Genomic DNA, 56,196 nt, shown 5'->3' with positions numbered 1-56,196 from the left:
TCACGCCGGGCCGGTCGCGATCGGCGGGCCGCCGGCCTGGCCCCATTCCGACCAGGAGCCGTCATAGAGCGCGGTGTCGGTGATGCCGAGGCGATAGAGCGCGAGCGTCAGCACGCCGGCCGAAACGCCGGAGCCGCAGCTCGTCACGATCGGTGCATCGAGCTTGACGCCGGCGCCCGTGAACGCCGCGCGGAGATCATCGAGGGGCTTCATGGTGCCGGTCGCGGCATCGAACAGCAGATTGTAGGGCACGTTGCGGGCGCCCGGGATGTGGCCGGAGCGGATGCCCGGCCGCGGCTCAGGCGCGCGGCCCTCGAAGCGGTCGGCGGCGCGCGCGTCGATCACCTGCTCGGCGCGGCTTTCCACGTTGGCGATCAGCTGCTGCATGCTGCGCACGCGCTTTGAATCATAGCTCGCCTCGAACGTTGCCGGCTTCGGCTTCACGTCGCCGCTTTCGACCGGGCGGCCCTCGGCGCGCCACTTCTTCAATCCGCCATTGAGAATGCGCACATTGCTGTGGCCGTAGGACAGGAACATCCACCACGCGCGGGGCGCCGCGACCCAGCCGCCGGCGTCGTAGAGCACGACCGTGTCCGCGTTGGAGATGCCGAGATTGCCGACGTCGCGGCCGAACTGCTCGGCGCTCGGAAACATGTGCGGCAGCGGGTTGGAATGATCCGACACCGCGTCGACGTCGAAGAATACCGCGCCCGGCAGATGCGCGGCGAGATAGTCGTCCTTCGGCAGCGGCAAGACCCCCGGCAACTTGAAGCTGGCGTCGAGGATCTTGACGTTGCCATCGTTGATGTGGGCGGCGAGCCATTCGGTGGAGACGAGGGGGTCGGTGGGGGCGATCATTGGAGTCCTCCGGCAATGGTCTCAGTCGTCATGGCCGGCGTGTCCCGGCCATCCTCGCTCTTTCTTGCGGCGAAGACGTGGATGCCCGGGTCAAGCCCGGGCATGACGGAGCACGTGGTGAGGGTGTTCACCTCACCCCTTCTTCTTCGGCTCCCACTTCTCCGTCGGCCCTCCGGCATCGCGCCAGGCCGCATAGCCGCCGGCGATGTGGGCAACAGGCTTGAGGCCCATGTCCTGCGCGGTCTTGGCTGCGAGCGCGGAGCGCAGGCCGCCGGCGCAGTGGAAGACGAACTTCTTGTCCTCCTGGAAGATCGGCTTGGCGTAGGGACTCTGTGGATCGATCCAGAATTCGAGCATGCCGCGGGTGCACGCGAACGCGCCCGGGATGCGGCCGTCGCGCTCGATCTCGCGGGGATCGCGGATGTCGACGATGACGACGTCGCCGTTCTTGGATATCTCGATGGCGTCCTTGGCCGAGAGCGTCTCGATCTCGGCATTGGCCTCGTCGATCAACGCCTTGATGCCGCGGGTGATGGTCTGGGGCATATAGGTCTCCCTCTTGTTGTCATTACGGGGCGCGCGCAGCGCGACCCGGAATCCATTTCTCTGAATGCGCTGCGGCCCGGTGGATTCCGGGTTCGCGACTTCGCCGCGCCCCGGAATGACGGCGGGAGCTAGTGCGTCAATTCCTTCATCGCGGCTTCCAGCCCTTCGATCGTGATCGGATACATCCGGTTGGCAAAGATGCGCTTGATGATGGTGGTCGATTCCGAATAGTCCCAGTGCTTCTGCTGCACCGGGTTCAGCCACACCGTATGCGGATAGGTGCGGATGATGCGATCGAGCCAGACCGAGCCCGGCTCCTCGTTGACGTGCTCGACCGAGCCGCCGGGCACCATGATCTCGTAAGGCGACATCGAGGCGTCGCCGACGAACACGACCTTGTAGTCGTGCGGGTATTTGTGCAGCACGTCCCAGGTCGGCGTGCGGTCGGTGAAGCGGCGCTTGTTCTGCTTCCACACGCCTTCATAGAGGCAGTTGTGGAAGTAGAAATATTCCATGTGCTTGAACTCGCTCTTCGCCGCCGAGAACAGCTCCTCGACCTGCTCGATATGCGCGTCCATCGAGCCGCCGATGTCGAAGAACACCAGCAGCTTCACCGCATTGCGCCGCTCGGGGCGCATGTGCACGTCGAGATAGCCGTGGTTGGCGGTCTCGCGGATCGTGGTGTCGAGATCGAGCTCATCGGGCGCGCCGGTGCGCGCGAACTTGCGCAGACGGCGCAGCGCCACCTTGATGTTGCGGATGCCGAGCTCGACATTGCCGTCGAGATCCTTGAACTCGCGCTTGTCCCACACCTTCACCGCGCGGTTGTTGCGGTTCTTCTCCTGGCCGATGCGGACGCCCTCGGGATTGTAGCCATGGGCGCCGAACGGCGAGGTGCCGGCGGTGCCGATCCATTTCGAGCCGCCCTGGTGGCGCCCCTTCTGCTCCTCGAGGCGCTTCTTCAAGGTCTCCATGAGCTTGTCCCAGCCCATGGCCTCGATCTGCTTCTTCTCTTCTTCGGTGAGATACTTCTCGGCGAGCTTCTTCAGCCACTCCTCGGGTATCTCCGCCTTCTCCATGGCGTCGAGCAGATTTTCCAAGCCCTTGAACACCGTGCCGAAGACACGGTCGAACTTGTCGAGGTTGCGCTCGTCCTTCACGAGCGAGGCGCGCGACAGATAATAGAAGTTCTCGACCGTGTAGTCGGCGAGATCAGCGTCGAGCGCCTCCATCAGCGTGAGGTATTCGCGCAGCGTCACGGGGACCTGCGCGTCGCGCAGAGAGGTGAAGAATTGCAGGAACATGGGTGACAGATTGCCCGTCGGGTGGCTGACGTCAAGGGCGGAGGCCTCTGCTCCGTACTGGACCGAGAGGCATTTTGCTCTAGAATTGGCGGCCATACGGGGTTGTTTTGGGACATTTGCAATGGGAATTGTCGCAGCGCTCATCATTGGCGCGATCGCCGGCTGGCTTGCCGGCAAGATTGTCCACGGGGCGGGATTTGGGCTGGTCGGCAACATCGTCGTCGGCATCATTGGCGCCCTGGTCGCAAGCTGGGTGCTGCCCCAGCTCCACATCCAGCTGGCAACGGGCACGATCGGCGCCATCGTGGACGCCACGATCGGTGCGGTGATTGTGCTCGTCATCCTTTCGCTGATAAAACGGGTCTGAAAGCCTGACCGAACCAGGAACGGCCGCCATGCGCGGCCGTTCGCTTGTCGTGACCAAGGCATTGCCCTGGGACGACGACCAACAAGGACGTGCGATGAAATTTACCGGCACCAAGGACTATGTTGCGACCGACGACCTCAAGGTCGCCGTCAATGCCTCGATCGTGCTGGAGCGCCCGCTCCTGGTGAAGGGCGAGCCCGGCACCGGCAAGACGGTGCTGGCGGAGGAAGTGGCCAAAGCGCTGAACGCGCCGCTGCTCACCTGGCACATCAAGTCCACCACCAAGGCGCAGCAGGGCCTCTACGAATACGACGCGGTGTCGCGCCTGCGCGACAGCCAGCTCGGCGATGCCCGCGTGTCCGACATCAAGAACTACATCAAGCGCGGCAAGCTCTGGGAAGCCTTCACCGCCGAGCAGCGCCCGGTGCTGCTGATCGACGAGATCGACAAGGCCGACATCGAATTCCCGAACGACCTCCTGCTCGAGCTCGACCGCATGGAATTCCATGTCTACGAGACCGGCGAGACGATCAAGGCGAAGCAGCGCCCGATCATGATGATCACCTCCAATAACGAGAAGGAGCTGCCGGACGCTTTTCTCCGCCGCTGCTTCTTCCATTACATCAAGTTCCCCGACGCCGACACGATGGGCCGCATCGTCGACGTGCACTTCCCCGGCATCAAGAAGCGCCTGGTCGAGGAAGCGCTGCGCATCTTCTTCGAGGTGCGCGAGGTGCCCGGCCTGAAGAAGAAGCCGTCGACCTCGGAGCTGCTCGACTGGCTCAAGCTGCTGCTCAACGAAGACATGAGCGCCGAACAGCTGCGCGAGCGCGACCCGCGCAAGCTGATCCCGCCGCTGCACGGCGCGCTGCTCAAGAACGAGCAGGACGTGCATCTGTTCGAGCGACTGGCGTTTCTGAGTCGCCGGGAAGTGTAGGAAGCAAGCGGACCTGCGAGAGCGCTCCGCCGCGGCCCCAACCACCGACGTCTTTCCCCGCGAAAGCGGGGGATCCAATACGCCGCGCGGCGTGTCGATTGAATCACTCCTGTCTCGGAGTACTGGACCGCCCGGTCAGCCGGGCGGTGACCGTGAGAGTGTCGCACGTGCCCGCCTCACTGCGACGATCGGACGGCTTATGCCGCGTTCTCCCGCGAGCCAAGTTCGTTCTGGTCTCCTCCACCCGCGCGAAAGTCGCCGGGATCGCGCCACTGACGCGATTGCCGCATTCGCCAACGCTTGGATGCGCTGAGATCAGGAAAGACTTCAGAGAACGGCCAGGCTTTGGCGAAATCCGCCTTTGTCAGCTCAGGATGTCGCTGACCGCAAGCAGATCTCTCTTGGTGTGGCCAGATTTTTCCTAGCGCTCGATATCGTAACCCACCTTATCAAGCTCTCATGCCATCGCCGCGTCCGGAATGCGCGCGGCTTCCATCGGCTGCTTGCCGCGGATCAAGTCCGAGGCGCGGTCGGCGATCATCATCGTCGAGGCATTGAGGTTTGCCGAGATCATGCGCGGCATCACGGACGCATCGATCACGCGCAGGCCCTCCAACCCGTGGACGCGGAGCTGGTCGTCGACGACCGCCCAGGTCGAATCCGCCGGGCCCATGCGGCAGGTGCAGCCGGGATGGAAGGTGGTGGTGCCGCGCTGGGTGGCGGCCTCTAGAAATTCGTCGTCGGTGTTGACGTTGGGGCCGGGGAAATCCTCGTAGGCATAGTAAGGCGCCAGCGGCGCGGATTTCAGGAGCTTGCGGGCGAGCTTCATGCCGCCGACGACGACGCGGCGGTCGAGCTCGGCGTCGAGATAATTGGTCTGGATGATCGGCGGCGCGAACGGATCGCTGGAGCGGATGCGGACATAGCCGCGGCTCTCGGGGCGCTGCTGCCAGGACGCGACGGTCATGCCCGGCTCGTCCTCGAGCTGGCCCTGCACGCCCTCCTTGTAGCTCGCTGGCGTGAAGGTAAGCTGGAGGTCGGAGCTCTCCGCGCTCTCCCCGGAATGCCAGAAGCAATAGACCATGGTCGGTGACAGCGAGAGCAGGCCGCGCCGCGCGGTCGCCCATTTCATGGCTTCGATCCACAGCGAGACGCCACGGCGGAGCTCGTTGATGGTCTTGATGTTCTTGACGCGCGCGACCGTGCGCGGCGCATAATGATCCTGAAGGCCTTCGCCGACCGGCAACGAGTGACGCACCGCGATGCCGTGCTGCTGCAGCAGATCGGGTGAGCCGATCCCGGAGAGCTGCAAGAGCTGCGGGGAATTATAGCTGCCGCCGGAGAGGATCACCTCCTTGTTGGCCCGCACCTCGACGGGGTGCCCCCCGCGTCCGCCCTTCATGTAGCGCACGCCGACGGCGCGCTTGCCCTCGAAGATGATCTCGGTCGCGTGGGCATGCGTGTGCACGTGCACGTTCGGCCGCTTCATCGCCGGCTTGAGGAACGCGGTGGCCGCGGAGACGCGCAGGCCGTTGTTGATGGTGCGCTGGCAGTAGGAAACGCCTTCCTGCGTCTTGCCGTTGTAATCGGGATTGCGGGGAATGCCGAGCGAGACCGCGCCCTCCATGAAGGCCTCGCAGAGCGGATCGCGCCAGTCCATCGTGGTGACGGTGAGGCCGCCCTCGCGGCCGCGATAAGTGTCCTCCCCCTCGCCGATGCGCTTCTCCAGCCGCCGGAAGTAGGGCAGCACGTCGGCATAGCCCCAGCCGCGATTGCCCATCTGCGCCCAGGTGTCGAAGTCCATGCGCTGGCCGCGATTGTAGATGTGGCCGTTGATCGAGGACGAGCCGCCCAGCGTCTTGCCGCGCGGCGCATAGATGCTGCGGCCACCGGTCCAGGGCCCAGGCTCCTGCTGATAGGCCCAGTTGATGCTCTTCATATGGAAGGTCTTGATGAAGCCCGCCGGCAGATGGATGTAGGGATGCCAATCCCTCGGGCCAGCCTCGAGCACGCAGACGCTGGTGTTGGGATCCTCGCTCAGCCGGCTGGTGAGCACGCAACCGGCGGAGCCCGCGCCGACGATCACATAATCAAATCTGTCCATGGTGCCTCGGGCGCCCCTATCGTGTCGTGAGATCAGGTAAATTGCAGCCGCACGTGCCAACACCTCTGGCGCAACCTCTCCCTATGGGAGAGGTGATCGAGCTCGCGGCAAGATCGGTGCACATCATGACTAGCGCGGCTTGTCGTTGAGCTGGAATTCCAGATGCGCCTGCACCGTCGGCCATTCGGCGGCGGTGATGCTGTAGACCACGGTGTCGCGCAAGGTGCCGTTCGGCGCGACCTGATGGCTGCGAAGGATGCCGTCCTGCTTGGCGCCCAGGCGCTCGATGGCGCGGCGGCTCTGGTGGTTGAAGAAATGGGTGCGGAACTCGACTGCGATGCAGTTCAGCGTCTCGAAGGCGTGTCGCAGCAGGAGCAGCTTGCACTGCGTGTTGAGCGGACCGCGCTGCGCGCTCTTGCCATACCAGGTGGAGCCGATCTCGACGCGGCGATTGGCTGCATCGATGTTCATGTAGGTCGTCATGCCGACGATCCTGCCGGTCGAATCGAACACGGTGAAGGGCAGCATCGAGCCCGCGGCCTGCAAGGCCAGGCGGCGGTCGATCTCCTTCGCCATGCCTTCCGGCGTTGGGACTGCGGTGTACCAGAGCTTCGACAGCTCGCCGTCCTTGACGGCCTCGATCAGTCCCTGGCGGTGATCATGCGTCAGCGGCTCGAGCCGGGCGTGCTGTCCGCGCAGGGTTACGGGATCGGGCCAGGGCATTGAAAGTCTCTCCTTCGTCATTGCGAGCGAAGCGAAGCAATCCAGAGTCTTACCGCAGAAGCAGTCTGGATAGATTCGTCGCTTCGCTCCTCGCAATGACGGCTTGGCTCACATATTCAAGAAATTCAACGGCAAACCGCCGCGCGGCCAGTCCATGGCGATCAACTCGCCCTTGCCCGACAGCGTGATGTAGGCGGTCTTCAGCTCGGGGCCGCCGAAGGCGATGTTGGTGGTCACGCGGTCGCCGGTCGCGACCTGCTCGACCAGCGTGCCGTCGGGCGCGATCACCGAGATGCAGCCGGAGACGAGCGTGGCGACGCAGACGTTGCCGCCGGCTTCCACCGCGAGCGAATCGAACATCTGGTAGCCGCCGAGGCCGCAGATCGGCTTGCCCCGCTCGCCGCGATAGATCACATCGCGCGGCTTCAGCGTGCCCGGGGCCGAGAGCTCATAGGCCCAGAGCCGCCCGGTCGGCGTCTCCGCGATGTAGACCGTGTTCTCGTCCGGCGACAGGCCAATGCCGTTCGCCGGCAATATGCCATGCACGATCTCGACAAGCTCGCTCATGCCGGGCTTCAGATAATACATGCCGCCGACGTCCATCTCGCGTGCGCGGCGCTTGCCGAGATCGGAGAACCAGAGGCCGCCCTGCTTGTCGAAGACCAGATCGTTCGGCCCGCGCAGATCGTGCGCGCCGCAATTCGTCACGACGGTCTCGACCTTGCCCGTTTGCAGGTCGACGCGCTGGATCGAGCCGCCGAGATAGTCGTCGGGCTGCGGACCCGGCATGATCATGTTGCGGGTCGGTATCCAGGAGAAGCCGCCATTGTTGCAGATGTACATCTTGCCGTCGGGCCCGAGGGCAGCGCCGTTCGGGCCGCCCGGAATCTTGGCGACGATCTCCTTGCGGCCATCTGGATAAACACGGGTCAGGCGCTGGCCCCGGATCTCCACCAATACCACCGAACCGTCCGGCATCACGACCGGCCCTTCCGGAAATTCGAGGTCGGTGGCGAGAACGCGGACGTTGGACATGTGGGACCCTCCCGGCTGCTTGTTATGGCTTGCACGGGATGTCCGGCACGGGCCCCGCAGGCAAGATTTGCCTGCGGTTATGACAAAGTCGCCGGGGCTTGCCAAGCAAGCGAGGCGGTATGCCAGCGTTGCGCGCTACTCTCGCACCGGCAGCCAGATCTCGAAGCCGCCATGGCCGGTTGAGGGATCGAATGTCTCGTCGTAGCGCTCGAAGTTCGGCGCATCCGCGGCTTTCAAGCCCGAGGCGGGCAGCCATTGATTCCAGATCGTGTTCACCGTGCGCCGGATCGAGGCGACGTGGTCCTCGTGGGTGAACACGGCATAGCGCTGCTCGGGGATGCGGATACGCCCGTAGCGGCGCGGCAGATCGGAGAAATCGGCGACCTCGACACCCGCGATGTAGTCGAAATTGCCGGCATCGTCGCCATTGCAGCAGACGCCATAGGCGGCTTGATTTTTTCCTTGGCCGACGCGCGCCGGAATGTCGGCGACCTCCTGCTGAAAGCGATGCCACAGGCCGGGGATCATGGCGCCGTTGTCGCAAGAGATGCGCGCGACGGGTCCGGCGACCAGGAAGGTCTTTGCGGTTTCGAAACGCGGCGGGGCAAGATGGTCGAGCATGGTGGAGTCCATGAGGATCGGCTCCTGTAGCCTGAGATAGCTGACGCAAGTCGTGGCCCGGACCGCTTCGGGCGTGGTGCCGAACTGGTCGCGGAACGCGCGGGTGAAGGCTTCGTGCGAGCCGTAATCCGCCTTCAGCGCCAATGACAGGATGTCGGGTGCGCCCCTTGCCAGGCTGCACGCCGCTTCCGTCAGCCGTCGCGCGCGCACGTATCGCATCACGGGAAATCCCGTGGCTGCGGCAAACGCACGCACGATGTGGAACCGTGACACGCCCGATATCGCAGCGATCTCGTCGAGCGTCATCGGCTCGGCCAGATGGCTCTCGATGTACCAGAGCGCTCGCTGGGCTGGGTTCACGGTGATCGTCCTCGTTCGAAGCGCGGCAATGATGCGCCCGTCGGTACCGATCTGCTTGATCGGCATTGCTGTCCTTTGCATGAGGGTAGTCACGGAATACCCACTGGCAACGCCCCGGCGTTCGTGGCTACACTCCTGCAAACCGCTCACGAGAAAGAGGAACCGGATCATGGAAATCACCGATGTGCGGGCGCACCATATCCGCATTCCCTATGACGCCGGTGTCGCGAGCTTCCGCCAGGGCGCTTCGGCCATTTCCGCGCTCGATATGGTGCTCGTGGAGGTCACGACCGATTCCGGATTGACCGGCTGGGGCGATGCCTTCGCCTATGTCTGCCCGCGCACCACGCGCAGCGCCGTCGAGGAGATGATCGCGCCGCAGGCCCGCGGACTGAAGGTGCCCGACGCAGCCGGCATTCCCGCCGCGATGGAGCAGATCCAGCGCAATCTGCATTTGTTCGGCCGCTACGGCATCACCATGTTCGCGATCTCCGGGCTCGATATCGCATTGTGGGACCTGGCTGCGAAGATCGAGGGCGTCCCCCTGCATCGCCTGCTCGGCGAGATCAGGCGCACGGCGATCCCGGCCTACGCGAGCCTGTTACGGATCGGCTCGCCCGACAACATCGCCAGTGAATGCAGGAAGGCGCTCGCGCTCGGCTATGGCGCGATCAAGCTGCACGAGACGACGGCGCCGGCGGTGTTTGCCGCGCGCGAAGCGATCGGGCCAGAGATTCCGCTGATGGTCGACATGAACTGTCCACTCACCGGCGAGCAGGCGATCGCGTTCGCGAAGACATGCCGGGATGCGCAACCGATGTTTCTGGAGGAGCCGGTCTGGCCGCCGGAAGACTTTGCCACGCTTGCCGAGGTGCGCGACCAGGGTGGCCTCGGCATTGCTGCCGGCGAGAACGCCTGCACCGAATATCAATTCCGCCAGATGATGGAAGCGGGCGCGGTGAGCCACGCCCAGCCCTCGGTGATCAAGGTCGGCGGCATCAGCGAATTCCTGAAGGTCGCCGCGCTGGCCGATCGGCGCGGCATCAAGATCGTCCCGCATTCGCCGTATTTCGGTCCGGGCCTGCTGGCCACGCTGCACCTGCTCGCGACACGTGACGATGGTCTGGTCGAGATATTTTATCTCAAGCGCGAAGCTTGCCTTTGGGGCGGCCGAGCGGACAGCGATGCCACCGGACATGTCGCCGTGCCGACAGGCCCGGGGCTCGGCTATGAGCCGGATCGTGGCGTGATGGAGTGCTATCGCGTGACGTGATCGCCGCTTACTTCCCGTCCTTCGCGGGCGCCGCGTCCTGCTTCTTCTTCAGATCGTCGGCGAACTTCGCCTGCGCGGCCTGAAGATCGGCGAGCGTCTTCTGCATGCCGGCGAGGCTCGTCTTCAGCGCATCGATCTGGCGACCCGCAGCATCCAGCTTCTGCTGGTGATCGAGATTGAGCTTGGTGATGGTCTTCTGCAGGAAATCTACGTTGCTCTGAAGACAGCTGGTACGCCGCTCCATGGTCTTCTCGACCGTGCAGATCTCGATGCCAGGCACGTCCTGCGCGAGCACAGGCAGGGCTACCTGCGTGACGAGCAGCAACATTGCGAAACAAATGCCGGGTCCTCGAAGCAGCATGAAGGTTCCTCATCCAATCGTTCACGGCAATGTGCACTGTTTGTGCAGGGCCACGCGACGCTACCACACTCGTACCGCATTCTCGCGGTGAGCTTGCGCTTGTTCCCTCGGACGGGGAACGTTGATCCGCGCGCGGAAAGAAGTGGGCGCTCTATCCGCGGCTTTGTTTAGGGGAGAATATTGGAATGGCAACGCGCGATAGACGTTTGGCGGAATTCGATGGCGCCGGAGAACCACCGCCAGGCCTGCCACTCGAAGTGCTATGCGAGGATCACAGCGGAACGTATCAGCTGCCGTTCGCCTGCCGTTATGTCGAGGGACGCTGGCAGAACCATGAGGCCGGCATTGCGGTCGAAGCAACCGTGATCGGCTGGCGCCTGCCGCGCGTGAAGCAACGCGGGGCCGCCTGAAGGCAGTTTCTGTTTCAAAATGCGACGGCGCCGCGCTCCGGCTTAACCTCCGGAACGCGGCCCGAACGAATCGCGTCCGAATCAGCGTAAGCGCCGTGTACGCGCCTGTTCACGGCTAGATGTCGCGACGGCTCCGTAGGCACGCACAACATCTCGGCAGCGCGGCGGATCGCCCAAGCCTGGCCCCGGCTCCAAAGGTTAATCGTGGCAAGGGTAGAGCTATTCGGGCTGCCTCGGGAGGACTTCGGCTGCCGAAACAGGCAGGGCTGCGCAGCACCTGCCTAATATTCGACCTCGAGTTCCTCGATCTCGGCCGGCTCCTTCCTCGCCGCCGCGACCCATTCCTGCATCTCCGGCATCGCCATGATGGTGTCGGCATAGGCCTGCAGCGGCGGCGCGAGCTTGACGTCATAGGTCACGAAGCGCGTCACCACCGGGGCGTACATGGCATCCGCCATGGTGCGCTGCGCACCGAACAGGAAGGGGCCGCCGGATTTCTCCAGGCAGTCGCGCCAGATGAACCAGACCCGGTCGATGTCGGCCTGTGCCCGGGACCAGATCTTGAAGCCGGGAAAGTGTCCCTTCAGGTTGACCGGCAGCGAGGCTCGGAGCGTGGTGAAGCCGGAATGGATTTCGCCCGAGATCGAGCGGCAATGCGAGCGCTGAATGCGGTCGGCCGGCAACAGCCCGGCGTCCGGCATCACCTCGTTGAGATATTCGGCAATCGCCAGCGTATCCCAGACCACGGCGCCCTCGTGCCGCAGGCACGGCACCAGGATGGACGACGACAGCAGCAGGATCTCGGCGCGCGCTGACGCATCATCCGGTGCGGTGACGATCTCCTCGAAATCCAGCCCGGAGAATTTCGTCAGCAGCCAGCCACGCAGCGACCAGGACGAGTAATTCTTGCTGCTGATGGTCAGTGTCGCCTTCGCCATATGGCCCCTTCCCTCGTCCCGACATCGGCCCGGTTGCCCGCGGCCCGCGCTTGCCGCGGCATGAGCAGCAAGCGACGTGCCAGTTTGGGAGGCCGCGACTGTCGTCTGGCGTCCTTATTGCATGGCAGCACGGGACGGATGAGCATTTCAGTATGATGTCGATGTATTATCAGGCCTTTCAGAACCACATGGACCTGACGGCGCCGTGGCGGGCGGGGGCTTCGTCTGCGCTCAAATTCCTCAACCTGGTGCCGCAGGGCGCGTCCGATCAGGTCATCGGCCGGCTGTCGGCGGCGTTGGAGCTGATCTCGCGCTCCACCCTCACTTATGACCGTCCCGCCTACGGCATCGACAGCGTCATGGTGGGCAACCGCGAGGCCGCCGTCACCGAGGAGATCGCCTACGCAACGCCGTTCGGTTCACTGCTGCACTTCAGAAAGGAGGGCGTGGGCGAGCAGCCGCGCATGCTGCTGGTGGCGCCGATGTCCGGCCACTTCGCGACGCTGCTGCGCGGCACCGTGAAGACGCTGCTCCAGGATCACGACGTCTACATCACCGACTGGCATAATCCGCGCGACATTCCGCGCAGCGAAGGCCGCTTCGGGCTCGACGACTACACCGAGCACCTGATCGATTTCCTCGGGCAGCTCGGCCCCCGCCCGCATATGGTTGCGATCTGCCAGCCGTCGGTGTCGGCTCTCGCGGCCGCCGCGATCATGTGCGAGGACAATCATCCCGCGCGGCCGGCGACGCTGACGCTGATGGCCGGGCCGATCGACACGCGGATCCAGCCGACCAGGGTCAACGAATTCGCCAAGAGCCGGCCGATCGAGTGGTTCGAGCGCAATCTGATCAACTACGTGCCGGTGCAGTGCCGCGGCGCGCTCCGCAAGGTCTACCCCGGCTTCGTTCAGCTCACCGCCTTCGTCTCGATGAATCTGGAGCGCCACATCAAGCAGCATCTCGATCTCGCCAACCACATCGCCAAGGGCGAGACGGAGAAGGCCGCGACGATCAAGACTTTCTACGACGAATATTTCGCGGTGATGGATCTTCCGGCGGAATTCTACATCGAGACCGTGCGCGACGTGTTCCAGGAGCACCTCCTGCCCCAGGGCAAACTGATGCATCGCGGCCGCCCCGTGAACACAAAGGCGGTCAGCCGCATGGGCCTGATGACGGTCGAAGGCGAAAAGGACGACATCTGCTCGATCGGGCAGACGCTGGCCGCGCAGGACCTCTGCACGGGCGTGCGCGCCTATCGGCGCGTCCACCACATGCAGGCCGGCGTCGGCCATTACGGCGTGTTCTCCGGCAAGCGCTGGAACAACGAGATTTATCCGCTGCTGCGCGATTTCGTACACGTTAATTCGTGAGCAGCGTGGTGCAGTCGCGGAACTGGCCTGGGTCGGTAAGCTAGCTCATCCTCCGCCGCAGTGTCGCCGACGGCGTCTCGCCGAATTTTTCGCGGTAGGCGCCGGCCATGCGGCCGAGATGGGTGAAGCCGAGATCGAAGGCGATGTCGGTGATGGAGGCATCGGGTGCGGCCTGCGCGAGGCGCGCGTGCAGGCTCGCGAGGCGCATGTCGAGCAGCATCTCCGAAATCGAGACGCCGAAGTGACGGCGGAAGCCGAGCTGGAGCGCGCGGATGCCAATGCCGGACACGCAAGCGAGCTCACCGAGATCGAGCGGCTCGCCGGCATGATCCGCCAGATGGTCGCGCGCGGCACGGAGCGCACGCGGCAGGCGCTCTGCCTGCCCTGAGAACGTCCTGATCGCATCAGACAAGCCATGCCGCTGCCCGTTGAGGAGATGATCCAGCAGCAGCTCCCGCCAGTCGACCATGGCAACCGGCGAAAGCCGGCCGGAAGGACCAAAACGCTCGGCGAGATTCATCAGCCCGGCAAGGCTGGCCTGCAAGCCCCGCCCGGACGGCGCGTCCAGGTCGATCACCGGATCGAATTCGACCGTGCCGGCCGTTCTGCCCGACAGCGCCGCGGCGCGTTGCTCGACCATGCGGCGGTCGAGCAGCAGGATCGCCTGCGCGCAATCGCTCCACATCATCCGGGTCGGGATGGTCGGCGACAACAGCGACGCGGCGCGGTCCGGCACGACATCGAACTCGCCGACGCCTGAACGAATACGGGCGCTGCCCGCCAGCGGAATCTGCACCAGGAAGAAGCGCTCGAGGCAGCCCGGATCGATGCTCACCGATCCGCCATAGGCCACGTAGTTGATGGAGAAGCCGTCGAAGGCCGCACAATTGTGCCGGGCGGAGAAGCCGGCCGCTCGCGCCCGCTCCGGCTTGAGATCGTGCGGGCAGAAGATGCGCCCGATCTGCTCCGCGGCCTCGTCAACGTCATCCGTGGTGACGCGGGCGAAGGCCGCGAGCCGCTCGGCTGCGGGCGCCCTTGCGCTCATTTCCAGCACGGCTGCGGACATGATCGGCCACGCTTCGCGTCTCGAATTGCTTTAAGCCTATAATAGTTTCGCGGATGCGGAAAGGGTCGCGCCCCTGAAATTCCGTGCTGCATGGCAACAGCCGTGCCGGGATTCGTTTATCGGATAGACAGACGGCTCACCGCTGGCGAAGCTCCGTCCTTGCCGGTATCCATGAGGAGGTGAGCATGACTGCACTCGAAAAGGGCATTACTGCAAACGGCACGGGCTACGGCGGCAAAAGCTGGAACATCCTGGGCCAAGTCTATTTCCCGAAGGCCGTCACCGACTCCACCTTTGCGTTCGAGACCAACAGCGATCCCGGCCAGTTCGTGCCGGTGCACATCCATCCGACCCAGGACGAGTTTATCCTGGTGCAGGAAGGCACCCTCGATCTCAAGCTCGATGGTCAATGGGTCAAGGCCCATGCGGGCGATCTCGTGCGCATGCCCCGCGGAATCCCGCACGGCTATTTCAACAAGTCCGACAAGCCGTGCCGGGCACTGTTCTGGGTCTCGCCGATGCAAAAGCTGGAGGCGCTGTTCAATCAGCTGCACAACCTGACCGATCCCGCAGAGGTCGTGCGCATCTCCGCGCTGCACGAGGTCGACTTCCTGCCGCCCGAGGCCAACGACTAGGCGGCCGGCTTCCCCGTCCACTTTCATCCGCTTGCAGCTCGGCCGGCCGCGCCCTGCGGCCGAACGTGGCCGCATGCGCGCGAAACACATCGATTGCGAGCCAACCCATGGTCAGCCTCAAGCATGTCTGCGTGATCGGCGCCGGCGTCTCCGGCCTTGCCGCCGCAAAAGCGTTCTCCACCCACGGCCACCGCGTCATCATCGTCGAGCGCAGCAGCGATCTCGGCGGCGTCTGGGAGCCGGCGCGCTCATATCCTGACGTGCAGACGCAGAGCCCGAAGCAGCTCTACCGCTACACCGATCGCGCCATGCCGGATGCCTATCCGGAATGGCCGACCGGGCCGCAGGTCCATGCCTACCTCGCCGACTACGCGAAGAGCTTCGGTCTCGACCGCATGCTGCGGCTCGACACAGAGGTTGCCGGCATGGCTCGCCGCGCCGACGGCAGGCCAGGCTGGACGCTCGCGCTGAGAAACAGGGACGGCGCGACCACGAACGAAGACTTCGATTTCGTCGCGGTCTGCACCGGGCAGTTCAACGAGCCGCGCGAGCTACATTGCCCTGGCGAGGACGCCTTCCTGGCGCAGGGAGGCCAGATTCTGCACTCGTCGAAATACAGCGATCCGGCCCTGGCGAAAGGGCGACGCGTCGTCGTGCTCGGCGGATCCAAGTCCGCAACCGACATCGCGGTGAACGCGGTGAAATCGGGCGCGCGCGAGGTCACGATCGTGATGCGCGAACCGGTCTGGCGCATCCCTTATTTCATCGGCGGCCTCGTGAACTTCAAACGCATCCTCTACATCCGCGCGCAGGAGGAGATGTTTCCGGGATGGGGCATCAGCGCGACGTCACGACTTGCCCATCGCATCGCTGCGCCGCTGGTCTGGGCGAACTGGCGCGGCCTGGAGAGTCTGTTGAAGGCCCAGCTCAAGCTGAAGCAATGCAAAATGGTGCCGAACGAGCGGATCGAGGACGGCGTCAACTGCTCGGTGCCGATCGCAACGCCGGGCTTCTATCCGATGGTCGCCGACGGCCGCATCAAGGCGGTGTTCGGCACCTTCGATCGTTATGACGGCGACAGCATCGTGATGAGCGGCGGCGAGCGCGTCGGTGCAGACATCGCGGTGCTCGCGATCGGTTACAAGCTCGGCGTACCCTTCCTGCCCGAAGCTTACAGACAGAAACTCGTCGATGGTGACGGGCAGTACCGGCTCTATCGCCTGATCGCCAGTCCTGACCTGCCTGACATGGGCTTCGTCGGCTTCAACTCGTCATTCTGCACCGTGCTCTGCGCCGACCTCGCCGCCAACTGGCTGGTGCGCTACGCCGACGGCCAGCTCGCCAACCAGCCGACGGCACAAGCGATGCGCGACAACATCGAGATGATGCTGCATTTCAGGCGCGTCGAGCGGCCGGCCGCCGGCGTCTATGGCGGCCTGTGCGTCGCGCCCTATCACTATCGCCATTTCGACGAGCTGATGGCCGACATCGGCACGAAGACCCAGAAGCGTAAAGGACTTGCTGGGCGCTTCCTGCCGCCGGACGCGGATGTCTATGCCAAGTTCCTGGCCTCCGCGCCGGACTATCGCGCCGCGTAAGAATTGCGGCTGAGCGGGATTTGCATCTCGCCAGCCCTCTTATCCAGTGCTTACGATCTCGCTGGCCTCGAATCGACAGGGAACCGGCCATGGGATCCAGACGTCTTGCAGCCCTTGCGGCTATTGCCTTCTTCATCTCAGCGCCCGCGAACGGACAACAGCCCGCGCTCACAGCCAGGCAATCCGAGGCACTCACCGCCTATGACCGCGCGCTAGGCGATTTCAAAGCCATCCTCTCGAAGCGGCGGCGTCAGATCGAGGCGAAGGAGCCGCTGCCGAATCTGCCGGGACAGGCGCTATATCTCGCCCGTGTCGCCGTCATCAGCACCTACAAGGATCTCACCGACGTCATGCCGTCGCGCATCGGCCGGCCCAACAAGTTCGAGATTCCGCCGGCCTATCTCGATGCCGATATCGAGCCGCTGGTCGACGAGTACGGCAAGCTGTTCGACATCATGGAAGCGCCGCCTCCGGGCGCGCAAAACTCGCCGACGCCGGTCAAGGACGTCGTCGATCTTGCCGTTGCGATCGCGCGCGCAAAGGGGCTCGCGCCTGAACATGCCGAGACGGCCGGTCGCATCAGTCTCGGTTTGTTCTTTGCCGAGACCAACGGCAAGCAGAACGTCCGCAATGCGCGCTCGAACACCTATATGGGCAGCTTCCAGACCGGCCCCTCCGAAGACCGCAACGGCCGCAGGAAATGGGAGAAGATCAAGTCGGACGTCGCCGCGTTGGATCCGGCGCTGAGTGCGCGAGACGACAAGGAAGAGGCCCGGGCCCGCGGCACCGATCACCGCTTCAACCACTGGACCAACGTGCGCAATGGCCTGATGAACGCGCACGCTGACCTGTTCCGTGAGATACCCGGAATCGTGAAGACGCTGCCCGACCCGATCGACCAGATGAAGCTGTTCCAGTTGATCCAGATCGTGCCGACCCCGACGCGGTCCGCGCTGAGATCGGGCGATCTCCTGAACTACAGGGTGTCAAGTCCAACGGTCATGAAGTATCTGCGCAACAACAGCATCTTCGCCTTCGGACAGGCCGACCGGGCGCGCAGCTCGGCAAGCTACCGCGAGATCTTCGCTGCGATGTGGCTGTTCAACAGGAAGTTCGAGCGCGCGATGGCGCAATATGCGGAGATCAAGCCGCGCTGAGATGGCGATTGCAACCGGTACCGCGAGTTGTAGTCTCACGATCTCACAGGCCGTACGGACCCTCTCATGCGCGTTCTCGTTCTCGGTGGCAGCCAGTTCCTCGGGCGGGCAATCGCCGCGCATGCCTGCGCTGCCGGTCATGACGTGACCTGTGCAGCTCGCGGCCTTGCGGGGCCGATTGCCACTGGCGCGCGCTTCGTGCGGATCGACCGCGACGCCGCCGACGGTCTCGCCCCGCTCGCGGCTGAGACCTTCGACGCCGTGGTGGATGTCTCGCGCCGGCCCGGCCAGGTCCGTCGCGCGGTCGCCACGCTGAAGCGACCGGACGTGCATTGGACCTTTGTGTCGACGATCAGTGTCTATGCGGACAACCGGATCCCGGGTCAACGCGCCGACACGGCGCCGCTGCGCGAGCCGGTTGGGGCGGAGATCGAGCACAACACCGACGCCATCTATGGCGCCGCCAAGGTTTCCTGTGAGCAAGTGGTCGGTGGCGACGCCTTCATCTGCCGCGCCGGCCTGATCGCCGGACCGGAGGACCCGACTGGACGTTTCGCGTACTGGCCGGCGCGTCTTGCGCAGGGCGGCGAGGTGCTGGCGCCGGGATCGCCCGAGGATGCCGTCCAGTTCATCGACGTGCGTGATCTCGCGCAATGGATCGTCCATGCGGCCGAGATTCACCTCACCGGCATCTATGACGGAATTGGGCCAACTCGCACGCGCGGCGAATTCCTGAGCGAATGCGCATCCGCGCTGAACACGTCCTGCACGTTCACCTGGATCGACCGTGCCTTTCTGGAAGCGCATGATGTGCGGCGCTGGGCAGGTCCGCGATCGCTGCCGATGTGGCTGCCATTGCCGGACTATGCCGGATTCCTGACACGCGACACCTCCCCGGCTCGCGCGGCCGGATTGACCTCGCGACCGGTGGCCGCCACCGCGCGCGACACGCTTCACTGGCTCCTCGCCGGCGGCGGCCCGGTCGTCGGGCTCACCGCGGACGAAGAGAAGGATGTGCTCGCCGCGTGGCATGCGCACCAGCCTGGCTGGGGCCGGAATGTAACCTCATAATGCGCAAAGCGATCCGATAATTATCGGTGCGGTCAGGCCGATCGTGAGCCCGGTGAAAAGCGTTGGTCACGACAAATCTGTCAAAGGCCACACGACCGTTTGCAGTGCAAGGCCTGTGACTGCCATGGCTATGGTGTTCCAAGGCCGCCCATTTGTTGCTAGCCTGCCGCACCGACAGACAGCAATCGGGGGCTACCGAATGACGCGCGCGAATCCCGCATCTCCCGCACGATGCAATAGAGTGCGGAGACATGCCGGGCGAGCCTTGGCACGAGGCTTGGCAGCGGCAATTGCCGTGATTGCGCTCGCCGGTTGCGAGGACAAGAACACCTTCGTGGCACCGCCACCGCCGAAGGTCGACGTGGCGACGCCGGTGCAGCGCCCGGTCACGCGCTATATCGAGTCCACCGGAAACACCGCTCCGGTCAAAAGCGTCGATCTCGTCGCGCGCGTGCAGGGCTTCCTGCAATCGATCGACTACCAGGACGGCACCTTCGTGAAGCAGGGCACGCAGCTGTTCACGATCGAGCCGGAGACCTACAGGCTCAAGCTCGAGCAGGCGCAGGCGGCCGAGGCCGGCGCGCAGGCGTCGCTGCGACAGGCCGAGGCCGATTACAAGCGGCAGGCCGAGCTGGTGCAGCGCCAGGCCGTGTCGCAGGCCACGCTCGACACCTCGACCTCGAACCGCGACAACGCGCAGGCCAACCTCCAGCAGGCCCAGGCCAACACCAAGCTCGCCGAAGTCAATTACGGCTACACCAAGGTGACGGCGCCGTTCGACGGCATCGTCAGCGCGCACATGGTCTCGATCGGAGAGCTCGTCGGCGTCTCCTCGCCGACCCAGCTCGCCACCATCGTGGCGATGGATCCGATCTACGTGAACTTCACCGTTAACGAGCAGGACGTCCTGCGCATTCGCGCCGAAGCGGCACGCCGAGGGATGACACCCGCCAACCTCAAGGAGTTTCCTATCCAGATCGGCCTCCAGACCGACACCGGCTACCCGCACCAGGGGCATCTCGACTATGTCTCGCCTACGCTCAATCAATCGACCGGCACGCTGGCGGTCCGCGGTCTCGTTCCGAACCAGAAGCGGGTGCTGCTGCCCGGCTATTTCGTTCGGGTCCGCGTGCCGTTCGAGCAGGAGAAGAGCGCCCTCCTAGTTCCCGACACCGCGCTCGGCAGCGACCAGGGCGGCCGCTATCTGCTGGTGGTCAACGGCGACAATATCGTCGAGCAGCGCAAGGTGCAGATCGGCCCCGTCGACAACGGCCTGCGCGTGATCGAAAACGGTCTGAAGCCGGACGATCGCGTGGTGATCGCAGGGCTCTTGCGCGTCATCCCGGGCCAGAAGATCGACCCGCAGGTGACCAAGATCGAGCAGCCGCAGGCGTCTGCCAAGTAGGAGCGCCAGCCATGATCTCGAAGTTCTTCATCGAGCGGCCCGTCCTCTCGAACGTCATCGCGCTGCTGATGATCCTGATCGGCGGTGTCGCTCTGTTCAACCTTGCCATCGCGCAATATCCCGACGTGGTGCCGCCGACCGTGCAGGTCACCACGCGCTATCCCGGCGCCAGCGCCAAGACCGTGATCGACACCGTGGCGTTGCCGATTGAGCAGCAGGTCAACGGCGTCGAAGACATGCTGTACATGCAGTCCTACAGCGCTGCGGACGGCACCTACACGCTTACCGTGACATTCAAGATCGGCACCGACCTCAACTTCGCGCAGGTGCTGGTGCAGAACCGCGTCTCAAGCGCATTGTCCCAGCTGCCGCAGGCGGTGCAGAACCAGGGCGTCACCGTGCAGAAGCGATCGACCTCGATCCTCCTGTTCGTGACGCTGACCTCGCCGGATTCCAGGTACGACAGCCTTTACCTGAGCAATTACGCCACCATCAACATCCGCGACGAGCTCTCTCGCCTTCCCGGCGTCGGCAACGTCACCGTGTTCGGCGCCGGCCAATATTCGATGCGTGTCTGGCTCGATCCGAACAAGCTGCAAGTGCGCGGCCTCGTGCCGCAGGATGTCATCCAGGCCATCCAGCAGCAGAGCCAGCAGGTCTCGGCCGGCCAGGTCGGCGCGCCGCCGACCCCGCCAGGACAGGCGTTCCAGTACACGCTCAATGTCAACGGACGGCTCGACGACACCAGCCAGTTCGAGAACATCATCGTCAAATCGGGCAGCAGCGGCGACGTCACGCGGGTGCGCGACGTCGGCTGGGTCGAATTGGGCGCGCAGACGTACAACCAGATCTTCTCGCTCAACAAGCAGCCGGCCGTCGGCATCGGCGTGTTCCAGTCACCCGGTGCCAACGCGCTCCAGGTCGAGAATGCCGTCGAGAAGAAGATGGCCGAACTCGCCAAACGCTTCCCCGAGGGCATCAAGTACGACACGCCGTTCGACACCACCAAATTCGTCGAGGCCTCGGTGCACGAGGTCTACATGACGCTGATCGAGGCGGGCCTGCTCGTGCTGGTCGTGATCCTGATATTCTTGCAGGACTGGCGCGCGATGCTCGTGCCGGCGACCACCGTGCCGGTGACCATCATTGGCGCCTTTGCCGCGATGGCGGCGCTCGGCTTCACCATCAACATGTCGACGCTGTTCGCGATCGTGCTCGCGATCGGCATCGTGGTCGACGACGCCATCGTCGTGGTCGAAGGCGCAGCGCACAACATCGAGCAGGGCATGAACGGCCACGACGCCGCGATCAGAGCGATGGACCAGCTGTTCGCGCCGATCGTCGGCATCACGCTGGTGCTGATCTCGGTGTTCCTGCCGGCCTCGTTCCTTGCAGGACTCACGGGACGCATCTATTCGCAATTCGCGCTGGTGATCGCCGCGACAGCGCTTCTCTCCGCCATCAACGCGGCGACCTTGAAGCCGACGCAATGCGCGCTCTGGCTCCGGCCGGCCGTCCCGCCCGAGCAGCGCAACTTCTTCTATCGCGGCTTCAACGCGATCTATAATCGCGTCGAGCGCGCCTACACGAGGCTGATCACCTTTCTCGTCAAACACGCCACCATCTCGGTCGCGTTCGCGCTGCTGATCATCGGAGCGAGCGGCTACGGCCTGTCGCGGGTGCCGACCGGCTTCCTGCCGATCGAGGACCAGGGCTATCTGATCGCCGCCGTGCAATTGCCCGACGGCGCCGCGCTGGAGCGGACGCAAGCCGTGCTCGACAGAGCGAGCGAGCTGATCAAGGACACACCCGGCGTCCAGCAGGTCATCACGATTGCCGGCATCTCCGCGCTCGACAACAGCGCCAGCCTTGCCAATGCCGGCGTCGCCTACATCATCCTGAAGGACTGGGACGCGCGCAAAGGCCCCGGCGAGGATCTGCGCTCTTTGGTGTTCGGACTGAACGACAAGCTCGCGGCCATCATGGAGGCGCGCACCATCGTTCTGCCCCCGCCGCCGATCCAGGGCATCGGCAATGCCGCCGGGTTCTCGATGCAGGTCGAGCTGCGCGACGGCAACAGCGACTTCGCCAAGCTGCAGGCGATCACCGGGGCGATGGTCAGCAATGCCCAAAGCCAGAGCGCGCTTCAACGGGTGCAGTCCTCGTTCCGCTCCTCGGTGCCGCAATTCAATGTCGAGATCGACCGCGTCAAGACCCAGACCCTGCACGTGACGACGGATCAGGTGTTCTCGGCATTGTCGGCCTATCTCGGCTCCTCCTACGTCAACCAGTTCAACAAGTTCGGCCGCGTATTTCAGGTCTATACCCAGGCCGACCCGGCGTTCCGCGTCACCGAGCGCGACATCGCCAACATGATGGTGCGCAACTCGAACGGCGACATGATCCCGATCGGCACGGTCGCCAAGATCACGCCCGCCACCGGACCGTCGCTGATCAGCCTCTACAATCTCTATCCGTCGTCGACCGTGATCGGCCTGCCCGCACAGGGCTATTCCTCCGGTCAGTCGCTGAAGCTGATGGAGGAGATCGCGGACAAGACGCTGCCGCCCGGCACCGGCTACGAATGGACCGCGATGTCGTATCAGGAGAAGGCGGTCTCGAACCAGATCTACTGGGTGTTCGGGCTCGCCATGCTGCTGGTCTATCTCGTGCTCGCCGGGCAATATGAGAGCTGGTACGCGCCGATCTCGGTGATCCTCGCCGTGCCGCTGTCGCTGCTCGGGCCGATGCTGGTTCTCAGCGCCCTCAAGATCGACAACAACCTCTATTGCCAGATCGGCCTCATCCTGCTGATCGCGCTGTCGGCCAAGAACGCGATCCTGATCGTCGAGGTCGGCCTCGAGCTGCACGGCCGCGACGGCAGACCGATCCTGGAGTCCGCCATCGAAGCCGCGCGCGCCCGCTTCCGGCCGATTCTGATGACGTCGTTCGCCTTCATCCTCGGCGTGGTGCCGCTGGTGCTGGCGACCGGCGCAGGCGCCAGCGCGCGCAAGTCGATCGGCATTACCGTGTTCTCCGGCATGCTTGCCTCGACCTGCCTCGCAGTGCTGTTCGTTCCGGCCTTCTTCGTGGTGGTGCAGCGCTTCGAGAACTGGCGGGCGTCGAAGAAGCGCAAGGTGCAGGCGGTGCCGGCGAAATAGACAACGGCGGTCAACCACAATCATCACTGCGGAGAGCGACGGCACCACCGTCTAACCCTTCTCCGCCGGAGTCCGGCGCGCCTCACCGCTCGACACCAGCAGCACCGAGACCTTCGACTGCCTTAGCACGGCGTCGGCAACGCCGCCGAGGGAGAGGTGATCGGCCTGGATGCGGTCGACGCCCATCACGACGAGATCGACGTCGGTTGTGTCGATCTCGCGCAGGATCGCCGCCTCCGGCGCCCGGTTCACCCGCAGCGTGGTGGTGATGTCGACGTCGTAGCGGGCGGCGAGATCGCTCGCGTCCTTGAGGATTCCCGTCTCCTGGCTCAGGCCGCCGGAAACCCCGCGCTGTGCGCCCTTGTCCCGCGTCGTTGCGACATAGATCACCCGGAGCGAACCTGATCCCGCCTGTGCCAGCGCCACCGCGATCTCGGCACCGCGCTTGGAGACACTGCTGCCCGAAACCGGAACGAGGATGTTGAGCGCGTCGGGCATCGGCTGCTTCAGGTGCTTGCCCTTCGCGGCCACGATCGCGAGCGGCCCTTCGAACTTCGCCGCGATATCGTCGATCCTCCGGTCGAAACGATCCTTCGTCGTCACGACCGTGTCGATGCCGACGACCAGGAGATCGAAGCCCTTGCGCGCTTCGTCGGCGATCGTCTCGCCGAGCCCCGCCTGCCTCGCCCGGCTGACGACATCGACGTTGCCGGCCTCGCCGTTGCCGCGAGCGGACACGACTTCTGCGGCCTTCTTCACCACGGCTTCGTGGCTTTCTTCCTCGTCCCTACCCTTCTCCTGCTCCTTGGCGTGCTGGCCGATATGCAGCACGGTGAGCGGCAGGTTGCGCTTGCCGGCGATCAGGCCCGCGATGTGGGCGGCAAAGCTGGCGTTGACGCTTTCGTCCACCGCCAGCAGGGGGCGCTCGAGATTTGCGACGAAGCCGCGCTTCTCGAATTCCTCGCGCTCCAGCCGCTCCTTCTCCTCCTTGCTCATCGGCAGCCTGGCCAGCGCCGCGCGCAGCATCGGCGGCATCGCCATCGTGGTGACGATCGCCATGGTCACGATCATCGTGAACAGGTTCTGGCTGAGCACGCCGATGGAGAGGCCGATGGTGGCGATGATCACCTCGGTCGAGCCGCGCGCGTTCATCCCGCTCGCCAGCGCCAGCGACTCCCGCGCATTCAACCCGCCGAGGGTGCCGCCGACGAACGCCCCGCCGAACTTGCCGACGCTCGCGATCACGACCAGCAGGCCGGTGAGCATCAGCAGATTGGGATCGCGCAACACCGAGAGGTCGGCGCTGAGCCCTGCCAGGCCAAAGAACACCGGCATGAAGAAGCTCGAGATCAGCCCGCGCAGCCGCTCGTCGATCTGCCGCGTCAGGATCGGGGACTCTCCGACCAGGATGCCGGCGACGAAGGCTCCCAGCACGGTGTGGACGCCGATCAGGTGCGTGATCATGGCCATGACGCTCATCAGCAGCAGGATCACGGTGATGACCGGCGCCGCGCTGACGAGATTGTCGTTGGCCCAGCGGATCAGCTGAAACACCAGGCGGCGGCCGATGGTGAAGCTGACCGCGAGGAAGGCAAGCGTCCCCAGCACGGCCTTGGCGACCGAGGCGATATCGAGCGTGCCGTGGGATGCCAGGCTGAAGATGATGGCGATGATGATCCAGCCGATCGTGTCATCGATCACGGCGGTCGAGACGATGATCTGGCCGACATTGCGGCGCATGAAGTTCATCTCGCGTACGACCACCGCGACGATCTTCACCGAGGAGATCGACAGCGCCGTGCCCATGAACAGCGACGCGACAAGGCGCTGCTGCGGATCGGGCAGCAACGCATCCGGCAGGAACTCGCCGAGCGCAAAGCCGCAGGCGAAGGGCACGATGATGCCGGCGACCGAGATCGCGATCGCGGCCCTGCCGACCTTCCGGACCAGCTTGAGGTCGGTCTCCATGCCGGTCAGCAGCAGAAGCAGGAGAATGCCGAACTGGGCGATGCCGTCGATCATCGCCTTCTGCTCGGGCGACTTGGGGAAGATCGCGTGCTGGGCCTCCGGCCAGATCCAGCCGAACAGCGACGGCCCGAGGATGATGCCGGCGAGCAGCTCGCCGATGACGGAGGGCTGGCCGATACGCATCATGATCTCGCCGAGGCCGCGGCCGACCGCGATCAGCAGGACGATCTGCGCCACCAGCAGGAATTCGGACGGGCCGTCCGCTTTCCCGGCCTCGGCAAAAGCCGCCATGGTGGTGAAGACGAGCGCTGCAGGGACAATGACGATCGGTCTGAGCAGGCTCTGCATGCAGGTGTGGTTTCCCCTTCAACCGCCCCGAACCGTCGGGACGGCAGGGACAGAACCCGCGGAACGCGCACGGAGTTCCTGCCGCACGCGGCAGATCGAGGCGGCAAAAACCAAAGTGCGAAAACAACCCCATGCACAGTAGAGGCGCGTTGAAAGCGCTCGAGATTTCGGCTCCGCCGAAGAAACTTGCTCCGTCGGACAAAACACGGGCAGGATGGCATCATCGGTGGCGTGGGTGAGCTGCCATCTTCCAGGCCCCCACCCCACGTCCTCCCGTCATTGAGCGCAGCGAAGCAATCCAGAGTCTCTCCGCCGAACCATACTGGATTGCTCCGTCGCTACGCTCCTCGCAACGACGGTGAAGAACGGGTGCCACGTCTCGGAGGCATGCCGGCGCCCCGACAGGCGCGAACGCGGAATCCCTGGGGGCAGCAGAGCGTGCGGACAAATGGACCCGGGCTCGTCGCTGCGCGACGCCCCGGGATGACGCGCGGAGGGAGCATCGCCCTCACGCCGTCTGCGGCGTCCTGATCTCTCGCGGCAGGATCAAGGCGGCGGCGATTGCGAGCAGGCACAACGCGGCAAAGGCGTGCAGCATGGTGACGAAGCCGCCCTGCTCGTAGAGCCAGGCAACCAGGCCGACCGAGGCACCGGCCGCGGTGAAGCCGACGAAGTAGCGCACGGCGTAGGCGCGCGAGCGCCACTCCTCGGTGGTGTACTTGCCCACCATGGCGTCGTTCACCGTGACCTGCCCGAAGGCACCCATGACGATGCCGATCGAGACCAGGATCAGCGGCAGATTGTTCAGGCTCGCGGCCAGATACAGGAACGGCGCCAGTATGAACGACAGCGGCAGAGCCACCGTCTTCAACGAATAGCGGTCGAGCAGCCGGCCGATCGTGTACTGCGTCATCGCGCCGAACACGTAGACGCAAGCCGCGATGACCCCGAGCAGCGCCGGGCTCTTGGTCAGGTCCGCAAGCCGCTCCGCAAACAGTTTCGGCAGCGCCACGGTGACGGCGTTGAAGGTCGTCGAGATCGCGATCACGACGATCAGCAGCGCCAGGATCACGCGCCACATGTCCCGCTTGGCGACGCGCGCCTGCGCGGCGGCCTGCTTCGAACCCTTGCGGTCCTCATGCACGACGCTCATCGCGAAAGCGATGCCGGTGAGGATCGTGACGGCCCCGGGAACGATGAAGGCGAAGCGCCAGCCGAGGTATTGGCCGATCACGCCGGTGACCAAGGCCGACGAGGCGACGCCGAGATTGCCCCAGACGCCATTGATGCCCATCTCGCGGCCGAGCCTATCGGCATAGGACACGATCATGGCGGTGCCGACGGGGTGATAGATCGAGGCGAAGATGCCGATCGCGAGCAGCGCCGCGCCGAGCTGCACCGGCGTTTGCACGAAGCCGACCGCAACCATGGAGGCGCCGATGCCGACGAAGAAGATCAGCATCATGTGGCGCCGGCTCCAGCGGTCGCCGAGCCAGCCGGTCAGCAGCGAGCCGGCACCAAAGGCGACGAAGCCCGGCGTGGCGTAGGGCAGGAGTTCCGAATAGGCCATGCCGAGCGCCGGCCCCATAATGATGACGGCGGCGGCAAAGATCAGCATCCCATAATGGTCGATGAAATGGCCTGCGTTGACGAAACTGATGACCCGACCGGGGCTGTTCATTGCGAATCCTCTCCTGCTCCGAAATGAGTTATATGTCCTCCCCATGACGGAATGCTGCCAATGACTGTCTTGGAAACGCCAATCCTCAGGGAAGTCCGGGGCAACCATCGCTCCACCGCGGGCGTGCACCTGGTCGCGCGCGACTATCCCAAGGGCATGCGGATCAAGCCGCACCTGCACCGCGAAGCGCAGCTGATCTATGCTGCGAAAGGCACCATGCAGGTCACGACGCCCGGGGGACGCTGGCTGGTGCCGCCGGACCGCGCCGTCTGGGTACCCGCCGGGCTCGAGCACGCCATCGACCTGCTCGCCGACATCGAGATGCGCACGCTTTACTTCGACTTATCGTGGCTGAAGCGCGAGTGTCGCTATGACGGCCTGACCAGGGAATTCGTGGTGCGGGTCTCGCCGCTGCTCAATCAGGCGATCCTGGCGCTGTTCGACACGCGCAACACCGAGGAGCGCACCGAGCTGCTAGTCCGGCTCGTGATGCTGGAATTGCATCAGGCCGAGGATTCCGCGACCTTCGTTCCGCTGCCGCATGAGCCTCGCTGCCGCCGCGCCGCGATGATCGTGCTCGACGATCCCACCGGCCTGCACGACATCGACACGCTGGCGCGGGAGGTGGGAACCTCAGCGCGGACGTTGTCCCGGCTGTTCTCGAGCGAGACGCAGCTGAGCTTCAAGAGCTGGTGCCAGCGCGCCCGCATCGCGGCTGCGATCCAGCGGCTGTCGACGGATGCGACCGTCTCGGTGAAGCAGCTCGCCACGTCGCTCGGCTATGCCAGCGTGCCGGCGTTCTCCGCCGCGTTCCGCCAGGTGACGGGACGGACGCCGACGGAGTTTGCGGGAAAGGGTTAGCTCGTCACATGCGTGCTTGACCCGCGTGTCCATCCCTTTGCAAAAACTTTCCAACTAGGATGGATGGCCCGGCCATGACGAAGAGGCTGACGAGACGTACCACATCATCAAAATGACGCTTGATTGTGATCGGCTTCCACCCAAATCTTGTGTAAACTCCCGCATTGCACAAACCTGACACGAAAGCCCAGATGGCCAACGCCTTCTTCTCCGATCTGCTTGCCACCATCTCCGAGCGCGGCCGCACGCTGCTTCGCCGCGGTGATTCCGCCGACACCAGACGAGATGCCGACGGACTGCTCGAGCTCTGCGATGCGCTGCTGTCCGGCCGGGGCGAAGCTTCCGGCACCGCGATGGCGCGCGAGGTGCTGGACATCTACCGGGAGCTGGATGCGGCGGGGCGCCGCGCCTTCTTCGAGGGATTGGTTCGCGATTTCGGTCCCGATCGGGAGCGCCTGTCCAAGGCAATCGAGACATGGCGCGCCAAGCCGAGCGACGAGGACGCGAGCGCACTGCACTTCGCCTCCGAGCCGCGGCGGCAGGAACTGATCCGCCGCCTGAATCGCGCCCCGGGTGGCACCGGCGATCTCGTCAACATGCGCGCCGATCTGCTCGGCATGATGAACGGGCACACCGATCTCGCCGCGCTCGATCGCGACGTCTCGCATCTTCTCTCTTCGTGGTTCAACAGGGGGTTTCTCGTGCTGCGCAGGATCGACTGGTCGACCCCGGCCAACATCCTCGAAAAGATCATCCGTTACGAAGCCGTGCACGAGATCAGCGACTGGGACGACCTGCGCCGCCGCATCGATCCGGTCGACCGCCGCTGCTACGCCTTCTTCCACCCCGCGATGGTCGACGAGCCCCTGATCTTCGTCGAGGTGGCGTTGACCGAAACCATCCCCGGCGCGATCCAGCCCCTGCTCGCGGTGGACCGCCAGCATCTGCCGATCGAACGCGCGCGCACCGCCGTGTTCTATTCGATCTCCAACACCCAGCGCGGCCTCGGCGGCATCTCCTTCGGCAGCTTCCTGATCAAGCAGGTGGTGGAAGAGCTGCGCCGCGAATTGCCGAAGCTCGACACTTTCGTGACGCTGTCGCCTGTGCCCGGCTTCATGGCATGGATCAAGCAGGACAAGGATTTGCCGCTGTCGGACGAGGACCGCGAGGTGCTGAAGCGTCTGGAGGATCCCAGATGGTTCGAAAGCCCCGAGACAACGGCCCTGCTCCGCAGCGTGATAGAGCCGCTGGCTGCGCACTATTTCCTCAAGGCGCGCACGCCGAAGGGCAAGCTGATCGATTCCGTCGCCCGCTTCCACCTCGGAAACGGCGCGCGGCTGGAGCGCATCAACTGGCTGGGGGACCTCTCGCCGAAGGGCGTGCGCGAATCCGCCGGCGTCATGGTCAACTATCTCTACCGTCTCGACGATATCGAGAAGAACCACGAGGCCTATGCCAATGACGGCGAGGTCGTGGCATCGAGCGCGGTAAAGAAGCTGCTGAAGAGCGAAGGACGAAGGCTGCTGGATATGCGGTTGTCGTAGCAGCGCTCTGCTCTCTCCCATCATTGCAAGGAGCGCGACGAAGCAATCCAGGCCGTCGCCGACGAAAGATTCTGGATTGCTTAGCTACGCTCGCCAATGACGGAGGGTGTGGCAGCAGGCGGGCTACTCCGCCAGCGCCTTCATCTCCTTGTAGAGATCGGACTTGCCTTCGAAGCCGATGCCTGGAAGGTCGGGCATGGTGATGTGGCCGTTCTCGACGCGGACGCCGTCGGGGAAGCCGCCATAGGGCTGAAACAGGTCGGGATAGCTTTCGTTGCCCCCGAGCCCGAGGCCGGCAGCGATGTTGAGCGACATCTGGTGGCCGCCGTGGGGAATGCAGCGGCTGGGGGACCAGCCGTGAGTCTTCAGCACTTCCAGCGTGCGCAGGTATTCGCACAGGCCATAGGACAGCGCGCAGTCGAATTGCAGCCAGTCGCGATCGGGGCGCATGCCGCCGTAGCGGATCAGATTGCGGGCGTCCTGGTGGCTGAACAGGTTCTCGCCTGTCGCCATCGGGCGCGGATAGAATTCGGCGAGCGCGGCCTGCAGCGCGTAGTCGAGGGGATCGCCGGCCTCCTCGTACCAGAACAGCGGATAGTCCCGCAGCATCTTGGCGTAGGCGATCGCCGTCTCCAGGTCGAAGCGGCCGTTGGCATCGACGGCGAGCTGCGCGTCCTTGCCGATCTCTTCCAGCACGGCCTCGATCCGCTTGCGGTCTTCCTCGATCGGCGCGCCGCCGATCTTCATCTTCACGACGTTATAGCCACGGTCGAGATAGCCGCGCATCTCGCCGCGCAGCATCGACAGGCCCTTGCCGGGATAGTAGTAGCCGCCGGCCGCGTAGACGAAGACGCGCGGATCGGCGGTCACGCCGTGACGTTCGGCGAGCAGGCGGAACAGCGGCTTGCCCGCGATCTTCGCCACTGCATCCCACACGGCCATGTCGATCGTGCCGACGGCGACCGAGCGCTCGCCGTGACCGCCCGGCTTCTCGTTGGTCATCATCGCGGCCCAGACCTTGTCGGGGTCGAGGTTGCCGCCGGCTTCATCGAGCAACGACTTCGGATCGGCTTCGAGAATGCGCGAAGCAAAGCGCTCGCGGATCAGGCCGCCCTGTCCGTAGCGGCCGTTGGAATTGAAGCCGTAGCCGACGACGCGCCTGCCGTCGCGCACGACGTCGGTGACGACGGCAACGAGGCTTGTCGTCATCTTGCTGAAATCGATATAGGCGTTGCGGATCGGCGAGGAGATCGGCTTGGTGATCTCGCGGACGTCGACGATGCGGACGGACATGGGATGAGCTTTCGGCGGTTGTGTTCGTCATTGCGAACGGAGCAAAGCAATCCAGGAATGCATCCTCGGAGACAGTCTGGATCGCTTCGTCGCAAGCGCTCCTCGCAATGACGCGGAGAGAGCCCGTGCGCGCTCAGGAACTACTTCTTGTCCCGGAAGTACGGCTCGACCGGGCCGTGCACCTTGATGGTCAGCGGATTGCCGTGCCGGTCCTTGGCGTTCCCAGCGGTGACGCGGACCCACCCTTCGCTGATGCAGTATTCCTCGACATTGGTCTTCTCGATGCCCTTGAAGCGGATGCCAACGTCGCGCGCCAGAATGTCGGCGTTGTAGTAGGGGCTGTTCGGATCGACCGACAGGCGGTCGGGAAATTCGTCGCTCATGATTGTCTCGCTCACAACAGTGTTTCGATTTGCTGCCGCAATCCTTCGGGCCGTGCGGTCGGCGCGTAGCGCGCGACCACCTTCCCGGCACGGTCCACCAGGAATTTGGTGAAATTCCATTTGATGGAGGCGCCGAGAAGCCCTGATTGCTGGCGTTTGAGGTATTCGTACAGAGGATGCGCCTTCGGCCCGTTGACGTCGATCTTCTCGAAGAGGGGAAAGGTGACCTCGTAGTGGGTCGAACAGAACTCCTGGATCTCGCTCGCCGGTCCCGGTTCCTGCGCGCCGAACTGGTTGCAGGGAAAGCCGAGCACCGAGAAGCCGCGCGGGGAGAGATCGCGATGAAGATCCTCAAGGCCGCGATATTGCGGCGTGAAGCCGCATTTGCTCGCCGTGTTGACGATCAAGAGCACCTGTCCCTCGAACCGGCGCAGGGCGATCTCCTCGCCGGCAAGCGAGTTGGCCTTGAAGTCGTAGATGGCCGTCATCGCTAGTCCACGGGATCGATCGGCGACGGCGGCACGCCGCCGGCCTCGATCGCTTCGCCGGCAAGCAGGCAAAGGTCTTCGCGATAACGTCCGGAGACGATGTGCACGCCGACCGGTGCCTTGCCGACGAGGCCCGTGGAGACCACGAGGCCGGGCAGACCCATGAAGGGAATTGCGATCTGCGGCAGCTGCGCTTCCCAGACCCGCTTGAAGGATTCGTCGTCCTTGCGGTCAAGATGATCGGGGAACGGCAATTCGCCCGAGACCGGCGTCAGCAGCACGGCGTACTTCTCGAAGAACAACATCCATTCGCGGGTCAGCGTGGCTCGCCGCGTCAGCGCCTTGGCGTAATTTGCCTGATCCATCGGCGTGACCCTGCTGCGGTTGCCGCGCAGACAGGCCAGCGCGCCGGGATCGCCCTCGCGCTCGGCCGCCTCGAGTTGCGCCTCGTAGCCGTCGCCGAGCCAGAGCTTGATCTGCCATTCGACCGCCTCGCGCATCGGCGGCGTGTCCTCGATGACGTCGACGGTCCAGCCCGCCCGCTCGAGCCGCTTGCCGGCATCGCTCACCGCGGCCTTCACCTCCGGCGTGGTGGCAAGGCCGCCCGGATTGAGACAGAGCGCGGCGCGCTTGTCCCGAGCGGGGCCCTGCAGCGGCACCGGCACGAACCAGGGATCGCGGATGTCGCGGGCCGACATCGCATCAAGCGAGATGCGCAAATCGTTGACCGTGCGCGCCAGCGGGCCCGACACCGCCATGATCTGCGGGCCGATCGGGCGCTCCGGCAGCGCGGGATTGAAAGCAGGGATGCGGCCGAGCGTGGGACGCAGGCCGTGCACGCCGCAGGCATAGGCGGGATAGCGGATCGAACCCGCGATGTCGGTGCCGTGGGCAATGTGGCCGATGCCGGCCGCGACCGCGGAGCCGGCGCCGCCGGAGGAACCGCCCGGCGTCAGCGAGGCATCCCTGGGGTTCTTGGTGTCGCCGTGGATCAGATTGGTGGTGAACCAGCGGTAGGAGAAGGCCGGGCAATTGGTGCGGCCGAGGAGAATGGCGCCGGCTTTGCGGAAGTTGGCGACCACCGGATTGTCCTCGCGCGCGATCACGTCGCGCTGCAGTTTGAGGCCGTTGGTGGTGGCGAAGCCTTCCTGATCGACATTGGCCTTGATGGTGACGGGCACGCCGGCAAGCACACCGGGGTCCTCGCCCCGCGCGATGGCGGCATCGACGCCATCGGCCTGCTTGAGCACGTCCTCCGGCCGGTGATCGATCACCGCATTGAGCTTGGGATTGACGGCATCGAGCCGGGCAAGGCCAGCCTGCGCGGCCTCCCTGGCGGACACCTTTTTGGATTTGACGAGGGCGGCGAGGTCGGCGGCTGACAGGCGCCAGAGATCTTGCATGGCTTGCTCCGTGTGATCGGCGTCCTTTTAGCGCCGGGAACACGGCAAAGTCATGCGGATTTCGCGGGAGTACCTCCGTCGTTGCTGCGAAGCGCGGCCCGATGACAGGCTCCGCGAAGCAATCGAGACTGCCGCCGCGGAGGCGGTCTGGATTGCTTCGTCGCAAGGGCTCCTCGCAATGACGATGGAGGGAGCTGCGCTCCCCCCGGCCCTCGGCCGCAGCTAATGCCTCGTCGCTGACTGGTCCGGCAGGTCCAGCAGGGCCTCGGTGAAGGGAAACTCGAGCACGATCTCGCCTTCAGCGTCCGTCACCTCGATCACCGCCTCGAGCAGGGCCCGCTGGGTGCCCTCCGACTTCACCACCTCCAGGATCATCTGGCGGGCGACCTCCCAGGCGCGATCGGGGTTGCGCAGGTCCTCGCCTTCAGGATCCACGATCAGTTCGTCGCCGATACGGGTGTTGAAGAAATATCTGGGCATGCCTGGTCCAATGGGGTCGCCTGTCGCCGATTGAAAGCCGTTCTATACTCACAACTCGTTTATCCCGACAGGGATCACGACCCATCTGGGTTTTAGGAATGTCGTCGCTTACCTTTACGGCCGCAATACGCTCTCTTGCAGTGCAGCAATTCAGCAGATGGACTAGCGACGTCCGGGAAAATTTCACTGGCGAACTTCTCAGCCCGCATTACTTTAACCCGTGGGCGGACACGTCCGAATTCGCAAAGATGGAGAGCCGAAATGGCATGGAAAGCCCCGAAGATCGTCGAAGTGCCCTGTGGCATGGAAATCAACATGTATGTGAGCGCAACCCGCAAGTAAGCGGTTTGCGATTTCGCGTTCTGCGCCGGTGGATCTTTCAGTCACGACGCGTTTCCGAAAGACACAATCTGTGTCGGCATTTGCGTCGGCCTGAGATCCACCGCGCATGTTCCCTCCAGGAGACGGATCATGCTTCGCGTCGTCGTCCTGGGCGCTGCAGCCGGCGGCGGAGTTCCCCAGTGGAATTGCGGTTGCGACGGCTGCCGTGCGGCCCGCAGCGGCGGGCATGAGCTGCACCGTACGCAAGCCTCGGTCGCCTTCAGCGGCGACGGCGAGCACTGGTTCCTGATCAACGCCTCGCCCGATCTCCGTCAGCAATTGAATGCAACGCCGCAGCTGCACCCCAGGGCGGGCGCGCTGCGTCACACGCCGATTGCAGGCGTGATCCTGACCAACAGCGAAGTGGATGCGGTGGCGGGCCTGCTCTCGATGCGCGAGAGCTCGCCCTTCACCATCTATGCGCATGAGAAAGTGCTGGCGATCCTTGCCAGCAACAGCATCTTCAACGTGCTGAACGAGAAGCACGTGCGGCGACAGCCGATCTCTATCCGCGAGCCCTTCGAGCCGCGCCTCACCGATGGCGCACGCTCGGGGCTGGAGGTGATGGCCTTCGCGGTGCCGGGCAAGTCGGCCTGGTATCTGGAAGGCAAGACGCATCCGGGCGGCGAGAACGGCGATGGCGATACGCTGGGGCTCAAGATCACCGACAAGGCGACCGGCAAGTGCTTCTACTTCATTGCGGCCTGCGCCGAGGTGACCGACGCGCTCAAGGCCGAGATCGACGGCGCCGCGCTGGTGTTCTTCGACGGCACGGTCTGGCGCGACGACGAGATGATCCGGGCCGGCCTCGGCCACAAGACCGGAAAGAGCATGGGCCACGTCGCCATGTCCGGCGAGGGCGGCGCCATAGCGCGGCTTGCCGACCTTGCTATCGACCGGAAGATATTTCTGCATATCAACAACTCGAACCCGGCGCTGCTGCCCGCGTCACCCGAGCGGAAAGCCACTGAAGAGGCGGGCTGGCAGATACCCGCCGACGGAACGGAGATCGTGCTGTGAATGCCGCATCACTGACTGGAATGACCGCGCTCTCGATCGGCAAGGACATCAGGCTCGGCTCGGCCGAGGAGCTGGAGGCGGCGCTGCGGCATATCGGCGCGACGCGCTATCACAGCCTGCATCCGTTCCATAAGCTCCTGCACGGCGGCAAGCTGAACAAGGGCCAGGTGCAGGCCTGGGCGCTGAACCGCTACTATTACCAGAGCACCATCCCGATCAAGGACGCGGTGGTGATCTCGCGCTTCCGCGACCGCGCCACGCGCCTGGAATGGCGCCACCGCATCGAGGACCATGACGGCGACGTCGGCAGCGAAGGCGGCATCGAGCGCTGGCTCAAGCTGACCGAAGGGCTCGGGCTCGATACGGCTTACGTGGAATCGACCGAAGGCATCTTGCCCGCGACTCGGTTCGCAGTAGAGGCCTATGTCCATTACTGCCGCGAGAAGAGCCCGCTGGAGGCGATCGCCTCCTCGCTCACCGAGCTGTTCGCGCCCAACCTGCATGAAGAGCGCATCGCGGGCATGCTGGAGCATTACGACTTCGTCAATCCCGACATCATGAGCTATTTCAAGCGGCGCCTGACGCAGGCCCCGCGCGATGCCAATTTCGCGCTCGACTACGTCAAGACGCATGCCACGACGCCGGAGCAACGCGCGCTTGTGTGCAACGCGCTGATCTTCAAGACCAACGTCTTGTGGGTGCAGCTCGATGCGCTCCAGCATGCCTATGTCGAGGGCCACATTCCGCCGGGCGCGTTCGTGCCCAAAGCGAGTTGAGGACAAGAGCAATGGCCGGGCCGCGTCACATCAGCGTCAGCGAGGCGAGCCGCCCCGTGCTGCCGCGGCATGCCAAGCTGAAATATGACGAGACGCGGAAAGTCTGGGTGATCCTGGCGCCGGAACGGGTGCTGGCCCCCGACGAGATCGCAGTCGAGGTTCTGCAGCTCTGCAACGGCGAGCGCAATGTCGGCGACGTCGCCGATCAACTCGCGGCGAAATACGCCGCGCCACGCGAGGCGATCCTCGCTGATGTCATTGCCATGCTGCAGGATCTCGCCGACAAGGGCTTTCTCACCGAGATCAGGGAGAAGACGTCATGAGCGACGTGACCATCCCGCCCAGCGACAGCCTCGCGGTGCTGGAGAAGCAGCGCTCGACAGCGGAGAGCTTCGGCATTCCGCTCGCGGTGCTGCTCGAGATCACCCATCGCTGCCCGCTGCAATGTCCCTATTGCTCCAACCCGGTCGAGCTCGACCGCTCGGCGAAGGAGCTGACCACCGAGGAATGGAAGAAGGTGCTGAGCGAGCTCGCCGAGATCGGCGTGCTGCAGGTGCATTTCTCCGGCGGCGAGCCGACCGCGCGCAAGGACCTCGTCGAGCTGGTCAAGCATGCGAGTGACGTCGGCCTCTACACCAACCTCATCACCTCGGCGGTGCTGTTGACGCGCGAGAAGCTCAGCGATCTCGCCGACGCCGGGCTCTGCCATGTGCAGATCTCTTTCCAGGGCATCGAGGAAGGCCTCGCTGATCGCGTCGGCGGCTACAAGGGCGGGCACCGCAAGAAACTCGAAGTGGCCAAATGGACGCGCGAGCTCGATCTGCCGCTCACCGTGAACGCGGTGATGCACCGGCAGAACCTGCACCAGCTCCCCGACATGATCCAGATGTCGCTGGATCTCGACGCCGACCGGCTCGAGGTCGCCAACGTGCAATATTACGGCTGGGCGCTGAAGAACCGCGCCGCCCTGATGCCGACCGTGGCGCAGCTGGACGAATGCACTGAAATCGTCGAGGAGGCGCGCGAGCGGCTGAAGGGCCGGCTGACGATCGACTACGTCGTGCCCGACTATTACGCGCTGCGGCCGAAGAAGTGCATGGGCGGCTGGGGCCGGCAGTTCTTCAACATCTCGCCCGCCGGCAAGGTGCTGCCCTGTCACGCCGCCGAGAGCATCACCGGGCTCGAATTCGAATCCGTGCGCTCCAACCATTCGATCGCCTGGATCTGGCAGAACTCGGAGGCCTTCAACCGCTATCGCGGCACCGGCTGGATGAAGGAGCCGTGCAAGAGTTGCGAGTTCCGCGAGATCGATTTCGGCGGCTGCCGCTGCCAGGCCTTCGCGCTGACCGGCGATGCCGCCAACACCGATCCCGCCTGCGCTCTGTCGCCGCTGCACGAGACCATCTTCAAGCAGGCGGAGGCCGAGGCCGAGGGCGAGACGAGCCGCTTCATCTACCGCAACTTCGCCGGCGGCACCCTGGAATCCGAGAATGGGACCTGACGCCGACGCGGCCGCTTCCGTCAAACGTGCCGATCCCTTTGCGCCGCTGACCTCCGACATGCTCGACGTCGGCGACGGCCATGAGCTGCATGTCGAGAGCGTCGGCCGTGCCGACGGAATCCCTGCGGTCTATCTGCATGGCGGGCCCGGCTCCGGCTGCCAGCCGGACCATCGCCGGCTGTTCGATCCGGACCGGTTCTGCGCCGTCTTGTTCGACCAGCGCGGCTGCGGCCGCAGCAGGCCAAAGGGGTCTCGCGAGCACAACACCACGGCGCATCTGATCGCCGATATGGAGAAGATCCGCGAGAAGTTCGGTTTCGACCGCTGGATGGTGGTCGGCGGCTCCTGGGGCGCGACGCTGGCGCTGGCCTACGCAGAAGCACATCCCGAGCGCGTCTCCGGCATCGCGCTGCGCGCGACCTTTCTCGGCACGCGGGCCGAGGTGGAGACGGCCTTCACCTCGCGCCTGGCGCAGTTCTATCCCGCGCTGCACGAGGACTTTCTCAGTGTGCTGCCTGGGGAAGAACGCGATCGACCGGTCGGCGCCTATTGGCGCCGCATCCTCGACGCCGATCCGGCCGTGCACGGACCTGCCGCGCGCGCCTGGCACGACACCGAGCGCACGCTGTCAGAGCACAAGCCCGCCAGGACCCGGCTGGACCTTGCATCGCTCAGTGTCTGGCGCACGCTGCCGGCAACGCCGTTCATGGAGGCGCATTATTTCGTCAACGACAGCTTCATGACCGAGGACCAGCTGTTGCGCAATGCGGGACGGCTCGCCGGCATTCCCGGCATCATTGTCCAGGGTCGCTATGACTTGTTGTGCCCGCCCGAGACATCGCAGGCATTGACGAAAGTATGGCCCGGTTCCGAGCTTCGCCTCGTGGAAGCAGCCGGACATTCGCTCTATGATGCCGGCGTGAGGGACGCCGTCATGAAGTCGATCGCGGACCTCGCGTCGAAGATCGGGCGATGAGAGGACAAGAAGAATGCCGCTCGCCGGAAAGGGCATGCTGCTGACGTCGATGAACATCGACGTTTCAGACGAAGCCGATTTCAACCGCTGGTACGATCGCGAGCATCTGGAAGAGCGTGTCGCGATCGACGGATTCCTGGAGGCGCGGCGCTATGTCGCGCATGCCGCCAATCCCAAATATCTGTCGTTGTACTCGACCGCGACGCTCGACGTGCTCGACAGCCCCGCCTACCGGGCGCGGCTGGCGAACCCGACCGACTGGTCGCGGCAGACCATGGCGCGTTTCAGGGACATGCTGCGCGTTGTCGCCCGCATCACCATCAGCAAGGGCACCGGGCGCGGGGCTGTGCTCGGCCTGGTGCGGCTGCGGCCGGCGCCTGACAATGCCGGAGCGTGGCGGGACGCGCTGCAAGAGAAGCTGAGGCCCGAAGCGCATGACGGCATCATCTCGATGCATCTGCTGGAAAGCGAGCCCGAACTGTCGGGTGCGACAGCGGGAATCCCGGCGACGCGTAACGAAGGCGCACGCGACTGGTTCGTGCTGATCGACGGCACGCATGTCGGCGCGGTCTCCGGCGTCATCGCCGAGCGCTTCACCGGTCCTGCGGCGGCCCCCTTCCCGCCTCCCGTCTCCGTCGGCACGTACTGCCTGATGTGGGATCTCGCGAAGAGCGATATCGCGCGCGGCTGACATATTGCCGCGCGGCCTGATGACAGGCTCGGCGAGCAGTCCAGACTGCGGCCGCAGTGACATTCTGGATTGCTTCGTCGCAAGGGCTCCTCGCAATGAGCGGATGGAGCGCAGTGTGATGCTGCAGCGCACGCGCATCGCATGCGGGCGTTAATGCTGTGCGCGCGTAGCTCCCATGAAAGAGGGAAGCTACGCAATTTTGCCGTTGTACTTCGGAACGGTTCTAATAAGCTAACCCGATGACGTCATTCAGAAACCAGATCGAGACGCGTTAAGCGCCCGCCAAGCTCAAACAAAAAAGGCCGCGGGGTCTTTGAGCCTGCGCGGACAGGGTAGGAATGAAACCGACCGATATTGCGGCCCCCGACTACTTTCACAAAGTGGTCGACTGCCAATGGGCCTGTCCTGCGCACACCCCCGTCCCCGAATACATCCGACTGATCGCCCAAGGCCGCTACAGCGACGCCTACATGATCAATTGGAAATCGAACGTGTTTCCCGGAATCCTGGGACGCACCTGCGACCGCCCCTGCGAGCCCGCGTGTCGTCGCGGACGCGTCGAGGAGACCCCGGTGGCGATCTGCCGCCTCAAGCGCGTCGCCGCGGACTTCAAGGACGACATCAGGCAACGCCTGCCGCGCCCGGCACCCAAGAACGGCAAGCGCGTCGCGCTGGTGGGAGGCGGCCCGGCCTCGCTGACGGTGGCGCGCGATCTCGCCCCCCTCGGCTATCACTGCACCGTGTTCGATGCCGATCCGGAAGCCGGCGGCATGATGCGGACGCAGATCCCGAAATTCCGCCTGCCGAATTCCGTTATCGACGAGGAGACCGGCTATATCCTGGGTCTCGGCGTCGACTTCAAGGGCGGCCATCGCATCGAGAGCATGAAGGCGCTGCTCGCGGAAAAGTACGACGCGATCTTCGTCGGCTCCGGCGCGCCGCGCGGCCGCGAGCTCGACATTCCCGGGCGGAAAGAGGCAGCGAGCAACATCCATATCGGCATCGAGTGGCTGGCCTCGGTCTCGTTCGGCCACACCGACAAGATCGGCAAGCGCGTGATCGTGCTCGGCGGCGGCAACACCGCAATGGATTGCTGCCGCACCGCGCGCCGGCTTGGCGGCGAAGAGGTCAAGGTGATCGTGCGCTCCGGGTTCGAGGAGATGAAGGCCTCGCCCTGGGAGAAGGAGGACGCGATCCACGAGGACATCCCGATCCTCAACTTCATGGTTCCGGTCGCCTTCGTGCACGAAGGCGGCAAGCTCACCGGCGTCACCTTCCAGAAGGTGAAGGCCGAATACGACGCCAAGGGGCGGCGCAATCTCGTTCCTTCAGGCGAACCCGATCAGACCATCGCCTGCGACGACGTGCTGGTCGCGGTCGGCCAGGAGAACGCCTTCCCCTGGATCGAGCAGGATTGCGGCATCGAGTTCGACAAATGGCACATGCCCAAGGTCGACCCGAAGACCTTCGCTTCCACCAATCCCAGAGTCTTCTTTGGCGGCGACGCTGCGTTCGGCCCGAAGAACATCATCTGGGCGGTTGCGCACGGCCATGACGCCGCGCTGTCGATCCACAAGATGCTCTCCGGCGAGGCCATCGACGAGCGCCCGCTCCCCGACGTGCAAATCTCGTCGCAGAAGATGGGCATCCACGAATGGAGCTATGACAACGACATCTCCGTCGACAAGCGCTACAAGGTGCCGCACCGCGACAAGGTTGTCGCGCTGAAGGACATCCGCGCCGAGGTCGAGCTCGGCTATGACGTCAAGCTGGCTCTCGGCGAGGCGCATCGCTGCCTGAACTGCGACGTGCAGACCGTTTTCTCGACCTCGCTCTGCATCGAATGCGACGCCTGCGCCGACATCTGTCCGATGGATTGCATCACCTTTACGGCCAACGGCGAGGAGAGCGATCTGCGCCAGCGCCTGAAGGCGCCTTCGCTGCATCCCGATCAGGATCTCTACGTGTCCAGCGACCTCAAGACCGGGCGCGTGATGGTCAAGGACGAGGACGTCTGCCTGCATTGCGGGCTATGCGCCGAGCGTTGTCCCACCGGCGCCTGGGACATGCAGAAATATTTCATCGAGATGACCCACGCAGGTTCGACATGTCCGACAAAAAGCCGATCAGCAGCGTAAACGACTTCGTCGTCCGCTTCGCCAACGTCAACGGCTCGGGTTCGGCCAGCGCCAACGAGATGTTCGCGCGCGCGATCCTGCGCCATGGCGTGCCGGTGTCCCCGCGCAACATCTTCCCCTCCAACATCCAGGGCCTGCCGACCTGGTACGAGGTGCGGGTGACGGAAGACGGCCATCTCGGCGCCCGCGGCGGCGTCGACATGATGGTGGCGATGAATCCGCAGACCTGGGACAAGGACGTCGCCGGCATCGAGCCGGGCGGCTACCTGTTCTACGATTCCACCAAGCCGATGCCGTCGACCAAGTTCCGCGACGACATCAATGTGATCGGCGTGCCGCTGACCGCCATCACCAACTCGACCTATACCGATCCGCGCCAGCGCCAGCTGTTCAAGAACATCATCTATCTCGGCGCGCTCAGTGCGCTGCTCGACATGGATCCCAAGCTGATCGAGCAGCTGATCGGCGAGCAGTACAAGGGTAAGGAGAAACTGCTCTCCTCCAACGTCCACGCGCTGCATCTCGGCCGCGACTGGGCGCTCTCGAACCTGAAATGCCCGATCGGGCTGCGGGTGAAGAAATCCGACAAGGTCGGCGACCGTATCTTCATCGAAGGCAACAGCGCCGCCGCGCTCGGCGCCGTCTATGGCGGCGCCACCGTATGCGCGTGGTACCCGATCACGCCGTCCTCATCGGTGGCCGAGGCCTTCACCGCCCACTGCAAGAAATACCGGCACGATCCGGAGACGGGGAAGGCGAAATACGCGATCGTGCAGGGCGAGGACGAGCTTGCCTCGATCGGCATCGTGATCGGCGCGTCCTGGAACGGCGCCCGCGCCTTTACGGCGACCTCCGGCCCCGGCATCTCGCTGATGACCGAGTTCATCGGCCTTTCATACTTCGCCGAGATCCCGGCCGTGATCATGAACATCCAGCGTGCCGGCCCCTCGACGGGCATGCCGACCCGCACCCAGCAATGCGACATCATCGCCTGCGCCTATGCTTCGCACGGCGACACCAAGCATGTGCTGCTGTTCCCGGAAGATCCCGCCGAAGCTTTCGAGTTCGCGGCGGCCGCGTTCGACCTCGCCGAGCGGCTCCAGACCACGATCTTCCTGATGCTCGACCTCGACATCGGCATGAACCACCGGCTCTGCCGTCCGCTGAAATGGGACGATTCCAAGCAGTATGACCGCGGCAAGGTGATGACCGCGGAAATGCTGGATGAGGGCCGGGACTTCGGCCGCTATCTCGACGTCGATGGCGACGGCATCCCCTACCGCACCTATCCCGGCACGCATCCGACCAAGGGCTCCTACTTCACCCGCGGCACGTCACGCGATCGCTATGCACGCTATTCCGAGGAAGGTTCGGTCTACGCCGACAACATGCAGCGCCTCGTGCGCAAGTTCGAGACTGCGCAGGACCTGGTGCCAAGACCGCTGCAGGCCAATGCGGAGCGGCCGACCAAGTACGGCGTGATCTATTTCGGCTCGACCTCGCCGGCGATGGACGAGGCGATCGGATTGCTCGAAGCGCGCGGGCATCAACTCGACCGCCTGCGCATCCGCGCATTCCCGTTCCATTCGAGCGTGGCGAGCTTCCTCGCCGAGCACGACTTCGTCTATGTGGTCGAGCAGAACCGCGACAGCCAGCTGCGCCAGCTCATCGTCAACGAGAACGGCATAGACCCCGTCCGCCTCGTGCCGATCGTGCACTACGATGGCACGCCGATCACCGCCCGCTTCATCGCCAAGGCCATTGGCGACCATCAGGATCACCTCAAGGTGACCCCGCTCCGCAAGGCCGTGTCATGACCAACATCCTGCTCTCTCTTTCGTCATGCCCGGGCATAGCCGTTCGAAGAACGGCGTCGCTTCCGCTCGCCTATGCCCCGGCATCCACGCGCTTCGTCGTCGCCGCAAAGACGTGGACGGCCGGGTCAAGGCCGGCCATGAAGCAGCGGACATTTCAGGTGCTCGCATGACCTACATTGCAAAGCCGAAATTCCATCATCCGGGCCTCAAGAAGAACGCGCTCGGCTACACCCACCGCGACTACGAGGGCAAGATCTCGACGTTGTGCGCGGGCTGCGGCCACGATTCGATCACGGCCTCGATCATCGAGGCCTGCTACGAACTCTCGATCGAGCCGCATCGGGTGGCGAAGATCTCCGGCATCGGTTGCTCGTCGAAGACGCCGGATTACTTCCTCGGCAATTCGCACGGCTTCAACTCCGTGCATGGCCGCATGCCCAGCGTGCTGACCGGCGCCAACCTCGCCAACCGCGACCTGATCTATCTCGGCGTTTCCGGCGACGGCGATTCCGCCTCGATCGGCTTCGGCCAGTTTGCGCACTCGATCAGGCGCGGCGTGAACATGACCTATATCGTCGAGAACAACGGCGTCTATGGCTTGACCAAGGGCCAGTTCTCCGCGACCGCCGACCGCGGCTCCAAGAGCAAGAAGGGCGTGACCAACACCGATAACGCCATCGACCTCGTCGCCATCGCGCTGCAACTCGGCGCCACCTTCGTCGCGCGCTCCTTCTCCGGCGACAAGACCCAGCTGGTGCCGCTGATCGCGGCCGCGATCCGGCACAAGGGCGCGTCCTTCATCGACGTCATCAGCCCCTGCATCGCCTTCAACAACCATGCCGGCTCGACCAAGAGCTTCGACTATGTCCGCGAGCACAATGACGCCGTGAACCGGCTCGACGTGCTGGTCGGCCGCGATCCGATCGCGGTGGACTATGCGCCGGGCACGGTGCAGGTGGTCGAGCAGCATGACGGCAGCAAGATTGCGCTGCGCAAGATCGACGCGGACTACGATCCGCATGATCGGCTCGGGGCCATGACCTTCCTGCAGAAGCACGCCGCCAAGGGCCAGATCGTCACTGGCCTGCTCTATGTCGACCCCGACGCGGAAGACATGCACGAGCATCTCAACACGGTCGAGACGCCGCTCAACAGCCTGGAGGCGGACTCGCTGTGCCCGGGCTCGGCGGTGCTGGACAAGATCAACGCCAGCCTGCGGTGATCATCGGCTCCGCGCCGATACCGCCGGCCTGACGCGTATCGTGATCTTGTCCGACACGACGGGTGGTTCGAACGGATAGTGCTTGGCATCACCAAGCACCAGTTGCAGGGTGTGCGTGCCCGGAGAAAGCTCGAGAAACGTTTCGGTCTGTCCTGCCCCGAAATGCAGATGGGACTTGTCCTGCGGAATCGGCTCCTTGACATCGATGGGGCCTTTCACATCGATCAACAGATGATGATGACCCGCATTGTGGTAATCGTCGCCGGCATGCGTCACGCCCATGTTGCGCAGGCCGAACCGGACCCAAAATCCACCACGGACCTTCTGGCCGTCATACGGCGTGATGAAATAGAGCTTGGCGTCCTTGGGCGCGGATTTGCCTTGCGAGCAGGCCGTGCCTGGGAGCAAGGCAATTGCCGCTGCCAGCGCGATACAGGAAGTGACTTTCATCAGATTGACTCCAGTCTTACGGACTGAGCGCGATGCGGAAGCCGTGCGTGGGGTAACGAACACCCGCGTCGTATCCACCGCGGTTCGACGGCCGCACATATCCCGAATCGTTCTTCCAGGAGCCCGACCGCAGGACATGAGCGCTGCAGTCCGCGCTGGTCCAAGCCGAGCCGTCGCTGGGCGCGCCCTGATAGGTCCGGTGCCAGCAGTCTGCGACCCACTGATCGATGCCGCCGCCCATGTCGTAAAGCCCGAACGGATTGGGCTTGAAACTGCCGACCTTGGCCGGCTGCTCGGCCGCAAGTTCACCGCAATCCTTGCAGCCGGCCATGCCCGGCTGGAGCTTGTCACCCCACCAATACTTCGTCTGTGTCCCGCCGCGTGCCGCATATTCCCATTCGGCTTCACTCGGCAGCCGGTAGGGCTTCTTCGTTGCCTGCGCCAGCCAGTCAACATATTGCTTCGCGTCGATCCAGCTCACATTGCTGACCGGGGCATCGTCCTTGCCGCTGGCCGTGAATCCGCACGCCTTGGCGGCGGCGCATTCATTCCACTCCTGCACCGTCACCGGATATTTTCCGATCGAGAACGGCTTGATCGTGACCTGGTGGACAGGGCGCTCGGTCGGATCATCGTTGCTTCCCATCGCGAAGCTGCCGCCGCGAATGGCGATCATCTCGGGCTCGCGAAGCGGCGTTGCCGATGGGCTGGGAGTCGGGACCGGCGGCGGAGGCGACGAGGCCAGTGACGGAGACGCTTGCGACATCTGCGTGGCCGCTTCGCTCGGCGAGGCTTGAGCAATCGGTGACGCGACCGGAGCGGTGGGCGGCGCGGCAGCCTGCTCGCCCATCCTGCCGGGCTGCGCCAGCAAGTACCAGAGCACGCCGGTGGCCATCGTCAGCATTGTGATGGCAAGCAAGAAGATCAGCGCAGTCTCGCGGCGGCTTCTTGTTTTGCCGACGGCGTCCGCGTCCGGTAGCACGCGATAGACGCGCACCGGATCAGTGATGTTCTTGACCTTGCGGTCGCCGAGCGACTCATAGCCGCACACGATCTTGTGCTTGATCTGCTCATAGATGGCGCCGGAGATGTAGACCTGTCCCGGTTCCGCGATGCCCTCGATACGCGTGGCGATGTTGACGCCGTCACCATAGATGTCGTCTGGCTCCACGATCACGTCGCCGAGATTGACGCCAATCCGGTATTCGAGCCGGGAATGCTTGGGAACCGACGCGTTGCGGCCGACGAGATTTTGCTGGATGACGATGCTGCATCGAACGGCCTCCACAGGACTGTCGAAGATGGCGATGAAGCCGTCGCCAGTCGTCTTCACCAAACTTCCGTGATGTTCGATGATGCTGGGCTGGATGAGATCTCGCTCGATACGCTTGACGCGAATATGCGTGCCCTCCTCGTCAGCCTGCATCAGCCGGCTGTAGGAGGCGATGTCACCGACGATGATGGCGGCGAGTCGACGAGGCACTCCGCTGTGCGGCGGCGGCTCATCCTGGTTTTCGGATCTGAAGTTGCGAATTTCGCCCATGCGGGGGACTCCACAAACTTGCAAGGCAGCCCCAGCTTACGGCTGCCACAGGCAGCCGTCTGTGAAGGCTATCACATCGACGAGCCGAGACAATGTCGCTGCGACCGTCGGCGTCGGTTCCAAGGAGACAAGGCGCGACATCCTTTTGAACCTTCTTGATCGTGGAGTTGACTAAGGACGCCAACGACCGTGGCCGCTTCCCTGCACCAGCTCGCACGAGCGACGTGCAAAGGTTGAACGCGGTGCAGCGTGCCGGCGTCTAAACGACAGCAGTCCTGTTTTGCTGCAGTAGATTGTCACCCCGAGCCCGTCATGAAGCTCTCCCTCGTTGCTGTTCTTGCTTTCGCTGCTTTGACCGGCGTCGCTCACGCCAATGAGACTGAGATTCGGGAGACCACAAAGGCTGAAGCCGAGACCTTCAATGTGCGGATGTATGCCGGCCCGCCCGGCAACAAGGCCTATGCTTGCTTCGTCCGCCGCTACGATGCCGACCACCTGGCGCGGCACCCGAAGCAGAGGGTCGCCGCGATGAAGCTGCTGATCTTGGCGGAGGTCGACGCAGAGGACAAGGAGCTGCACAGCTCCTTCCGCCTCGGGTTCCGGTACCGTCATCGGAGCGGCGATTTCGACTCCAGCGGCTCCTGTAATCACGTCGTGTTCACTGCGAGCGGCGGCGAGGTGCGCCTGGGCTGCGGTGTCGACTGCGACGGCGGCGGCATCGGCGTCGCGCTGTCCAAGGACGACAAGTCCGCGATCGTCCGGCTGGAGCGGGTGCGGGTCTGGCAGAACAACAAGCCGGACGACGATGCCGAGCATTCGCTGACGGCCGGTGCCGACGACAAGATCTTTCGTCTCGATCGCACCGACAACAGCGAGTGCGCTTCGCTCGTGACCGACCGCAAGGAGCTCGCGGCGCTGCGCCACAAGTGATATGCCTGTGGCACATCAGGGCTTAGTCGGAGGAGACCGCCATGAACCGCCGGAACATTTTGTGGAGCGCCGTGTCAGCTCTGGGTGCGGCGTTCGGAGCATCCAGCGCGAAGGCCGCGGCCCAGGCTGCACCGAGCAAGCTGAAGGTGGCATATCATCTCAGCGACGCCGAGAAGGTCAATTTCGTGCTCGGCAACATCCAGAACCATATCGACGGCGTCGGCGGCCCCGAGCATGTGACGATCGCGCTGGTGATCCACGGCCCGGCGCTGAAGGCCTTTCACGCCATGCAGGCCAACCCCGACGTCAGCAAGCGCGTCGGCGAGTTCTCCAAGGGCGGCATCGAGCTCGCCGCCTGCGGCAACACGATGAAGGCGCAGAACGTCACGCTGGCGGATCTCCTGCCGGGCTTCGTCAACGCGGAGAGCGGCGGCGTGGTCCGGTTGGCCGAGTTGCAGTCGCAAGGATATCTGTATCTGCGGCCGTAGGCCGGCACCGGCGATGGCTGGCGCAGCCCTTTCCGCGTCATTGCGAGGAGCCCTTGCGACGAAGAAATCCAGACAGCCTCCGCGGAAAGATTCTGGATTGCTTCGCGGAGCCTGTCATCGGGCCGCGCTTCGCGCGAACCGTTGGCTCGCAATGACGGGGGAGTATGGCGTCGCCGCAGCCTCCCGTCGTACTTGACTCATCCATAACTCAACGGTTATGAATTAATCCATAACTCCTTGGTTATGGATTCCACATGGCCGCCGCCCCCGACCTCCTGTTCAGGACCCTCGCCGATCCTACGCGGCGGGCGATCTTCGAGCGGCTGTGCCGCGAGGGCGAGCAGACGGTCGGGGCGCTGACGATGCGATCAGGCGTCTCGCAGCCGGCGGTGTCGAAGCATCTCGGCGCCTTGAAGCAGGCCGGGCTCGTGCGCGACCGCCACGAAGGACGCCAGACCCATTACAGCGCGCGGCCGGGTGCGCTCAACCCGCTGATCGACTGGACCAGCCAGATGGCTGGGTTCTGGCAGAAGAGGCTCGACGCGCTCGACGATCTCCTGAAGAGGATGGACCAATGAACGAACCTGAGACGCGCTCCGTCATCGTCGAGCGCGAATTTGCGGCGCCGGTGGAGCGGCTCTGGCGTGCGCTGACGCAGCCGCATTTGATCGAGGAATGGCTGATGAAGAACGACTTCAAGCCGGTCGTCGGCCACCGCTTCAACCTGCGCGGCGAATGGGGCGGCGTGCTGGATTGCGAGGTGCTCACCATCGAGCCGCAGAAGACGCTGGCTTACACCTGGAATTTCTCGCATGAGGACGCGGCGTTCGACCTGAAGAGCGTCGTGACCTTCACGCTGACGCCGACCAGCGCTGGCACGCATCTGCGCGTCGAGCAGTCGGGCTTCAGACCGACGCAGAAGCAGGCTTTTGGCGGCGCGCATGCCGGCTGGAAGCAGTTTTTCGCCAGGTTGGACGACGTGCTGGCGCGGGCGGGCTAGCACAGCCGGCGCACTTCCAATCAATTTTTTCAAGGGACGACCCAATGAGCACGCAGATGTGGATCCGGCAGATTCATCGCTGGCTGTCGATGGCTTTCACCATCGCGGTCATCGCCAACATCGTGGCGATGACCATGCAGGTCCAAGCCGCATGGATTGGCTTCCTGGCGCTCGTTCCACTCATTCCCTTGCTCGCGACCGGGCTCTATCTGTTCGCGCTGCCCTATCTTCGCCGCAGCAACGCGTGAACGAGGCGAGAATGAAAACGGCTGTGACGTTGAAGAAGGCACGCACGAAGGACACGAAGCAGGCCTCCCCCTCCAAGCTGATCGACGGCAGGATCAAGGAGCTCGGCGACTGGCGCGGCGAGATGCTGGGGCGGGTCCGCGGCCTGATCAAGCAGGCTGATCCCGACGTCATCGAGGAGTGGAAATGGCGCGGCGTTCCCGTCTGGGAGCACGACGGCATCATCTGCACCGGCGAGACTTACAAGGACGTGGTGAAGCTGACCTTTGCCAGGGGCGCGGCGCTGGAGGATCCGGCTGATCTGTTCAATGCCAGCCTCGACGGCAATGTGCGGCGCGCGATCGACATTCGCGAGGGCGGGAAGATCAACGAGGAGGCGCTGAAGGCGCTGATCCGCGCGGCGGTGGACTTGAATGGATCGAAGAAGAAGCCGGGGAAGAAGCGAGCTGTCTAGAACAGCCGCCAAGCGGCCGCACACTCCTTGCTTCTCCCCTGTGGGACTCCCCTTGCGGGAGAAGGTGGTGCGAAGCGCCGGATGAGAGGTCTCTCTCGACACGAGAATGCGCGGAGACGTACCCCTCACCCGAGCGAGCTTGTGCTAACCGACATCGCTGCCCCCTCCCGCAAGGGGAGAGGGCGCGCGGACGTGCATCTCACCCCATTGTTCAAGGTCAGCGGCCTCAAGCCACCGCGGCCGGGATCGGGCGCGGGCTGACGACGTATTCGCGCAGGACCTTGTCGTTGGCATCGACCTCGATCAGCGCGACGTCGTAGGTCCAGAGATCGGCGAGATGCTGGAGCACCCGCTTGGCGTCCGTTTCGTTGAGCTGCGCGCCCTTGATGACGTGGTGATGCAGGATCAGCCGGCGGTCGCCGGAGAGATCGACGTCGACCACCTCGATATTGGCATCGATGTAGCCGACATCGTGCTGCCGCGCCAGTTCGCGCCGCACCCGGCGGAAACCGCGCTCGTCGTGGATGGCATCGACGCGGATTCCGGCGCGCTCCTCGGGATCGTCATGCAGATGGAACATGCGGAAATGCCGCATCAGCTTCGGGCTCAGGAACTGCCCGATGAAGCTCTCGTCGCGGTAATTGGCCCAGACGTCGCGCAGCACGCCCATGACGTCGTTCGTGCCGGCGATGTCGGGGAACCACTCGCGGTCCTCGTCCTCGGGATTGGTGACGATGCGCTCGATGTCCTGCATCACGGCAAAGCCCAGTGCGTAGGGGTTGAAGCCGGAGAAGCGAGGATCGTCGAATTCGGGCTGGAACACCACGTTGGTGTGCGATCCCAGGAATTCGAGGAAGTTGCCGTCGGTGATGCGGCCCTGCTCGTGCAGCTTGGTCATGATGCGATAGTGGACGTAAGTCGCCGTCCCCTCGTTCATCACCTTGGTCTGGCTCTGCGGGTAGAAATATTGCGCGATGTGGCGGACGATGCGGAGCAGCTCGCGCTGCCAGGGCGCCAGCCGCGGCGCGCTCTTCTCCAGGAAATAGAGCAGATTCTCCTGCGGCAGGCCGAGCAGCTTGCGGCGGCGTTCGATGCTCAGGGTGGACCGGCTCTTGGCCGCGCCCTTGGGCACCGTGCGCCAGAGATCGTTGAAGACCTCCTCCTCGTGCTGGCGGCGGCGCCCTGCCCGCTTCTCCTCGGCCCGCAGATCGAGCTTCTTCTTGCCGGGATAACGGTCGATGCCGTGCGACATCAGCGCATGCGCGGCATCGAGCGTGCGCTCGACCTCGATGCGGCCGTAGCGCTCCTCGCACTGCATGACGTAGTTCTTGGCGAAGTCGAGATAATCCAGGATGCCGTCGGCGTCCGTCCACTGCTTGAACAGATAATTGTTCTTGAAGAAATGATTGTGGCCGAAGGCGGCATGCGCGATCACCAGCGTCTGCATCGTCGCCGTGTTCTCCTCCATGAGGTAGGAGATGCAGGGCGAGGAATTGATCACGATCTCATAGGCGAGCCCCATCAGGCCCTTGCGGTAGGACGCCTCGTGAAACGCGAAATGCTTGCCGAACGACCAGTGCTTGTAGAACAAGGGCATGCCGACCGACGAGTATGCGTCCAGCATCTGCTCGGCCGTGATGACCTCGATCTGGTTCGGATAGACGTCGAGCCCGAGATCCTTCAACGCCACCTCCTCGCAGGCATCCGTGATGCGCTGCAAGGTGTGGAAGTCCCAATCGGCGCCTTCGAACAAATGTTCCGTCATGGAGCGGCTTTCTCCTGAGCAGTTTCGCGGCGCTGGAACAGATCGTGGAACACCGGAAAGATCTCGCTGCGTTCGGAGACCTTGCGCATCGAGAGCGGTGCGCCGCTGTTGCGCAGGCGCTCGTAAAGCGACCACAGCGAGGAATCGGAGAGATCGAAGGCGCTGCCGCCGGATTCTCCGACCTCGAGATAGGCGAAGAACTGGCAGACCGGCAGGATCTTGTCGGTCAGCAGCATGCCGGTGAGCTCGCCGTCGGAATAGGAATTGTCGCCGTCCGAAGCCTGCGCGGCGTAGATATTCCAGTCCGACGGATTGAAGCGCTCGCGCACGATCTCGTGCATCGCCTGCAGCGCGCTGGAGACCAGCGTGCCGCCCGAGGCCGGACCGTAGAAGAAGGTCTGCTCGTCCACCTCCTCCGCGCGGTCGGTATGGCGGATGAAGACGATCTCGACATGCTTGTAGCGCCGCTTCAGGAACACGTAGAGCAGCATGTAGAAGCGTTTCGCCAGGTCCTTCATGTGCTCGGACATCGAGCCGGACACGTCCATCAGACAGAACATCACGGCCTGTGCGACGGGCCTCGGCACCGTCTCGAAACGACGGTAGCGGATGTCGAGCGGATCGATGAAGGGAATGCGCCTGGACTTCGCCTTGAGTCTTTCGAGCTGAGCCACCAGCTCGGTGCGCTCGTCCTCGTCCTCGCAAGCGGCGATCGCGGCTTCCAGCTCCTCGATCTCCTCCTTGCGGGGACGCTTGAGCGCGATGCGGCGGGCAAGCGCTAGCTTCACCGTCCGGCTCACCGAGATGTTGGCGGGCGAGCCTGAGGTCGTGTAGCCGGCACGCTGGATGCCCTCGCTCTCGGTCTGCGCGATCTTGCGCTTGGCGAGATCGGGCAGCTCGAGATCGTCGAGGAAGAGATCGACGAACTCGTCACGACTCAGCACGAAACGAAAGGCGTCCTCGCTGTCGCCCTCGCCTGGGCCGGAACTCTTGGCGCTGCCCTGTCCCGAACGCTGGAGATAGTCGCCTTCGATGAACTTCTTGTTGCCGGGCAGGACCATGTCCCGCGTTCCGCCCTCACGGCGAAAGCGCGGCTCATGCATGCCGTCGAGCGGGATCGTGACCTCACCACCCTCCAGGACATCCTTGATGTCGCGTTCCTGCGAGGTCTTCTTGACGGCGCCCTGCACCAGGGACTTGGCCCGACGCAAGAACCGCTGGCGGTTCTCAAGACTCTTGCCGCCCGGATTCAGGCGCCTGTCAATGATGTGAATGGGCACTTTACCATTCGCCTCCCATCCGTCTCAGCCGGCCTGCTTCACGCGCATGTACCATTCGACGAGCCGGCGAACCTGGCGCTCGGTGTAGCCGCGCTCCACCATGCGTGCGACGAACTCGCCATGCTTCTTCTCCGTCTCGCCGTCCTTCTTCGACCCGAAGGAGATGACCGGAAGCAGGTCCTCCACCTGGGAGAATATCCGCTTTTCGATCACATCGCGAATCTTCTCGTAGGAGGTCCAGGTCGGATTCTTGCCGCCGTTCTGGGCCCGCGACCGTAACGAGAATTTGACGACCTCGTTGCGGAAGTCCTTGGGGTTGGCAATGCCCGCCGGCTTCTCGATTTTGGTCAGCTCCTGGTTCAAAAGCTCGCGATCGAGCAGCTGGCCGGTGTCGGGATCCTTGAAGTCCTGGTCCTCGATCCAGGCGTCGGCATAGTCGACGTAGCGATCGAACAGGTTCTGGCCGTAGTCCGAGTAGGATTCCAGATAGGCCTTCTGGATCTCGTTGCCGATGAACTCGGCATAGCGCGGCGCCAGCTCGGCCTTGATGAATTCGAGATAGCGTTTCTCGGTCTCCTCCGGCAGCTGCTCGCGGCGGATCGCCTGCTCCAGCGCGTACATCAGGTGCACGGCGTCGGCCGCGACCTCCTGCGGATCGTGGTTGAAGGTCGCAGCCAGGATCTTGAAGGCAAAGCGGGTCGAAACGCCGTCCATGCCCTCGTCGACGCCGGCGGCGTCCCGATATTCCTGGACGCTGCGCGCCTTCGGATCGGATTCCTTCAGGCTCTCGCCGTCGTAGACCCGCATCTTGGCGAACAGGGTGGAGTTCTCGTGCTTGCGCAGGCGCGACATCACCGAGAACCGCGCCAGCGTCTCCAGCGTCGACGGCGCGCACGGGGCCGCCGCGAGCTCGGAGCCCTGAATCAGCTTCTCGTAGATCTTCTGCTCCTCGGTGACCCTGAGGCAGTAAGGCACCTTGATGACGCAGATGCGGTCGATGAAAGCTTCGTTGTTCTTGTTGGCCTTGAAGCTCGCCCACTCCGCTTCGTTGGAGTGCGCCAGGATCACGCCGGTAAAGGGAATCGCGCCGATGTTCTCGGTGCCGATGTAGTTGCCTTCCTGCGTCGCCGTCAGCAGCGGATGCAGCATCTTGATCGGCGCCTTGAACATTTCGACGAACTCGAGCACGCCCTGGTTGGCGCGGTTGAGGCCGCCGGAATAGCTGTAGGCGTCGGGATCGTTCTGGGCGTAAGTCTCGAGCTTGCGGATGTCGACCTTGCCCACCAGCGACGAGATGTCCTGGTTGTTCTCGTCACCGGGCTCGGTCTTGGCGATTGCGACCTGACGCAGCCGCGACGGCTGGATCTTTGCAACGCGGAACTGGGAGATGTCGCCGCCGAAGGCCTCGAGCCGCTTGTAGCACCACGGGCTCATCAAGCCGGTGAGACGGCGGCGCGGAATGCCGTACTTCTCCTCCAGCATCGGGCCGAGCTGATCGGGATCGAACAGGCTGAGCGGGCTCTCGAACACGGGCGAGAGTTCGTCGCCGGCCTTGAGCACGTAGATCGGATGCACTTCCATCAGCGACTTCAGCCGCTCGGCGAGCGAGGATTTGCCGCCGCCGACCGGGCCGAGCAGATAAAGAATCTGCTTGCGCTCCTCCAGGCCTTGCGCGGCGTGGCGGAAGAAACCGACGATGCGCTCGATGGTTTCTTCCATGCCGTAGAAGCCGGCGAAGGCCGGATAGGTGCGGATCGTGCGGTTCAAAAAAATACGGCCAAGGCGTGGGTCCTTGGCCGTGTCAATCGTCTGAGGCTCACCGATCGCCGCTAGCAGTCGTTCGGCCGCGTTCGCGTATTTCATGGGATCGCTTCGACACGATTCCAGATATTCCGCCATCGACATGTCGTGCTGGCTTCTCGCCTCGAACGACCGAGCGAAAGCGTTGAATAGAGAATCGTTGTACATGATCCCTCTCCGCGTGAGTTCCGCTACAAGCTGAAACGAAAGCAGTTACCGGACCGTTCCTCAGGCCGTTTCGAATCAGCGTGAGCACATGACGATCATTGGACACCCGGGCGCCAACACGACGCAACGCACAACGTAGGCACTCCATGAGTTACGAACAGGCACATGCCTGTAATTTGTGCGAATCTATGTCTATATTGGCTCATTTCCAGAAAATGTCACTTGGTCGCAACATCCGGGCCTTACCGGGGAATGTCTTCATCCGGCAATGCAGCATAGCGATGCCGGAGCGGCGATGTTATGACACTTGTACGGCGAAGCCTTGCCCGCCGCGTTCATCATCCTGCTGCAATGCAGTGCGCGCGCTGCTGGAAGCGTGGCAGTCGCGGCAAGCGCGCAGCAATGTCTCAAAATCGGTCGCCAGGCCCTCCGAGCGGATGACAATGCGGCCGTTCTGCGCATAGCTGGCCAGGGTTGGGATGGCGCGCAGCTGGTGCCGCAACGCCGGCGTGGGCGTCAGCGCGATCGCCTTGTGGCCGCGGCACTCTTCGGCCGAAATCTCCTCGATCGACTCCCACAGCAGAAATTCATTGCCAATGCGAAGATCGCGGATGCCGTAGGGAGTGACGACCACCACAGCCCCTCGTTCGGCGGGAAGCATCCAGATCAGGCACGCCGTCACGAGGCCGAACAGCACGACGCCGGCATAGCCGACGCTCTTGTCATAGTCGCCGAAGCCATCCCACCAGTCGAAGGCAAGGCTTGCACTGAGCAGTGTCATCGCGAACCCTGCCGCGACCAGCAGCCGCAACTGCATCACGCAACGCGGGATTTCGAGGTCGCGGGAGGCGTCGATGCCGGCCGCCGACCCAGCCGCTTGCGGGCTGTTGGCGACGGCGAACGCCAAACCTTCCTTGTGGGCCTGCATGCTCTCCCCCAGCACGGCCATTCGCGACCGAGCCATTCTGCGACGGCGAATCCAAAATCCGTCGCTGGCACTCCACGCAACCGCTGGCTGACGAGGCGAGGCGGCCGGCGCTACGCAAGGGACTTCGGCCGCGTCCTCGCGGACAACGACCCTTACGCAACACAGCCACTGCCGCCTGGATCGCCATGATCGCGACGGAGTTACACTGGAGGGTATGACTCCCACACCCTTGATTGGTTCCCTCCCGGGAGCATGTAAGTTAGAGGATAGCGCGTCAGGACCGGCGCGGAAACCCCTCGCCGCAGGCTTGGAGATAAAGAAGCATCATGAATCCCGTCAAAGAACTGGAAAAGCACGGCCAAGCCGTCTGGCTGGACTTCCTTGCCCGCGGCTTCATCGCCAAGGGCGACCTGAAGCGGCTGATCGAGACCGACGGCGTCAAAGGCGTCACCTCCAATCCGTCGATCTTCGAGAAGGCGATCGGCAGCTCCGACGAGTATGACGCGCCGATCGGCAAGGCGCTGAAGCACGGCGACCGGACGGTTGCCGACCTGTTCGAGGCCGTCGCGGTCGAGGACATCCAGAATGCCGCCGACGTGCTCCGTCCGGTCTACGACCGTCTCAAGGGCGGCGATGGTTATGTCAGCCTGGAAGTCTCGCCCTATCTTGCCATGGACACCGCCGGCACGGTCACCGAAGCACGGCGGCTCTGGAAAGACGTCAATCGCAAGAACCTGATGGTGAAGGTCCCGGCGACGCCGGAGGGCCTGCCGGCGATCGAGCAGCTGATCGGCGAAGGCATCAGCATCAACATTACACTGTTGTTCTCGAAGGCGGTCTATCTCCAGGTGGCTGAGGCCTACATTG

The 56,196-nt window shown here is 64.1% G+C and carries 53 protein-coding genes (1 of these 53 cut by a window edge); 30 read left to right on the top strand and 23 right to left on the bottom strand.

Going from position 1 to position 56,196, the window contains the following annotated elements:
• From sseA to K408_RS0115480, 3 genes are all read right to left on the bottom strand, one after another.
• Positions 1-858, bottom strand: a complete 858-nt coding sequence (gene sseA, locus K408_RS0115495) for a 3-mercaptopyruvate sulfurtransferase (RefSeq protein ID WP_024339462.1) — start codon at positions 856-858, stop codon at positions 1-3.
• 132 nt (positions 859-990) lie between these two features.
• Complete coding sequence (locus K408_RS0115485) at positions 991-1,404, bottom strand: rhodanese-like domain-containing protein (protein ID WP_024339461.1); 414 nt, start codon at positions 1,402-1,404, stop codon at positions 991-993.
• Between the two features lie 128 nt (positions 1,405-1,532).
• Entirely contained in the window at positions 1,533-2,708 is a 1,176-nt protein-coding gene (locus K408_RS0115480; protein ID WP_024339460.1) for a vWA domain-containing protein, read from the bottom strand.
• A gap of 121 nt (positions 2,709-2,829) precedes the next feature.
• On the opposite strand from K408_RS0115480, the gene K408_RS0115475 reads away from it, so the two are divergent.
• Together K408_RS0115475 and K408_RS0115470 are read left to right on the top strand one after the other, a co-directional pair.
• Positions 2,830-3,075, top strand: a complete 246-nt coding sequence (locus K408_RS0115475; protein WP_024339459.1) for a GlsB/YeaQ/YmgE family stress response membrane protein — start codon at positions 2,830-2,832, stop codon at positions 3,073-3,075.
• Between the two features lie 94 nt (positions 3,076-3,169).
• Positions 3,170-4,012, top strand: coding sequence for an AAA family ATPase (locus K408_RS0115470; RefSeq protein WP_024339458.1), 843 nt, complete (start codon positions 3,170-3,172; stop codon positions 4,010-4,012).
• Between the two features lie 457 nt (positions 4,013-4,469).
• Here K408_RS0115470 and K408_RS0115465 read toward each other — a convergent pair whose 3' ends face one another.
• The 4 genes from K408_RS0115465 to K408_RS0115450 all read right to left on the bottom strand — a co-directional run bounded on the left by K408_RS0115465 (position 4,470) and on the right by K408_RS0115450 (position 8,855).
• Complete coding sequence (locus K408_RS0115465) at positions 4,470-6,116, bottom strand: GMC family oxidoreductase (protein ID WP_024339457.1); 1,647 nt, start codon at positions 6,114-6,116, stop codon at positions 4,470-4,472.
• A gap of 129 nt (positions 6,117-6,245) precedes the next feature.
• Positions 6,246-6,839 carry a GNAT family N-acetyltransferase gene (locus K408_RS0115460; protein ID WP_024339456.1) on the bottom strand — a complete coding sequence of 198 codons (594 nt, stop codon included), beginning with the start codon at positions 6,837-6,839 and terminating at the stop codon, positions 6,246-6,248.
• A gap of 108 nt (positions 6,840-6,947) precedes the next feature.
• The gene (locus tag K408_RS0115455; protein WP_024339455.1) at positions 6,948-7,874 is read right to left on the bottom strand and encodes an SMP-30/gluconolactonase/LRE family protein; all 927 of its coding nucleotides are present in this window, start codon (positions 7,872-7,874) and stop codon (positions 6,948-6,950) included.
• A gap of 135 nt (positions 7,875-8,009) precedes the next feature.
• Positions 8,010-8,855, bottom strand: a complete 846-nt coding sequence (locus K408_RS0115450) for an AraC family transcriptional regulator (protein WP_024339454.1) — start codon at positions 8,853-8,855, stop codon at positions 8,010-8,012.
• Positions 8,856-9,024: 169 nt separating this feature from the next.
• Between K408_RS0115450 and K408_RS0115445 the strand changes: the two genes are divergently transcribed.
• A complete protein-coding gene (locus tag K408_RS0115445; RefSeq protein WP_024339453.1) occupies positions 9,025-10,128 on the top strand; it encodes a mandelate racemase/muconate lactonizing enzyme family protein in 1,104 nt (367 codons plus the stop codon).
• Positions 10,129-10,135: 7 nt separating this feature from the next.
• Here the strand turns inward: K408_RS0115445 and K408_RS0115440 are convergent, their stop codons facing one another.
• Positions 10,136-10,489, bottom strand: coding sequence for a hypothetical protein (locus K408_RS0115440; RefSeq protein WP_024339452.1), 354 nt, complete (start codon positions 10,487-10,489; stop codon positions 10,136-10,138).
• Positions 10,490-10,674: 185 nt separating this feature from the next.
• Between K408_RS0115440 and K408_RS0115435 the strand changes: the two genes are divergently transcribed.
• A complete protein-coding gene (locus K408_RS0115435) occupies positions 10,675-10,899 on the top strand; it encodes a hypothetical protein (protein ID WP_024339451.1) in 225 nt (74 codons plus the stop codon).
• Between the two features lie 281 nt (positions 10,900-11,180).
• Here the strand turns inward: K408_RS0115435 and K408_RS0115430 are convergent, their stop codons facing one another.
• Entirely contained in the window at positions 11,181-11,837 is a 657-nt protein-coding gene (locus K408_RS0115430; RefSeq protein ID WP_024339450.1) for a glutathione S-transferase family protein, read from the bottom strand.
• 152 nt (positions 11,838-11,989) lie between these two features.
• Here K408_RS0115430 and K408_RS0115425 point away from each other — a divergent pair, with 152 nt between their 5' ends.
• On the top strand, positions 11,990-13,213 hold the full coding sequence (locus K408_RS0115425) for a polyhydroxyalkanoate depolymerase (protein WP_024339449.1): 1,224 nt from the start codon (positions 11,990-11,992) through the stop codon (positions 13,211-13,213).
• 40 nt (positions 13,214-13,253) lie between these two features.
• Here K408_RS0115425 and K408_RS42740 read toward each other — a convergent pair whose 3' ends face one another.
• The gene (locus tag K408_RS42740; protein WP_024339448.1) at positions 13,254-14,279 is read right to left on the bottom strand and encodes an AraC family transcriptional regulator; all 1,026 of its coding nucleotides are present in this window, start codon (positions 14,277-14,279) and stop codon (positions 13,254-13,256) included.
• A gap of 185 nt (positions 14,280-14,464) precedes the next feature.
• Between K408_RS42740 and K408_RS0115415 the strand changes: the two genes are divergently transcribed.
• From K408_RS0115415 to K408_RS0115390, 6 genes are all read left to right on the top strand, one after another.
• Complete coding sequence (locus K408_RS0115415) at positions 14,465-14,914, top strand: cupin domain-containing protein (RefSeq protein WP_024339447.1); 450 nt, start codon at positions 14,465-14,467, stop codon at positions 14,912-14,914.
• 107 nt (positions 14,915-15,021) lie between these two features.
• Positions 15,022-16,512, top strand: coding sequence for a flavin-containing monooxygenase (locus K408_RS0115410; protein WP_024339446.1), 1,491 nt, complete (start codon positions 15,022-15,024; stop codon positions 16,510-16,512).
• Positions 16,513-16,601: 89 nt separating this feature from the next.
• Positions 16,602-17,669 carry a hypothetical protein gene (locus K408_RS0115405; RefSeq protein ID WP_024339445.1) on the top strand — a complete coding sequence of 356 codons (1,068 nt, stop codon included), beginning with the start codon at positions 16,602-16,604 and terminating at the stop codon, positions 17,667-17,669.
• Positions 17,670-17,735: 66 nt separating this feature from the next.
• Entirely contained in the window at positions 17,736-18,740 is a 1,005-nt protein-coding gene (locus K408_RS0115400; protein ID WP_024339444.1) for an NAD-dependent epimerase/dehydratase family protein, read from the top strand.
• Between the two features lie 199 nt (positions 18,741-18,939).
• On the top strand, positions 18,940-20,145 hold the full coding sequence (locus tag K408_RS0115395) for an efflux RND transporter periplasmic adaptor subunit (protein WP_024339443.1): 1,206 nt from the start codon (positions 18,940-18,942) through the stop codon (positions 20,143-20,145).
• A gap of 11 nt (positions 20,146-20,156) precedes the next feature.
• Positions 20,157-23,306 (top strand): efflux RND transporter permease subunit, encoded by a 3,150-nt coding sequence (locus tag K408_RS0115390; RefSeq protein WP_024339442.1) that lies wholly within the window; start codon positions 20,157-20,159, stop codon positions 23,304-23,306.
• A 51-nt stretch (positions 23,307-23,357) separates the two neighbouring features.
• Here K408_RS0115390 and K408_RS0115385 read toward each other — a convergent pair whose 3' ends face one another.
• A complete protein-coding gene (locus K408_RS0115385; RefSeq protein WP_024339441.1) occupies positions 23,358-25,622 on the bottom strand; it encodes a cation:proton antiporter domain-containing protein in 2,265 nt (754 codons plus the stop codon).
• A gap of 508 nt (positions 25,623-26,130) precedes the next feature.
• On the bottom strand, positions 26,131-27,303 hold the full coding sequence (locus tag K408_RS0115380; RefSeq protein WP_024339440.1) for an MFS transporter: 1,173 nt from the start codon (positions 27,301-27,303) through the stop codon (positions 26,131-26,133).
• 60 nt (positions 27,304-27,363) lie between these two features.
• Here K408_RS0115380 and K408_RS0115375 point away from each other — a divergent pair, with 60 nt between their 5' ends.
• Positions 27,364-28,164, top strand: a complete 801-nt coding sequence (locus K408_RS0115375; protein ID WP_024339439.1) for an AraC family transcriptional regulator — start codon at positions 27,364-27,366, stop codon at positions 28,162-28,164.
• A 191-nt stretch (positions 28,165-28,355) separates the two neighbouring features.
• Entirely contained in the window at positions 28,356-29,708 is a 1,353-nt protein-coding gene (locus tag K408_RS0115370; protein ID WP_024339438.1) for a malonyl-CoA decarboxylase, read from the top strand.
• A 123-nt stretch (positions 29,709-29,831) separates the two neighbouring features.
• Here the strand turns inward: K408_RS0115370 and tarD are convergent, their stop codons facing one another.
• The 5 genes from tarD to K408_RS0115340 all read right to left on the bottom strand — a co-directional run bounded on the left by tarD (position 29,832) and on the right by K408_RS0115340 (position 33,755).
• A complete protein-coding gene (gene tarD, locus K408_RS0115365) occupies positions 29,832-31,001 on the bottom strand; it encodes a D(-)-tartrate dehydratase (protein ID WP_024339437.1) in 1,170 nt (389 codons plus the stop codon).
• Between the two features lie 140 nt (positions 31,002-31,141).
• The gene (locus K408_RS0115360; RefSeq protein WP_029674077.1) at positions 31,142-31,384 is read right to left on the bottom strand and encodes a DUF3297 family protein; all 243 of its coding nucleotides are present in this window, start codon (positions 31,382-31,384) and stop codon (positions 31,142-31,144) included.
• Between the two features lie 11 nt (positions 31,385-31,395).
• Positions 31,396-31,872, bottom strand: a complete 477-nt coding sequence (locus K408_RS0115355) for a glutathione peroxidase (protein ID WP_024339436.1) — start codon at positions 31,870-31,872, stop codon at positions 31,396-31,398.
• Between the two features lie 2 nt (positions 31,873-31,874).
• The gene (locus K408_RS0115350; RefSeq protein WP_024339435.1) at positions 31,875-33,275 is read right to left on the bottom strand and encodes an amidase family protein; all 1,401 of its coding nucleotides are present in this window, start codon (positions 33,273-33,275) and stop codon (positions 31,875-31,877) included.
• Positions 33,276-33,497: 222 nt separating this feature from the next.
• Positions 33,498-33,755: a DUF6894 family protein gene (locus K408_RS0115340; protein ID WP_024339434.1), complete on the bottom strand. Its 258-nt coding sequence runs from the start codon at positions 33,753-33,755 to the stop codon at positions 33,498-33,500.
• Between the two features lie 261 nt (positions 33,756-34,016).
• On the opposite strand from K408_RS0115340, the gene pqqA reads away from it, so the two are divergent.
• The 10 genes from pqqA to K408_RS0115290 all read left to right on the top strand — a co-directional run bounded on the left by pqqA (position 34,017) and on the right by K408_RS0115290 (position 44,277).
• Positions 34,017-34,097, top strand: a complete 81-nt coding sequence (gene pqqA, locus K408_RS38085; protein ID WP_007595659.1) for a pyrroloquinoline quinone precursor peptide PqqA — start codon at positions 34,017-34,019, stop codon at positions 34,095-34,097.
• Between the two features lie 129 nt (positions 34,098-34,226).
• Positions 34,227-35,156: a pyrroloquinoline quinone biosynthesis protein PqqB gene (gene pqqB / locus K408_RS0115330; protein WP_024339433.1), complete on the top strand. Its 930-nt coding sequence runs from the start codon at positions 34,227-34,229 to the stop codon at positions 35,154-35,156.
• A 20-nt stretch (positions 35,157-35,176) separates the two neighbouring features.
• Positions 35,177-35,932, top strand: coding sequence for a pyrroloquinoline-quinone synthase PqqC (pqqC, locus tag K408_RS0115325; RefSeq protein ID WP_433994140.1), 756 nt, complete (start codon positions 35,177-35,179; stop codon positions 35,930-35,932).
• 11 nt (positions 35,933-35,943) lie between these two features.
• Complete coding sequence (gene pqqD, locus K408_RS0115320) at positions 35,944-36,255, top strand: pyrroloquinoline quinone biosynthesis peptide chaperone PqqD (protein WP_024339431.1); 312 nt, start codon at positions 35,944-35,946, stop codon at positions 36,253-36,255.
• The gene (gene pqqE, locus K408_RS0115315; RefSeq protein ID WP_024339430.1) at positions 36,252-37,433 is read left to right on the top strand and encodes a pyrroloquinoline quinone biosynthesis protein PqqE; all 1,182 of its coding nucleotides are present in this window, start codon (positions 36,252-36,254) and stop codon (positions 37,431-37,433) included. Before pqqD ends, pqqE begins: the two co-directional genes overlap by 4 nt.
• Positions 37,423-38,409 carry a prolyl aminopeptidase gene (pip, locus tag K408_RS0115310; protein WP_024339429.1) on the top strand — a complete coding sequence of 329 codons (987 nt, stop codon included), beginning with the start codon at positions 37,423-37,425 and terminating at the stop codon, positions 38,407-38,409. The genes pqqE and pip overlap by 11 nt, the downstream gene beginning before the upstream one ends.
• A 13-nt stretch (positions 38,410-38,422) precedes the next feature.
• The gene (locus K408_RS0115305; protein WP_024339428.1) at positions 38,423-39,100 is read left to right on the top strand and encodes a DUF4286 family protein; all 678 of its coding nucleotides are present in this window, start codon (positions 38,423-38,425) and stop codon (positions 39,098-39,100) included.
• A gap of 338 nt (positions 39,101-39,438) precedes the next feature.
• The gene (locus tag K408_RS0115300) at positions 39,439-41,238 is read left to right on the top strand and encodes an FAD-dependent oxidoreductase (RefSeq protein WP_024339427.1); all 1,800 of its coding nucleotides are present in this window, start codon (positions 39,439-39,441) and stop codon (positions 41,236-41,238) included.
• Positions 41,208-43,055: a 2-oxoacid:acceptor oxidoreductase subunit alpha gene (locus K408_RS0115295; RefSeq protein ID WP_024339426.1), complete on the top strand. Its 1,848-nt coding sequence runs from the start codon at positions 41,208-41,210 to the stop codon at positions 43,053-43,055. The genes K408_RS0115300 and K408_RS0115295 overlap by 31 nt, the downstream gene beginning before the upstream one ends.
• 166 nt (positions 43,056-43,221) lie before the next feature.
• Positions 43,222-44,277, top strand: coding sequence for a 2-oxoacid:ferredoxin oxidoreductase subunit beta (locus tag K408_RS0115290; RefSeq protein WP_024339425.1), 1,056 nt, complete (start codon positions 43,222-43,224; stop codon positions 44,275-44,277).
• Here K408_RS0115290 and K408_RS0115285 read toward each other — a convergent pair whose 3' ends face one another.
• Both K408_RS0115285 and K408_RS0115280 read right to left on the bottom strand, forming a co-directional pair.
• Complete coding sequence (locus K408_RS0115285; RefSeq protein WP_024339424.1) at positions 44,278-44,727, bottom strand: DUF4399 domain-containing protein; 450 nt, start codon at positions 44,725-44,727, stop codon at positions 44,278-44,280.
• A 16-nt stretch (positions 44,728-44,743) separates the two neighbouring features.
• Positions 44,744-46,270 (bottom strand): SUMF1/EgtB/PvdO family nonheme iron enzyme, encoded by a 1,527-nt coding sequence (locus K408_RS0115280; protein WP_024339423.1) that lies wholly within the window; start codon positions 46,268-46,270, stop codon positions 44,744-44,746.
• Positions 46,271-46,582: 312 nt separating this feature from the next.
• Between K408_RS0115280 and K408_RS0115275 the strand changes: the two genes are divergently transcribed.
• The 6 genes from K408_RS0115275 (at position 46,583) to K408_RS0115250 (ending at position 49,388) form a co-directional block, all read left to right on the top strand.
• Positions 46,583-47,200: a hypothetical protein gene (locus K408_RS0115275; protein ID WP_024339422.1), complete on the top strand. Its 618-nt coding sequence runs from the start codon at positions 46,583-46,585 to the stop codon at positions 47,198-47,200.
• A 41-nt stretch (positions 47,201-47,241) separates the two neighbouring features.
• Positions 47,242-47,688 (top strand): DsrE family protein, encoded by a 447-nt coding sequence (locus tag K408_RS0115270; protein ID WP_024339421.1) that lies wholly within the window; start codon positions 47,242-47,244, stop codon positions 47,686-47,688.
• Positions 47,689-47,942: 254 nt separating this feature from the next.
• Complete coding sequence (locus tag K408_RS0115265; protein WP_024339420.1) at positions 47,943-48,266, top strand: ArsR/SmtB family transcription factor; 324 nt, start codon at positions 47,943-47,945, stop codon at positions 48,264-48,266.
• Positions 48,263-48,688 carry an SRPBCC family protein gene (locus K408_RS0115260; RefSeq protein WP_024339419.1) on the top strand — a complete coding sequence of 142 codons (426 nt, stop codon included), beginning with the start codon at positions 48,263-48,265 and terminating at the stop codon, positions 48,686-48,688. Before K408_RS0115265 ends, K408_RS0115260 begins: the two co-directional genes overlap by 4 nt.
• Positions 48,689-48,732: 44 nt before the next feature.
• The gene (locus tag K408_RS0115255) at positions 48,733-48,936 is read left to right on the top strand and encodes a hypothetical protein (protein ID WP_024339418.1); all 204 of its coding nucleotides are present in this window, start codon (positions 48,733-48,735) and stop codon (positions 48,934-48,936) included.
• A gap of 11 nt (positions 48,937-48,947) precedes the next feature.
• Positions 48,948-49,388, top strand: coding sequence for a DUF1801 domain-containing protein (locus tag K408_RS0115250; protein ID WP_024339417.1), 441 nt, complete (start codon positions 48,948-48,950; stop codon positions 49,386-49,388).
• 226 nt (positions 49,389-49,614) lie between these two features.
• On the opposite strand, the gene K408_RS0115245 is transcribed toward K408_RS0115250, so the two are convergent.
• From K408_RS0115245 to K408_RS0115230, 4 genes are all read right to left on the bottom strand, one after another.
• Complete coding sequence (locus K408_RS0115245; protein WP_024339416.1) at positions 49,615-51,153, bottom strand: SpoVR family protein; 1,539 nt, start codon at positions 51,151-51,153, stop codon at positions 49,615-49,617.
• On the bottom strand, positions 51,150-52,427 hold the full coding sequence (locus K408_RS0115240) for a YeaH/YhbH family protein (RefSeq protein ID WP_024339415.1): 1,278 nt from the start codon (positions 52,425-52,427) through the stop codon (positions 51,150-51,152). The genes K408_RS0115245 and K408_RS0115240 overlap by 4 nt, the downstream gene beginning before the upstream one ends.
• Positions 52,428-52,457: 30 nt before the next feature.
• Entirely contained in the window at positions 52,458-54,401 is a 1,944-nt protein-coding gene (locus tag K408_RS0115235) for a PrkA family serine protein kinase (protein ID WP_024339414.1), read from the bottom strand.
• Positions 54,402-54,699: 298 nt separating this feature from the next.
• Complete coding sequence (locus K408_RS0115230; protein WP_024339413.1) at positions 54,700-55,350, bottom strand: STM3941 family protein; 651 nt, start codon at positions 55,348-55,350, stop codon at positions 54,700-54,702.
• Between the two features lie 305 nt (positions 55,351-55,655).
• Here K408_RS0115230 and K408_RS0115225 point away from each other — a divergent pair, with 305 nt between their 5' ends.
• A protein-coding gene (locus tag K408_RS0115225) for a bifunctional transaldolase/phosoglucose isomerase (RefSeq protein ID WP_024339412.1) crosses the window boundary here: on the top strand, positions 55,656-56,196 show its start. The gene runs 2,309 nt beyond the window's last position; 541 of the gene's 2,850 nt are visible here — the first part of the coding sequence; its start codon is at positions 55,656-55,658; the stop codon falls past the right edge of the window.

The sequence above is a fragment of the Bradyrhizobium sp. in8p8 genome, assembly GCF_000426845.1.
In the GTDB taxonomy this organism is placed as follows: Bacteria; Pseudomonadota; Alphaproteobacteria; order Rhizobiales; family Xanthobacteraceae; genus Bradyrhizobium; species Bradyrhizobium japonicum_C.
The sequence above is the reverse complement of the archived record's forward strand: the minus strand, read 5'-3'. Positions and strand labels throughout refer to the sequence as shown.

Coding starts and splice junctions, on each gene's coding strand:
- K408_RS0115235 (WP_024339414.1), bottom strand. CDS start 54,401: ATGTACAACGATTCTCTATTCAACGCTTTCGCTCGGTCGTTCGAGGCG.
- K408_RS0115485 (WP_024339461.1), bottom strand. CDS start 1,404: ATGCCCCAGACCATCACCCGCGGCATCAAGGCGTTGATCGACGAGGCC.
- K408_RS42740 (WP_024339448.1), bottom strand. CDS start 14,279: ATGTCCGCAGCCGTGCTGGAAATGAGCGCAAGGGCGCCCGCAGCCGAG.
- K408_RS0115370 (WP_024339438.1), top strand. CDS start 28,356: ATGGCCAACGCCTTCTTCTCCGATCTGCTTGCCACCATCTCCGAGCGC.
- K408_RS0115465 (WP_024339457.1), bottom strand. CDS start 6,116: ATGGACAGATTTGATTATGTGATCGTCGGCGCGGGCTCCGCCGGTTGC.
- K408_RS0115275 (WP_024339422.1), top strand. CDS start 46,583: ATGAAGCTCTCCCTCGTTGCTGTTCTTGCTTTCGCTGCTTTGACCGGC.
- K408_RS0115405 (WP_024339445.1), top strand. CDS start 16,602: ATGGGATCCAGACGTCTTGCAGCCCTTGCGGCTATTGCCTTCTTCATC.
- K408_RS0115430 (WP_024339450.1), bottom strand. CDS start 11,837: ATGGCGAAGGCGACACTGACCATCAGCAGCAAGAATTACTCGTCCTGG.
- K408_RS0115455 (WP_024339455.1), bottom strand. CDS start 7,874: ATGTCCAACGTCCGCGTTCTCGCCACCGACCTCGAATTTCCGGAAGGG.
- K408_RS0115355 (WP_024339436.1), bottom strand. CDS start 31,872: ATGACGGCCATCTACGACTTCAAGGCCAACTCGCTTGCCGGCGAGGAG.
- K408_RS0115305 (WP_024339428.1), top strand. CDS start 38,423: ATGCCGCTCGCCGGAAAGGGCATGCTGCTGACGTCGATGAACATCGAC.
- K408_RS0115390 (WP_024339442.1), top strand. CDS start 20,157: ATGATCTCGAAGTTCTTCATCGAGCGGCCCGTCCTCTCGAACGTCATC.
- pqqE (WP_024339430.1), top strand. CDS start 36,252: ATGAGCGACGTGACCATCCCGCCCAGCGACAGCCTCGCGGTGCTGGAG.
- K408_RS0115250 (WP_024339417.1), top strand. CDS start 48,948: ATGAAAACGGCTGTGACGTTGAAGAAGGCACGCACGAAGGACACGAAG.
- pqqB (WP_024339433.1), top strand. CDS start 34,227: ATGCTTCGCGTCGTCGTCCTGGGCGCTGCAGCCGGCGGCGGAGTTCCC.
- K408_RS0115300 (WP_024339427.1), top strand. CDS start 39,439: ATGAAACCGACCGATATTGCGGCCCCCGACTACTTTCACAAAGTGGTC.
- K408_RS0115385 (WP_024339441.1), bottom strand. CDS start 25,622: ATGCAGAGCCTGCTCAGACCGATCGTCATTGTCCCTGCAGCGCTCGTC.
- K408_RS0115285 (WP_024339424.1), bottom strand. CDS start 44,727: ATGAAAGTCACTTCCTGTATCGCGCTGGCAGCGGCAATTGCCTTGCTC.
- K408_RS0115410 (WP_024339446.1), top strand. CDS start 15,022: ATGGTCAGCCTCAAGCATGTCTGCGTGATCGGCGCCGGCGTCTCCGGC.
- K408_RS0115460 (WP_024339456.1), bottom strand. CDS start 6,839: ATGCCCTGGCCCGATCCCGTAACCCTGCGCGGACAGCACGCCCGGCTC.
- K408_RS0115260 (WP_024339419.1), top strand. CDS start 48,263: ATGAACGAACCTGAGACGCGCTCCGTCATCGTCGAGCGCGAATTTGCG.
- K408_RS0115350 (WP_024339435.1), bottom strand. CDS start 33,275: ATGCAAGATCTCTGGCGCCTGTCAGCCGCCGACCTCGCCGCCCTCGTC.
- K408_RS0115265 (WP_024339420.1), top strand. CDS start 47,943: ATGGCCGCCGCCCCCGACCTCCTGTTCAGGACCCTCGCCGATCCTACG.
- K408_RS0115295 (WP_024339426.1), top strand. CDS start 41,208: ATGTCCGACAAAAAGCCGATCAGCAGCGTAAACGACTTCGTCGTCCGC.
- K408_RS0115400 (WP_024339444.1), top strand. CDS start 17,736: ATGCGCGTTCTCGTTCTCGGTGGCAGCCAGTTCCTCGGGCGGGCAATC.
- K408_RS0115395 (WP_024339443.1), top strand. CDS start 18,940: ATGACGCGCGCGAATCCCGCATCTCCCGCACGATGCAATAGAGTGCGG.
- K408_RS0115255 (WP_024339418.1), top strand. CDS start 48,733: ATGAGCACGCAGATGTGGATCCGGCAGATTCATCGCTGGCTGTCGATG.
- K408_RS0115415 (WP_024339447.1), top strand. CDS start 14,465: ATGACTGCACTCGAAAAGGGCATTACTGCAAACGGCACGGGCTACGGC.
- K408_RS0115375 (WP_024339439.1), top strand. CDS start 27,364: ATGACTGTCTTGGAAACGCCAATCCTCAGGGAAGTCCGGGGCAACCAT.
- pqqC (WP_433994140.1), top strand. CDS start 35,177: ATGACCGCGCTCTCGATCGGCAAGGACATCAGGCTCGGCTCGGCCGAG.
- K408_RS0115340 (WP_024339434.1), bottom strand. CDS start 33,755: ATGCCCAGATATTTCTTCAACACCCGTATCGGCGACGAACTGATCGTG.
- pip (WP_024339429.1), top strand. CDS start 37,423: ATGGGACCTGACGCCGACGCGGCCGCTTCCGTCAAACGTGCCGATCCC.
- K408_RS0115230 (WP_024339413.1), bottom strand. CDS start 55,350: ATGGCCGTGCTGGGGGAGAGCATGCAGGCCCACAAGGAAGGTTTGGCG.
- pqqA (WP_007595659.1), top strand. CDS start 34,017: ATGGCATGGAAAGCCCCGAAGATCGTCGAAGTGCCCTGTGGCATGGAA.
- pqqD (WP_024339431.1), top strand. CDS start 35,944: ATGGCCGGGCCGCGTCACATCAGCGTCAGCGAGGCGAGCCGCCCCGTG.
- K408_RS0115440 (WP_024339452.1), bottom strand. CDS start 10,489: ATGCTGCTTCGAGGACCCGGCATTTGTTTCGCAATGTTGCTGCTCGTC.
- K408_RS0115360 (WP_029674077.1), bottom strand. CDS start 31,384: ATGAGCGACGAATTTCCCGACCGCCTGTCGGTCGATCCGAACAGCCCC.
- tarD (WP_024339437.1), bottom strand. CDS start 31,001: ATGTCCGTCCGCATCGTCGACGTCCGCGAGATCACCAAGCCGATCTCC.
- K408_RS0115290 (WP_024339425.1), top strand. CDS start 43,222: ATGACCTACATTGCAAAGCCGAAATTCCATCATCCGGGCCTCAAGAAG.
- K408_RS0115475 (WP_024339459.1), top strand. CDS start 2,830: ATGGGAATTGTCGCAGCGCTCATCATTGGCGCGATCGCCGGCTGGCTT.
- K408_RS0115280 (WP_024339423.1), bottom strand. CDS start 46,270: ATGGGCGAAATTCGCAACTTCAGATCCGAAAACCAGGATGAGCCGCCG.
- K408_RS0115270 (WP_024339421.1), top strand. CDS start 47,242: ATGAACCGCCGGAACATTTTGTGGAGCGCCGTGTCAGCTCTGGGTGCG.
- K408_RS0115425 (WP_024339449.1), top strand. CDS start 11,990: ATGATGTCGATGTATTATCAGGCCTTTCAGAACCACATGGACCTGACG.
- K408_RS0115445 (WP_024339453.1), top strand. CDS start 9,025: ATGGAAATCACCGATGTGCGGGCGCACCATATCCGCATTCCCTATGAC.
- K408_RS0115480 (WP_024339460.1), bottom strand. CDS start 2,708: ATGTTCCTGCAATTCTTCACCTCTCTGCGCGACGCGCAGGTCCCCGTG.
- K408_RS0115435 (WP_024339451.1), top strand. CDS start 10,675: ATGGCAACGCGCGATAGACGTTTGGCGGAATTCGATGGCGCCGGAGAA.
- K408_RS0115470 (WP_024339458.1), top strand. CDS start 3,170: ATGAAATTTACCGGCACCAAGGACTATGTTGCGACCGACGACCTCAAG.
- K408_RS0115380 (WP_024339440.1), bottom strand. CDS start 27,303: ATGAACAGCCCCGGTCGGGTCATCAGTTTCGTCAACGCAGGCCATTTC.
- K408_RS0115245 (WP_024339416.1), bottom strand. CDS start 51,153: ATGACGGAACATTTGTTCGAAGGCGCCGATTGGGACTTCCACACCTTG.
- sseA (WP_024339462.1), bottom strand. CDS start 858: ATGATCGCCCCCACCGACCCCCTCGTCTCCACCGAATGGCTCGCCGCC.